General features: G+C 73.5%; 49 protein-coding genes and 1 other RNA gene (2 of these 50 only partly in view). 24 read left to right on the top strand and 26 right to left on the bottom strand.

Translation table 11 applies throughout. The features are described from left to right. A protein-coding gene (gene mobF, locus EDF32_RS13820) for a MobF family relaxase (RefSeq protein ID WP_158614107.1) crosses the window boundary here: on the top strand, positions 1–3,436 show its 3' portion. The gene continues 98 nt to the left of window position 1, outside the view; 3,436 of the gene's 3,534 nt are visible here — the last part of the coding sequence; its start codon lies off the left edge, out of view; its stop codon occupies positions 3,434–3,436. A 219-nt stretch (positions 3,437–3,655) separates the two neighbouring features. Here the strand turns inward: mobF and EDF32_RS13815 are convergent, their stop codons facing one another. The 4 genes from EDF32_RS13815 to EDF32_RS13800 form a co-directional block, all read right to left on the bottom strand. After that, positions 3,656–5,359, bottom strand: a complete 1,704-nt coding sequence (locus EDF32_RS13815; protein WP_123309129.1) for an AIPR family protein — start codon at positions 5,357–5,359, stop codon at positions 3,656–3,658. A gap of 568 nt (positions 5,360–5,927) precedes the next feature. After that, entirely contained in the window at positions 5,928–6,200 is a 273-nt protein-coding gene (locus tag EDF32_RS13810) for a DUF1905 domain-containing protein (RefSeq protein ID WP_123309128.1), read from the bottom strand. Positions 6,201–6,259: 59 nt separating this feature from the next. After that, on the bottom strand, positions 6,260–7,414 hold the full coding sequence (locus EDF32_RS13805) for a GNAT family N-acetyltransferase (RefSeq protein WP_123309127.1): 1,155 nt from the start codon (positions 7,412–7,414) through the stop codon (positions 6,260–6,262). A 77-nt stretch (positions 7,415–7,491) separates the two neighbouring features. Next, entirely contained in the window at positions 7,492–8,652 is a 1,161-nt protein-coding gene (locus EDF32_RS13800; RefSeq protein ID WP_148061611.1) for a hypothetical protein, read from the bottom strand. A gap of 59 nt (positions 8,653–8,711) precedes the next feature. On the opposite strand from EDF32_RS13800, the gene EDF32_RS13795 reads away from it, so the two are divergent. From EDF32_RS13795 to EDF32_RS13785, 3 genes are read left to right on the top strand one after another with little or no spacing between them, the layout of a single operon-like run. Next, positions 8,712–9,581: a Nif3-like dinuclear metal center hexameric protein gene (locus tag EDF32_RS13795; protein ID WP_123309125.1), complete on the top strand. Its 870-nt coding sequence runs from the start codon at positions 8,712–8,714 to the stop codon at positions 9,579–9,581. Beyond that, the gene (locus EDF32_RS13790; RefSeq protein WP_123309124.1) at positions 9,578–10,312 is read left to right on the top strand and encodes a zinc ribbon domain-containing protein; all 735 of its coding nucleotides are present in this window, start codon (positions 9,578–9,580) and stop codon (positions 10,310–10,312) included. Before EDF32_RS13795 ends, EDF32_RS13790 begins: the two co-directional genes overlap by 4 nt. Before the next feature lie 3 nt (positions 10,313–10,315). Further along, positions 10,316–11,590 carry a bifunctional RNase H/acid phosphatase gene (locus tag EDF32_RS13785; protein WP_123309123.1) on the top strand — a complete coding sequence of 425 codons (1,275 nt, stop codon included), beginning with the start codon at positions 10,316–10,318 and terminating at the stop codon, positions 11,588–11,590. 16 nt (positions 11,591–11,606) lie between these two features. Here the strand turns inward: EDF32_RS13785 and EDF32_RS13780 are convergent, their stop codons facing one another. Both EDF32_RS13780 and EDF32_RS13775 read right to left on the bottom strand, forming a co-directional pair. Continuing rightward, positions 11,607–12,788, bottom strand: a complete 1,182-nt coding sequence (locus tag EDF32_RS13780; protein WP_123309122.1) for an SLC13 family permease — start codon at positions 12,786–12,788, stop codon at positions 11,607–11,609. Positions 12,789–12,852: 64 nt separating this feature from the next. Then, positions 12,853–13,668 carry a YaaA family protein gene (locus tag EDF32_RS13775; RefSeq protein WP_123309121.1) on the bottom strand — a complete coding sequence of 272 codons (816 nt, stop codon included), beginning with the start codon at positions 13,666–13,668 and terminating at the stop codon, positions 12,853–12,855. A gap of 38 nt (positions 13,669–13,706) precedes the next feature. Here EDF32_RS13775 and EDF32_RS13770 point away from each other — a divergent pair, with 38 nt between their 5' ends. After that, complete coding sequence (locus EDF32_RS13770) at positions 13,707–14,093, top strand: tautomerase family protein (RefSeq protein WP_123309120.1); 387 nt, start codon at positions 13,707–13,709, stop codon at positions 14,091–14,093. Positions 14,094–14,117: 24 nt separating this feature from the next. Then, an RNA gene (gene rnpB / locus EDF32_RS13765) (RNase P RNA component class A) lies at positions 14,118–14,504 on the top strand. An 84-nt stretch (positions 14,505–14,588) separates the two neighbouring features. Here rnpB and EDF32_RS13760 read toward each other — a convergent pair. The 3 genes from EDF32_RS13760 to map all read right to left on the bottom strand — a co-directional run bounded on the left by EDF32_RS13760 (position 14,589) and on the right by map (position 20,503). Then, positions 14,589–18,671 carry a GH92 family glycosyl hydrolase gene (locus tag EDF32_RS13760; RefSeq protein WP_158614106.1) on the bottom strand — a complete coding sequence of 1,361 codons (4,083 nt, stop codon included), beginning with the start codon at positions 18,669–18,671 and terminating at the stop codon, positions 14,589–14,591. A gap of 180 nt (positions 18,672–18,851) precedes the next feature. Then, positions 18,852–19,622, bottom strand: coding sequence for a polyphosphate--glucose phosphotransferase (ppgK, locus tag EDF32_RS13755; protein WP_123309118.1), 771 nt, complete (start codon positions 19,620–19,622; stop codon positions 18,852–18,854). After that, positions 19,619–20,503, bottom strand: a complete 885-nt coding sequence (map, locus tag EDF32_RS13750; RefSeq protein ID WP_123309117.1) for a type I methionyl aminopeptidase — start codon at positions 20,501–20,503, stop codon at positions 19,619–19,621. The genes ppgK and map overlap by 4 nt, the downstream gene beginning before the upstream one ends. Positions 20,504–20,572: 69 nt before the next feature. Between map and EDF32_RS13745 the strand changes: the two genes are divergently transcribed. After that, complete coding sequence (locus EDF32_RS13745) at positions 20,573–20,764, top strand: SPOR domain-containing protein (RefSeq protein ID WP_123309116.1); 192 nt, start codon at positions 20,573–20,575, stop codon at positions 20,762–20,764. A gap of 33 nt (positions 20,765–20,797) precedes the next feature. Here the strand turns inward: EDF32_RS13745 and panB are convergent, their stop codons facing one another. Both panB and EDF32_RS13735 read right to left on the bottom strand, forming a co-directional pair. Continuing rightward, positions 20,798–21,670 (bottom strand): 3-methyl-2-oxobutanoate hydroxymethyltransferase, encoded by an 873-nt coding sequence (panB, locus tag EDF32_RS13740; RefSeq protein ID WP_123309115.1) that lies wholly within the window; start codon positions 21,668–21,670, stop codon positions 20,798–20,800. Between the two features lie 62 nt (positions 21,671–21,732). Next, positions 21,733–23,397 (bottom strand): NAD+ synthase, encoded by a 1,665-nt coding sequence (locus EDF32_RS13735; protein WP_123309114.1) that lies wholly within the window; start codon positions 23,395–23,397, stop codon positions 21,733–21,735. Positions 23,398–23,468: 71 nt separating this feature from the next. Between EDF32_RS13735 and EDF32_RS13730 the strand changes: the two genes are divergently transcribed. The 3 genes from EDF32_RS13730 to EDF32_RS13720 are packed head-to-tail and all read left to right on the top strand — an operon-like array spanning position 23,469 to position 28,538. After that, positions 23,469–24,803: a glutamine synthetase family protein gene (locus EDF32_RS13730; RefSeq protein ID WP_123309113.1), complete on the top strand. Its 1,335-nt coding sequence runs from the start codon at positions 23,469–23,471 to the stop codon at positions 24,801–24,803. Then, positions 24,800–27,877, top strand: a complete 3,078-nt coding sequence (locus EDF32_RS13725) for a bifunctional [glutamine synthetase] adenylyltransferase/[glutamine synthetase]-adenylyl-L-tyrosine phosphorylase (RefSeq protein ID WP_255414267.1) — start codon at positions 24,800–24,802, stop codon at positions 27,875–27,877. Before EDF32_RS13730 ends, EDF32_RS13725 begins: the two co-directional genes overlap by 4 nt. 49 nt (positions 27,878–27,926) lie before the next feature. Beyond that, positions 27,927–28,538: a dihydrofolate reductase family protein gene (locus tag EDF32_RS13720; protein WP_123309111.1), complete on the top strand. Its 612-nt coding sequence runs from the start codon at positions 27,927–27,929 to the stop codon at positions 28,536–28,538. Positions 28,539–28,712: 174 nt separating this feature from the next. Here the strand turns inward: EDF32_RS13720 and glnA are convergent, their stop codons facing one another. After that, entirely contained in the window at positions 28,713–30,137 is a 1,425-nt protein-coding gene (gene glnA, locus EDF32_RS13715) for a type I glutamate--ammonia ligase (RefSeq protein ID WP_123309110.1), read from the bottom strand. A 207-nt stretch (positions 30,138–30,344) separates the two neighbouring features. On the opposite strand from glnA, the gene EDF32_RS13710 reads away from it, so the two are divergent. Further along, positions 30,345–30,809 carry an RDD family protein gene (locus EDF32_RS13710; RefSeq protein ID WP_123309109.1) on the top strand — a complete coding sequence of 155 codons (465 nt, stop codon included), beginning with the start codon at positions 30,345–30,347 and terminating at the stop codon, positions 30,807–30,809. A 30-nt stretch (positions 30,810–30,839) separates the two neighbouring features. On the opposite strand, the gene EDF32_RS13705 is transcribed toward EDF32_RS13710, so the two are convergent. From EDF32_RS13705 to EDF32_RS13690, 4 genes are all read right to left on the bottom strand, one after another. After that, the gene (locus EDF32_RS13705) at positions 30,840–31,568 is read right to left on the bottom strand and encodes a DUF4191 domain-containing protein (RefSeq protein ID WP_123309108.1); all 729 of its coding nucleotides are present in this window, start codon (positions 31,566–31,568) and stop codon (positions 30,840–30,842) included. Between the two features lie 29 nt (positions 31,569–31,597). Further along, positions 31,598–32,602, bottom strand: coding sequence for a lipoyl synthase (lipA, locus tag EDF32_RS13700; RefSeq protein ID WP_123309107.1), 1,005 nt, complete (start codon positions 32,600–32,602; stop codon positions 31,598–31,600). Positions 32,603–32,721: 119 nt separating this feature from the next. Beyond that, positions 32,722–33,390, bottom strand: a complete 669-nt coding sequence (gene lipB, locus EDF32_RS13695) for a lipoyl(octanoyl) transferase LipB (RefSeq protein ID WP_123309106.1) — start codon at positions 33,388–33,390, stop codon at positions 32,722–32,724. Between the two features lie 9 nt (positions 33,391–33,399). Next, positions 33,400–33,942: a MarR family winged helix-turn-helix transcriptional regulator gene (locus tag EDF32_RS13690; protein ID WP_233565930.1), complete on the bottom strand. Its 543-nt coding sequence runs from the start codon at positions 33,940–33,942 to the stop codon at positions 33,400–33,402. Between the two features lie 51 nt (positions 33,943–33,993). Here EDF32_RS13690 and EDF32_RS13685 point away from each other — a divergent pair, with 51 nt between their 5' ends. The 3 genes from EDF32_RS13685 to EDF32_RS13675 all read left to right on the top strand — a co-directional run bounded on the left by EDF32_RS13685 (position 33,994) and on the right by EDF32_RS13675 (position 38,941). Next, a complete protein-coding gene (locus tag EDF32_RS13685) occupies positions 33,994–36,294 on the top strand; it encodes an MMPL family transporter (RefSeq protein WP_123309105.1) in 2,301 nt (766 codons plus the stop codon). Next, positions 36,291–37,331, top strand: a complete 1,041-nt coding sequence (locus tag EDF32_RS13680) for a Gfo/Idh/MocA family protein (protein ID WP_123309104.1) — start codon at positions 36,291–36,293, stop codon at positions 37,329–37,331. Before EDF32_RS13685 ends, EDF32_RS13680 begins: the two co-directional genes overlap by 4 nt. Before the next feature lie 80 nt (positions 37,332–37,411). Continuing rightward, the gene (locus EDF32_RS13675; RefSeq protein ID WP_148061610.1) at positions 37,412–38,941 is read left to right on the top strand and encodes a hypothetical protein; all 1,530 of its coding nucleotides are present in this window, start codon (positions 37,412–37,414) and stop codon (positions 38,939–38,941) included. Here EDF32_RS13675 and EDF32_RS13670 read toward each other — a convergent pair. The 3 genes from EDF32_RS13670 to lpdA form a co-directional block, all read right to left on the bottom strand. Then, the gene (locus EDF32_RS13670; protein WP_123309102.1) at positions 38,934–39,905 is read right to left on the bottom strand and encodes an epimerase; all 972 of its coding nucleotides are present in this window, start codon (positions 39,903–39,905) and stop codon (positions 38,934–38,936) included. The genes EDF32_RS13675 and EDF32_RS13670 overlap by 8 nt on opposite strands. A 106-nt stretch (positions 39,906–40,011) precedes the next feature. Next, on the bottom strand, positions 40,012–41,763 hold the full coding sequence (sucB, locus tag EDF32_RS13665) for a 2-oxoglutarate dehydrogenase, E2 component, dihydrolipoamide succinyltransferase (protein ID WP_123309101.1): 1,752 nt from the start codon (positions 41,761–41,763) through the stop codon (positions 40,012–40,014). A 30-nt stretch (positions 41,764–41,793) separates the two neighbouring features. Next, positions 41,794–43,176 carry a dihydrolipoyl dehydrogenase gene (gene lpdA, locus EDF32_RS13660; RefSeq protein WP_123309156.1) on the bottom strand — a complete coding sequence of 461 codons (1,383 nt, stop codon included), beginning with the start codon at positions 43,174–43,176 and terminating at the stop codon, positions 41,794–41,796. A gap of 161 nt (positions 43,177–43,337) precedes the next feature. On the opposite strand from lpdA, the gene EDF32_RS13655 reads away from it, so the two are divergent. After that, the gene (locus EDF32_RS13655) at positions 43,338–43,673 is read left to right on the top strand and encodes an oxidoreductase (RefSeq protein WP_123309100.1); all 336 of its coding nucleotides are present in this window, start codon (positions 43,338–43,340) and stop codon (positions 43,671–43,673) included. A 15-nt stretch (positions 43,674–43,688) separates the two neighbouring features. Here EDF32_RS13655 and EDF32_RS13650 read toward each other — a convergent pair whose 3' ends face one another. Then, positions 43,689–45,236 (bottom strand): leucyl aminopeptidase, encoded by a 1,548-nt coding sequence (locus EDF32_RS13650; RefSeq protein WP_233565929.1) that lies wholly within the window; start codon positions 45,234–45,236, stop codon positions 43,689–43,691. A 31-nt stretch (positions 45,237–45,267) separates the two neighbouring features. Here EDF32_RS13650 and EDF32_RS13645 point away from each other — a divergent pair, with 31 nt between their 5' ends. Genes EDF32_RS13645 through EDF32_RS13630 form a run of 4 tightly spaced genes read left to right on the top strand, consistent with a single transcriptional unit; the run spans position 45,268 to position 47,448 of the window. Next, positions 45,268–45,624 (top strand): hypothetical protein, encoded by a 357-nt coding sequence (locus tag EDF32_RS13645; RefSeq protein ID WP_123309099.1) that lies wholly within the window; start codon positions 45,268–45,270, stop codon positions 45,622–45,624. Further along, entirely contained in the window at positions 45,624–46,133 is a 510-nt protein-coding gene (locus tag EDF32_RS13640) for a hypothetical protein (protein WP_123309098.1), read from the top strand. The genes EDF32_RS13645 and EDF32_RS13640 overlap by 1 nt, the downstream gene beginning before the upstream one ends. Further along, positions 46,130–47,221 carry a quinone-dependent dihydroorotate dehydrogenase gene (locus tag EDF32_RS13635; RefSeq protein ID WP_123309097.1) on the top strand — a complete coding sequence of 364 codons (1,092 nt, stop codon included), beginning with the start codon at positions 46,130–46,132 and terminating at the stop codon, positions 47,219–47,221. Before EDF32_RS13640 ends, EDF32_RS13635 begins: the two co-directional genes overlap by 4 nt. Beyond that, positions 47,218–47,448 carry a hypothetical protein gene (locus EDF32_RS13630; RefSeq protein ID WP_123309096.1) on the top strand — a complete coding sequence of 77 codons (231 nt, stop codon included), beginning with the start codon at positions 47,218–47,220 and terminating at the stop codon, positions 47,446–47,448. Before EDF32_RS13635 ends, EDF32_RS13630 begins: the two co-directional genes overlap by 4 nt. Before the next feature lie 12 nt (positions 47,449–47,460). Here EDF32_RS13630 and EDF32_RS13625 read toward each other — a convergent pair whose 3' ends face one another. Further along, a complete protein-coding gene (locus EDF32_RS13625; protein ID WP_233565928.1) occupies positions 47,461–48,063 on the bottom strand; it encodes a DUF3043 domain-containing protein in 603 nt (200 codons plus the stop codon). A 61-nt stretch (positions 48,064–48,124) separates the two neighbouring features. Between EDF32_RS13625 and EDF32_RS13620 the strand changes: the two genes are divergently transcribed. Continuing rightward, positions 48,125–49,537, top strand: coding sequence for a dipeptidase (locus tag EDF32_RS13620; protein ID WP_123309095.1), 1,413 nt, complete (start codon positions 48,125–48,127; stop codon positions 49,535–49,537). Positions 49,538–49,557: 20 nt separating this feature from the next. Here the strand turns inward: EDF32_RS13620 and EDF32_RS13615 are convergent, their stop codons facing one another. The 3 genes from EDF32_RS13615 to nadA are packed head-to-tail and all read right to left on the bottom strand — an operon-like array spanning position 49,558 to position 51,947. Beyond that, positions 49,558–50,085 carry an acyl-CoA thioesterase gene (locus tag EDF32_RS13615; protein ID WP_123309094.1) on the bottom strand — a complete coding sequence of 176 codons (528 nt, stop codon included), beginning with the start codon at positions 50,083–50,085 and terminating at the stop codon, positions 49,558–49,560. A gap of 17 nt (positions 50,086–50,102) precedes the next feature. Continuing rightward, positions 50,103–50,714, bottom strand: a complete 612-nt coding sequence (locus EDF32_RS13610; RefSeq protein WP_123309093.1) for a DJ-1/PfpI family protein — start codon at positions 50,712–50,714, stop codon at positions 50,103–50,105. Positions 50,715–50,732: 18 nt separating this feature from the next. After that, entirely contained in the window at positions 50,733–51,947 is a 1,215-nt protein-coding gene (nadA, locus tag EDF32_RS13605; RefSeq protein ID WP_123309092.1) for a quinolinate synthase NadA, read from the bottom strand. 71 nt (positions 51,948–52,018) lie between these two features. Here nadA and EDF32_RS13600 point away from each other — a divergent pair, with 71 nt between their 5' ends. Further along, positions 52,019–53,149 (top strand): glycerate kinase, encoded by a 1,131-nt coding sequence (locus EDF32_RS13600; RefSeq protein ID WP_123309091.1) that lies wholly within the window; start codon positions 52,019–52,021, stop codon positions 53,147–53,149. A gap of 90 nt (positions 53,150–53,239) precedes the next feature. Then, positions 53,240–53,590 carry an iron-sulfur cluster insertion protein ErpA gene (erpA, locus tag EDF32_RS13595; protein ID WP_123309090.1) on the top strand — a complete coding sequence of 117 codons (351 nt, stop codon included), beginning with the start codon at positions 53,240–53,242 and terminating at the stop codon, positions 53,588–53,590. A gap of 107 nt (positions 53,591–53,697) precedes the next feature. Here erpA and EDF32_RS13590 read toward each other — a convergent pair whose 3' ends face one another. Together EDF32_RS13590 and EDF32_RS13585 are read right to left on the bottom strand one after the other, a co-directional pair. Then, on the bottom strand, positions 53,698–53,949 hold the full coding sequence (locus EDF32_RS13590) for a sulfurtransferase TusA family protein (RefSeq protein WP_123309089.1): 252 nt from the start codon (positions 53,947–53,949) through the stop codon (positions 53,698–53,700). Next, positions 53,946–55,082: a cysteine desulfurase family protein gene (locus tag EDF32_RS13585; RefSeq protein ID WP_233565927.1), complete on the bottom strand. Its 1,137-nt coding sequence runs from the start codon at positions 55,080–55,082 to the stop codon at positions 53,946–53,948. Before EDF32_RS13585 ends, EDF32_RS13590 begins: the two co-directional genes overlap by 4 nt. Positions 55,083–55,319: 237 nt before the next feature. On the opposite strand from EDF32_RS13585, the gene coxB reads away from it, so the two are divergent. Together coxB and ctaD are read left to right on the top strand one after the other, a co-directional pair. Then, positions 55,320–56,240, top strand: a complete 921-nt coding sequence (gene coxB, locus EDF32_RS13580; protein ID WP_123309087.1) for a cytochrome c oxidase subunit II — start codon at positions 55,320–55,322, stop codon at positions 56,238–56,240. Then, positions 56,240–57,073, top strand: partial view of a cytochrome c oxidase subunit I gene (gene ctaD / locus EDF32_RS13575; protein ID WP_123309086.1) — the start only. It continues 1,008 nt past the right edge of the window; only the first 834 of its 1,842 coding nucleotides appear in the window; the start codon lies at positions 56,240–56,242; the stop codon falls past the right edge of the window. Before coxB ends, ctaD begins: the two co-directional genes overlap by 1 nt.

Here is a 57,073-nt window from a genome sequence, read left to right as displayed (position 1 = left end):
GTTCACGCGGTACTTCACCGAGGCGGGCACGCCGCCCGGGATGTGGATGGGCCGAGGCGTCCAGCACCTCGGTGACGGTGTACTGCAGCCAGAGATAACGGTGATGCCGTCTCAGCTGCAGGCGTTGCTGGGCCATGGCGTGGACCCGGTCACCGGCGAGTCGCTGGGACGCCCGTTCCGCGAGTACCCGACCGCGGCGGAGCGAACCGCGCGACGGATCCACGGCGTTGATCGCATGCTGCCGGGGGCGGAGTTTGACGCCGCGGTGGCGCGGATCCAGGCACAGGAACAGGCTCGCGGGTCGCAGACGGCGACCGCGGGGTTCGATCTGACGTTCTCGGTGCCGAAGTCGGTGTCGGTGTTGTGGGGGTTGGCGGACGCGACGACGCAGGAGCTGATCGTCGCGGCGCACCATGACGCTGTCGGGCAGGTGTTGGACTTCTTCGAGCGGGAGGTCGCGGCCACCCGCACGGGGCATGGGGGAGCGGCGCAGGTGCCGGTCGTGGGGGTGGCGGCGACGGCGTACGACCATTGGGACTCGCGGTCGAACGATCCGCAGCTGCACACCCACCTGGTGATCTCGAACAAGGTCAAGGCCGCCCACGACGGCCAGTGGCGCACCCTGGACTCCCGCGCCCTGCACCACGCCGTCGTCGCGGTGTCCGAGCACTACAACGCCGTCCTTGCCGACCGGCTCACCAACACGTTCGGCATCGGGTGGCAGCGGCGCGAACGCGGAGCCGATAGGTCGGCGCAGTGGGAGATCGCCGGCGTCCCCGATGACCTGCTGGTGGAGTTCTCCTCGCGTAGCCGCGACATCGAGGTCGCGAGCGACCAGCTGATCGCCGACTACACGGCGACGCATGGCCGTCGGCCGTCGGCGCGAGTGACCGTGAAGCTGCGCGCCCAGGCGACCTTGGCCACGCGGCCCGAGAAGTCCATCCACTCGTTGGCGGACCTGACCGCCGCCTGGCGACGTCGCGCCGAGCACCTCGTGGGCGATGACCCGACCGGGTGGGCGCGCGGCCTCGCGAAGGGACGTTCCACCCGGGTGCTGACCGTCGACGCTGTCCCGCTGGACGTCGTCGATCAGCTAGCGGTCGAGGTGGTTGCAGCGGTGTCGCAGAAGCGGTCGACGTGGCAGCGCTGGAACCTGTGGGCTGAGGCCTCGCGCCGCACGATGGGGCTGCGGTTCGCCACGGTCGAGGATCGCGAGCAGGTGGTCGCGATGATCACCGATGCCGCCACTCGAAGGTCGGTTCAGCTGACGCCCGGTGAGCTGGCGAGCAGCCCGGCGACGCTGCGGCGTGAGGACGGTTCCAGCATGCTGCGGCCCCGGCATGGCGAGATCTTCACCAGCGACGAGCTGCTCCGCATGGAGGACCGGCTCCTCGCACTCGCCGCCGACCGCACCGGCACGGGTTCAGCAACGCGGCTGCTGCACCGGAACGCGAGCCCTGGACCGGGGGAGCCTTGGCTCGACGTCGAGCAGGCCGAGGCAGTGAGACGGATCCTTGTCTCGGGCCGTTCGCTCGACGTGCTGGTCGGCCCTGCAGGCACCGGCAAGACCACCACGATGCGAGCACTCCTCAACGCATGGGTGGCCGAACACGGCACTGGGGCGGTGGTCGGGATGGCGCCCTCGGCCATCGCAGCGCAGGTGCTGGCCGAGGACCTCGGCATCCGCTGCGACAACACGGCGAAATGGATCTACGACCACCGCCACGGCCGGGCGGACTTCCGCCCGGGTCAGCTGGTGATCGTTGACGAGGCGACGCTCACTTCCACTCGCGACTTGGACTTCATCACGACAGGGGCTGCGCAGGTCGGTGCGAAGGTGGTGCTCGTCGGCGACCCGGCCCAGCTGCAGTCCGTCGACGCCGGCGGGGCGTTCGCCATGCTGGTCGCCGCCCGTGGCGACGACGTGCCCCGGCTGACCGAGGTGCACCGGTTCACGCACGACTGGGAGAAGACGGCATCGCTGCGACTCCGTGATGGCGACGCGGCCGTCGTCGACCGGTACGAAACGCACGACCGGATCCGGGAGGGCAGCACCGACGAGATGGTCGATGCCGCCTACGCCGCATGGCGGCACGACGTCGACGCCGGCCGGGCGAGCGTCCTCGTCACCGGGACGGCCGACACAGTCAGACAACTCAACGACCGGGCCCGCGCCGAACGCATCCGCACGGGTCTTACCTCCGCCGGCCGCGACGTCGTCCTGCGCGACGACAGGCCAGCATCGGCCGGTGACGTGATCATCACCCGCCGCAACGACCGACGCCTTCGCGCCGGACGGCGGGGCTGGGTGCGCAACGGCGACCGCTGGATCGTCACCCACGTTCGGCGCGATGGCGGCCTCGAAGTCAGCCCCGAAGGCCGACGGCGGGGGAGCATGGTGTTGCCATCGAGCTACGTGGCCGACCACGTCGACCTCGGGTACGCCGTCACCGCCCACCGCGCCCAGGGCCTGACCGTCGATACCGCGCACGTCGTGGTCTCGTCGTCGAGCACCCGCGAGAACCTGTACGTGTCCATGACCCGTGGACGGGATGCCAACACGGCCTACGTCGCGCTGGACCGACCCGACCCGCTGCACGTTAACCCGGCCGACCCGGACGTGACTGCCCGCAGCGTCATGCTCGGAGTCGTGAACCACACCGGCACCGAGGCATCGGCGCACCAGGTCATCGAGACCGAGGAGAACCGCTGGACGAGTATCCGCCAGCTCGCCGCCGAGTACGAGACCATCGCCAACGCCGCACAATGCGACCGCTGGACCCGTCTCGTGCAACACGTCCTCCGCGATGCTGGTCGGCTCACATCCGCCGAAACCGACCAGGCGATCCATTCCGAGGCGTTCGGCGTGCTCGCGGCCGGGCTAAGGCAAGCCGAGGCGTGCGGACGCGATGTTGAAACCCTGCTTCCGCAACTAGTCGCCCAGCGCGGCCTGTTCGACGCTGACGATGTCGCGGCCGTTCTTGCGACGCGCCTCGCCCACGTCGCAAGCCGCCCCGCTCAGGGTACGAGAGCCGACCTTATCGCTGGTCTCATCCCCGCCGCTCGCGGACCGCTGCCCGATGATTACGGCCGCGCACTCGAAGAACGTCGCCGCCTCATCGAAACCCGCTCTCGCAATCTGGCCGAGATCGCAGTGCGTGATCATGCGCCGTGGACGCGGCGCTTCGGAAGGCCGCCGAACGGTGCCAAAGACCGTGAACGCTGGCTCGCCGAACTGACAGCCGTCGCCGCATACCGTGAGCGATACGCCATAGCAGGAGCGCAGCCGCTCGGTAGCCCAACCAAATTGCGCGCCCAGGAGCGCGACCGTCGCAACGCGGCGGCGGCACTACACCGCGCAGCGAGATCAGTCGGCAGGAAAGGCGTCAGGATAGCGGGTAATGCGACCCGTTCAAACGCCGTACTTCCGTTCTGATAAACAGAGCGATAGTCGCGTTGGGATCATGACTTGACCGCGACGCCGTGCGTAACGAATATTGCCAATGCGTAGGCAAGGGTGCGATGAGAGTATTCCGAAACAGGGAACTCGCCCACGAGAGGCCATCCTGGCGCGCCCAGGAGGCTTTGCGGAATCAGGAATCAGGAGTGCGAAGGCGATTCCCAAATCCGGACAGAGTTCGATGAACTTCTGGCTCTATTGACGGCTAGTGCTCAATAAGTAGCGCTGGCCGCCGTCAAGGACTCGGGCTGTCGACATGGAGTCTTTCGCGACCTCGTCGAAGAGCACGTAGTTCTTACTGTTCACGACCTCACTATATGCAGTTCTCACTACTCCAAGAAGAGTTCGAAGAAGTTCATTGCTTGGCGTGCGATTCAACTTCGATAGATCATTTGCGCTAGGCTGTCGTTTTCGTGTCATCGCAACGGTGGCAAGAGTTGCGAGATGAAATGAGAAGTTGTCCACTTCTCCGCGAGTTGCAGGCTCAGTGCGCAGAAACTGTTCGCAGACGCGCTGGATTGTGACAGCTTGAGAATACATCGCCAGCGGGTGGCCCTCTGCGAACACTAATGGATAAATATCGTCGTCAAACACTTTCGATGGTGCAGCTCGCGCAACATGGGGCGCCTGCACCAGTGTCGCCATAACGGCTTGCCCCAGCTGATCTATTGATACGAGTTGAGACAGGTGCACTTGCTGGTTCCGGTAAAAGTTTTTCCTCCGCTCGTAGTACAGACCGACGGTCTGGAGGTATTCTTCAATTTTGCGTTGAACGGAGTCCGTAGCCCTTAGCGCGCTCGTGCCCAGTGTCGTTTGACTATTGGTCGCCTTAATGATTCTGTCTTTGGTTACCTCCTGGTCCGCCTCAACCACCTTGACCAAAATCGATCGCCTTTCGTCGAGCTCGGCGCTCGCGCCGCGACGGTAGATTTCATGCGAGGTTTGGAGCCCGTTGACAATCTGTGGAGAGACTAGCGAGAGGATCTTGCCGCTTAACTGGACTTTGTCAGCAACGACGGTGACGCCATTGTTTAGCCACCAGAAGTCAATCCCTGCACCCCTTTCGGCAAGCGTGGCCCTGATGCTGGAATTTACATCAGATTCGGACTCGTAGTCGCGCACGTTGGCCTCGAACATTAGCGCGTCGAGCCGGCCGCTATCATCACTAATGAACCGGTGATACTCGGGCAGCGATACTACGCCTATATATCCGCCAGATGTGTTCGTTGATATCGGATTCTCTGCGAGGCGAACCTCCTTGGAGACCCTTGACCTAAAGCGCGCATACTTGCTCACGGCTGCCGCATCGAGAAACTCTACACACGGCTCTGAGGTGCCGAAGGATCTCCGAATCGCCTCTACAAGCCCATCGCCTTTCCTTGCAACATTTGGATGCGGAAGAGCCTCTGCCTTTAGGCTCGCGAATATTGCTTTAATGGCAATATTCGGCATGTCTAGATCGCGAACAGCCCGAATAAATCGTCGAGTTACCTCGATAACCTTGGAGTTGAATCGTTTTGCCAATTGGGCCTCGTCGCGATCCAGGTCAAATAGGTCTGGGATGTTTGTGATCATGTGTTCGACCGCACCCTCGGAAAAGCCGGCCGTGTTCTTGGTTTGGAATACGATGAACTCTAGTTTCGGTCCGCGCCCCATCTTAACTAGCGGCGCGTCATCTCGAACGCACATGCCGTTTACAAGCATGTATGCGCCGTCGATGCCGCCATCATTTGCGCCATCGACGATCCCAGAAAGGATATCGTCATGGGTAGGTGCGTAGGGCTTTAGGTAGTGGTGTGCAAGAAAGTATGCCTCTTGCTCGGCTGGATTTAGCCCGTCCGCTTCGATTCGCGTTCTATTGAGCATGTCAGCGAGAAGGATTACGTCGTTTGCGGCCATGGGGCGGTCTCCGTTGTCGGATCTGGGTCTGTCCGGATCCTACTTGTGGGCCCCGGTTCGTGGGCGGCGCGAGTGGGGTTAAAAAGCTGGGAGTGTTTCGCACGCTTCGTTGGTGACGTGATGGGCGATCGGGCCGTCGGAGCTCGATCGCCGTCGGAGCTCTATCAGGGGCGGCATGCGGCGCTGGCTGTGCTGTTGACGTCATCAGGTGCGGTTGAACTGTGGCGGTGCTGCTACGGGGATCCGCTCGGTCGGCGGGGCTCCTGGACGGCACGTCGTTCTGCCACATGGCCTGAGCTTCGCTCGACTGGGTTCGCGCTATGGGTGGTTGTTCCCAAGTCTGTTGTGCGAAGTTGGTTTCATGTCACGGACCTTGCCGTCGTACCCCCGCTGGGCCCCCGCGGACAACCTTCGGGGAACAAAGCTGCAGGTCAGCACCCATTCAGAGGCTTACACCGTGGATGTCGGGGGTTCGAGTCCCTCCGGGCCCACCCTTGTGATGAGTCGGGACATCGTTCATAGATGTGTCGCGTCATCGTTCATATCGAGAGCCCGGCCATCGGCCGGGCTATCGCCTGGTGACGGTCACCTCGACGGGGTCACCGACGTCCTTGCCGAGCGCCTTGCGGACCTTGGCGCTGAGAGACACCATGTGGCCGCCCGTCCCGGTCGGCATCGCACCGACGTTCTCGAGCACGACGTCGTCGACCCGCGCGTCGACCCGGACCGTCCGGCCGGTCCCGAAGAGCTCTGCCGAACCGGGGATCTCGACGCAGCTCCAGGTGTCGCCCTTGACCTCGACGCCGATCGTCGTGCGAAAGCTCAGCTGCTCTGCCGCCATGTCCCGAGCGTAGGCGTTCAGACTTCCGTCCGCCGGGGGGTCCGGCGGCGCAGGCGAGGTCAGCGGGGAGCGAGCGCCGCGCGCATCCGCACGAGCCGCGGGCGGTCCGGCTCGCGCCCGACCCGCTCGAACCCGCAGCGCGTGTAGAGGTCGATCGGGCCCGTGCGCCACTCCCACACCGTGAGCTCGAGCGCCTCCGCACCCCCGTCCGCGGCACGCTCCCGCGCGGCGTCCAGCAGGCGTCGCCCCGCGCCCAGCCCGCGGCGGTCCGGGTCGACCCAGAGGCGCGACACGCTCGGGACCTCTCCGGCGTGACGCAGCACGACGAGCCCGATGGCGCGGTCCGCCGCGTCCCGGGCGACCAGCACCTCGGACGTGGCGAGCGCGGCAGCGGGGTGCTCGACCTCGGCGCGGTAGGCGTCGGGGAGCGGGTCGCCCGGCTCGGCGCCCTTCTCCCGCTCGGTCTGGCGGTGGTACCCGCGCAGGAGGTCGCCGACGGCGCGCGCGTCGCGCACCGGATCCCACAGCGTGACCGTCGCGCTCGCGCCGCGACGGGTCGTCTCCGCTTCCGCCGTGCCGGCAGCCGTGCCCCCGGCCGGGGTCGAGAGGCCGTGCGCGGCGAGCGCGCGGTCGACGGCGGCCTCGCGCGCCTCGGGCGTGTAGAGCTCGGGGTCGGCGGTGCTCAGCGCTGAGAGCCCCTCGACGAGGGAGACGAGCGCCAGGGTCGTGGCCGCGACGTCGTGGCGGGACAGGTCCGGGCGGCGCCGCTCCACGAGGGCGCGCACGCGCGCGACGAGCTCGCGGTGCGCGGAGCGCTGCTCGGCGCGCAGCACGTCGTCGTCCAGCGCGGCCGCGAGGAACCCGAGGCGGACGCGGGCGTCGTCGTCGGCCCCCTGCCCGGGGCGCGAGCCCGCCGCCGGGCGACCCGGCGCGACGAGCACCAGCAGCGTCTCCCGGAGCAGCGTCGCGACGTCGGACCCGGCGTCGTCGACGCGGGCGAGCAGGAAGGCGGCGCGCTCCTGCTCGAGCCGGCGGGCGTTCAGCAGCATCGACCGCTTGTCGCTGAAGGTGTGCATGAGCAGGCCCGTGCTGCAGCCCGCCTCGCGGGCGACCGCCCGCACGGTCAACGACTGGGGCCCGCCGCGCGCGAGCACCGCGTACACGGCGTCGGAGATGCGGCGCGCGGTGGCGGCGTCGTCCTTGGGGCGAGCCACGGGCTCTCCTTGCTCACGGTCAGGTCAGGGAACGCTCGTTACCGTAACGCACCTCTGACCAGGTCAGCGCCCGTCGGCTACGAGGCGGTGGCGGCGAGCTTCTTCGCCAGGGACTTCGAGCTCGTCTGGTAGGCGTCTCCGCCCGCCGAGAAGAACGTCTCGCAGTAGTCCTGGCGGCAGTAGCGGATGGCCTGGTCGGCGCCGGAGATCGTGGTGGGACGGTAGAGCACGTCCTCGTCCGGCGACGTCGCGAGCCGCTCGACCAGCGACGCGGCACCCGGCACGACCGAGACGAAGTCCTCGTCGTACCCGTCCTTCCACCGGCATGTGGTGCCGTCCATCAGCATCCACAGCACCTGGTCGAAGGACTTGGCGTCCTCCGGGCCCGCGGGCGCGTCCTTGTCCAGGGGCTTCCCGTAGCCCCAGGTCTCCGCCTTCTTCCCGACGGCGGCGGACAGGTCCTTGCACGTCACCGGTGTCGCCTCGCCGCGCGCGCGCCAGGCATACGCCTCCGCCGGGGCCTCGGCGAGGGCGCCGTAGGCCCTCGAGGCGATCGCCTGGAGCCCGCCGAGCACGGTCTTCTCCCGGTCTGGCATGCCCTCGTAGGGGGAGAAGTCCTGCTCCCAGCCGGACGTGTGCATCCATACCCGCACCCAGGAGTCGCCGACGACGCCCGCCACGAGGCAGCCGAGCGGCCCGCAGGTCGAGACGCTCTGCACGCCGGCCACGTCGACCGACGGGTCGACCGGCTCGTCGGTGTCGCCCGCGTCCTCCACGAAGTAGTCGCCCGCGCCGGGCAGGACCTCGACGCCGACGTACGCGGCGCCGTCCTCGACGTAGTCCGGCTGGGTGGGCTCGGGGCCGTTGCGATAGGAGCAGCCGAGCCCGCCGGCCTCGGTGATCAGGTACGGGTCCATCTGCAGGTCGGGCTGGAGCGCCTCGACGACCTTCGGTGCCTTGCCGTCGGCGAAGGTCAGCGTCGTGGCCACGGCGGAGCTGTCGACGAGGTCGTCGCACGTGAGCAGCGCGACCGGCGTCGGCGTCGGGGTCGGGGTCGCGGTCCGCGACGCCGCGGCGGGCCCCGCCGTCGTGCCGTCGTCCTCGCCGGACGTGCCGCACCCGGTCAGCAGGAGCGCCCCCGCCGCCAGGACGGCGGCCGTCCCCCGTACCCGCGTGAGCCGTGTCGTCGGCCGTGTCGTCACCGTGCGCGTCATCCTGCTCGTCCCCCTGCTGGTCATGGCGGAAAGGTATCGGCAATGCCCGCCGCGCCGCCGCGCCGCGCCGCTAGCCTGGGGCCATGAGTCCCGCGCCCCGCCTGGCCGACGTCGTCCGCGTCCTGGAGGACCTCTACCCGCCGGGGACGGCGGAGGACTGGGACGCCGTCGGGCTCGTCGCCGGCGACCCGGAGCAGGAGGTCCGCAAGATCCTCTTCGCGGTGGACCCGGTGGACTCCGTCGCCGACGAGGCGCTCGACTGGGGCGCCGACCTGGTGGTCACCCACCACCCCCTGCTGCTGCGGGCGGTGCACTCGGTCGCGGCGACGACGTTCAAGGGCGCGCTGGTGCACCGCCTCGTGCGGTCCGGGACCGCCCTGTACGTCGCGCACACCAACGCGGACGCCGCCCCCGGCGGGGTGGCCGACGCGCTCGCCGACCTCCTCGGGGTCGTCGGCCGGCGCCCGCTCGTGCCGTCCGACGCGGACCCGGAGGTCCGCGGCATCGGCCGCGTCGGTCGTCTCGAGGCCCCCACCACCCTCGGGGCGTTCGCCGCGCACGTCGCCGCCGTCCTGCCCGCGACGGCCCAGGGCGTGCGGGTCGCCGGCGACCCGCACGCGCAGGTGCGCACGGTCGCCGTCGTCGGCGGCTCGGGAGACTCGTTGTTCGACGACGTCCGCGCGGCCGGCGCCGACGTCTACGTCACCGCCGACCTGCGCCACCACCCGGCCTCCGAGCTGCGCGAGCGCGCCGAGTTCGGCGCCGGCACCCCGTACCTGGTCGACGTCGCGCACTTCGCGAGCGAGTGGCCCTGGCTCGAGCACGCCGCGCGGGACGTGGTGGCCCGCCTCGGCGGTACGGTGGAGCCGCGCGTGAGCACGCGCAGCACCGACCCCTGGACGCTGCGGATCGCGTCGCCGGAGCTCCCCCCGACCGAAAGGACTCCGCAGTGACCACTGCACCCCCCGAGGACCAGCGTCGACTGCTCGACGTCCAGGCGTTCGACACCACGATCCAGCAGCTGCGGCACAAGCGGGCCACGCTGCCCGTCCTCGCACGGATCACCGAGCTCGAGGGGCAGATCGCCGACCTGAGCACGTCGCTCGTGGAGTCGCGCACCGCCGCGAACGACCTGCGTCGCGAGCTGACCAAGGCGGAGGGCGACGTCGAGCAGGTGCGCACGCGCGCCTCGCGTGACCAGGCCCGGCTCGACTCCGGCGCGGTCGGCGCGAAGGACGCCCAGGCGCTCGTCAAGGAGCTCGAGTCGCTCGGACGTCGCCAGGAGGCGCTCGAGGAGGTCGAGCTCGACGTCATGGAGCGGCTCGAGGCCCATCAGGAGGCGCTCGCGAGGCTCGAGGCCGCGAACGACGAGCTGCTCGCCGCGAAGAGCGCGGCCGAGGCCGAGCGGGACGAGCAGGTCGCGGCCATCAACACCGAGGGCAAGGGCGTCGCCGCGCAGCGCCAGAAGGCGGCCGAGGGGATCGACGCGGGGCTCCTCGCGCTCTACGACAAGGTGCGTACCCAGAACGGCGGCCGCGGGGTCGTCGCGCTCCGGGGCGCGTTCGCCGAGGGCCTGAACGTCAACCTCGCGCCCGCCGAGCTCGCCGAGATCGAGGCCGCCGCCCCGGACCAGGTGGTGCGGCTCGAGGACTACGGCCACATCGTCGTGCGCGTGGACGCCTGAGCGGTGACGGAGCAGACCCCCGGGCCCGGCGGCCGCCTCCTGGTCGTCGAGGCGGACGGCGGCTCGCGCGGCAACCCGGGCCCGTCGGGCTACGGGGCGCTCGTCCTGGACCCCACGACCGGTGACGTGCTCGCCGAGCGCGCCGGCTTCCTCGGGACGACGACGAACAACGTCGCCGAGTACCACGGGCTCGTGGCCGGGCTGCGGGCGGTCGCGGAGATCGACCCGGACGCCCAGGTCCAGGTCCGCATGGACTCTCGGCTCGTCGTCGAGCAGATGAGCGGGCGCTGGCAGACCAAGCACGCCGAGATGCGCCGCCTCGCCGCCGAGGCCCACGAGGTCCTGCCGCCCGAGCGGGTGACGTTCGTCTGGGTGCCGCGCGCCGAGAACGCGGCCGCCGACCGGCTCGCGAACGAGGCGATGGACAGCGGCGGGCAGATCGCGCGGGACTACCCGCACGCGCCGGCGCCCGCGCGCGAGCGGCCCGCCGCAGGCGCGGCGGGGACGGGACCGACCGGCGCCTCCGCCGGTGTCGCCGGCGCCGCGGACACCCTCACGGCACCGGCCGCGCTCGCCGCCGAGCGCGCGGTCGCGGAGGCCCCCGCGACGTCCGCGCGGCGGCGCGGGTTCGACCCGTCGCAGGCGGCGACCCTCGTCCTCGTGCGCCACGGGCAGACGGCGCTCACCGTGGACGGCGCCTACTCGGGCGCGGTCGCGCCGGGGCCGTCCCTGACCACGCGCGGCCAGGTGCAGGCCGCGCACGCGGCCGACCTCGTGCACCGCATCGGCCGCGACGCGTGGCCCGACCTCCCGCGGGCCTCGTCCGTGGTCTCCTCCCCGATCGCGCGCGCCGCCGAGACGGCGGCGGCGGTCGGGCGACGGCTCGGGCGCCTGGTGACGACGGACGACCGGCTCGCCGAGTGCTCGTTCGGCGCGTGGGAGGGCATGACCGCCCTGCAGATCGCCGGCGGCTGGCCGGGCGAGCTCGAGCGCTGGTACGAGACGGGCACCCACCGCCCGCCGGGTGGCGAGAGCGCCGCGGACGTGGGCGCGCGCGTGCAGCCCGTCCTCGACGAGATCGTCGCCACCGGGGCGGGGCGCACGACGGTCGTCGTCGGGCACACGGTGCAGATCCGCTCCGCGATCGGGCTGGCGCTCGACGCGCCGCCCGGGCGGTGGAGCACCGTCCGGCTGCCTCCCGCGTCGCTGACGGTCCTGCGCGTGTGGCCGGGCGGGGTCACCGAGGTGGTAGCGGTCGGGGTGCCGAGCGACCACTGAGCCGGCCGGCCACGGGTCAGGCCAGGACGACGGCGGCGAGGCCCGCCGCGAGCACCAGCGGCGTGAGCACGAGCCCCTGGCGCACGACCGGCCACCAGCCGATCGTGCCGACGGCCAGCGCGTGGCGGCCGTACTGCTGCCACCACAGGATCGTCGCGAGAGACGCCCACGGGGTGATCAGGGGACCGGCGTCGACCCCGACCAGCAGCGCTGCGAGCCGGTCGGGCGAGCCGAGCGCTGCGGGCTCGAGGGCCAGGTAGGCGGGCAGGTTGTTGACGGCGTTGGCGGCGACCGCCCCGACCAGGCCCAGGCGCACCACCGCGGCCGGGTCGTCCCCGGAGCCGGCGAGGGCGGCGAGCGTGTCGCCCAGCCCGTGCAGGTGCCACGTCTCGACCAGCACGAGCAGCGCGACGACGACCACGAGCATCCGCCACGGGACCAGCCGGGACGCGGCCACCGGGAGCCCGTGCCCCCGGCCCAGGGCGAGGGCGCCGAGCAGGACCGCGGCCCCGGTCGCCGCGGCCCACGGCGGCAGCTCGACGGCGAAGCAGAGCGCCATGGCGGCCAGCACGAGCGACGCCCCGCGCAGCGCCGCCCGGTCCCGCGGCGCGTCGGGCGCCACGACGTCGTACCGCCCGCGCAGCGCGAGACGGTGCCAGAGCGCCAGCGCGGCGACCGCGACGACGAGCACGGCGAGCGCGGGCAGCCACATCGTGGGCACGTACGACGCCGGCGGGTCGCTGCGCGCGAACCGGTCGGCGGCCAGGAGGTTCGTCAGGTTCGAGACGGGCAGCGCCAGGGACGCGGTGTTGGCGAGCGCCAGCACGGTCAGCGCGAACGGCAGCGGCGCCGACCGGGTACGGACCGCGACCGCGACCACGACGGGAGTGAGCAGCACCGCGGTCGTGTCGAGGGAGAGCACCACGGTGCACAGGACCGCGAGCAGGACGACGAGCAGCCAGAGCACGGCGCGCCGCCCCCGCGCCCAGGTCGCGGCGCGCTGGGCGGCAGCGTCGAAGACGCCCAGGTGGGCGGCGAGCTCGGCGACGACGGTCAGCGCCGCGAGGAGCGCGACGACGGGGCCGATCCTGGTGGCCAGCCGCCCGGCGTCGTCGAGGGGCAACCACCCGAGCGCGAGGACGAGGGCGACGCAGGCGGCGGCGACGGCCCAGACCGGGGTGCGGCGGACCGCGCTCACGCGCGAGGCAGGGTGTCGTCCACGGGCCGACGCTACCCTCTCGGGCCCGGCCGGCCGGGCCGCCTCAGGAGATCACGAGCTCCAGCGTCCGTGGGCCCCGCGCCGGCACGGGGTGCAGGGTCACCTCGAGGAGCTCGGACGGCAGCCCCGTGCCCACGGCGACCGCGAGCGTCCTGCCCACGAGCTCCCGCGCGGCCGCGACGACCCCGCGCGCCGTCGTCGGCCCGGAGCCGCGCCGGCGCAGCAGGTGGCCGGTGAGCACCCCGCGCGTGTGCTTGGCGTTGTGCGAGACCACCGACCGCGTGCCGCCCACCTCGCGCAGCACCTTCACGGCGAGCCACTCCGCCCCCGCGGGCGGGTGCCACGCCGCGGCGTACGACGCGGAGCGGCAGTCGACGACGACGTCGCCCCTGGCGCGGTCGTCGAGGGCGGCGGCCAGGTGCGGGCGCCACGCCGTGGCGAGCGCCCCGACGCCCGGCAGGGTCGTGGCCATCGACAACCGGTACGCCGGGACGGCGTCGACCGGGGAGACGGCGCCCCACAGGGCGGAGACCGTCAGCACGGACTCCGCGGCCCGCCTCGCCTGCGCCCGGGTGAGGTCCGCGAGGCCGGCCGCCGCGTACAGCACGCCCGTGTAGACGCGGGCCGCGGGGGCCGTGGGCGCGGTCGTCAGCCGGGTGTTGCGCGCGACCTCGTCCGCCAGGCCGCGGCCGACGCCGAGCACCTCGAGGGCGTCGGGGCGGGCGCTCGCGGCGGCGAGCGCGTCCATCACCGCCTTCCGCTGCCCGGTCAGGGACGGCAGGCCGAGGGAGGTCAGGTCGAGGGGCGGGCCGTCGTCGGGCACGGTCTTGCCCTCGGAGGGCGGCAGGAGCACGAGCACCGGGACACCCTACGCGGCGGGCGCTACCGTGCTGACCCATGGCACAGGTGAAGGTCTACGGGCGGCGCAGCGTGTGGGGCGGCCGGACGGACGAGGTCTCCGACGCCCTGCACGCGGCCCTCGTCGCGGCCTGGCAGATCCCCGACGGCAAGCGGTTCCACCGGTTCCTGCTGCTCGGCGACGACGAGCTCGTCGCGCCCTCGCGCGGTCCGGGCTACCTCGTCGTCGAGGTCGTGTGCTTCACCGGACGCAGCAGGCAGGCGAAGCGCGCCCTCGTCGCCGCGATGTACGACGACGTGGCGCCGGCCCTCGGGCTCGGCGCGGACGACCTGGAGCTCGTCGTGCTCGAGAGCCCTCGGGAGAGCTGGGGGATCCGCGGGGTGAGCGGGGACGAGCTCGACCTCGCGTACCGGGTCGACGTCTGAGCCGCGGTACGCTCTGCCTGCGGACGAGTCGGCTGGACGGCCGCGTGACGGCGCCCCGGCGTCGTCCCGAGGAACGTCCGGGCTCCGTAGAGCAAGGTGGTGGGTAACGCCCACCCGGGGTGACCCGCGGGACAGTGCCACAGAGAACAGACCGCCACGCTCGGCTCCGGCCGGGCGGGGTAAGGGTGAAACGGTGGTGTAAGAGACCACCAGCGGCCCAGGTGACTGGGCCGGCTCGGTAAACCCCACCTGGAGCAAGGTCGGACAGGGTGCGTTCGAGGGCTGCTCGCCCGAGCACCCGGGTAGACCGCTGGAGGCGTGCGGCAACGCACGTCGTAGATGGATGGCCGTCTCCCGCGCGGGGGCAACCGCGCGCGGTGACAGAACCCGGCGTACAGGCCGGCTCGTCCGCTTCACCTCCCGAGCACGGCCGGCACGCGGCCCGGCAGGCGCTGGGTGCGCCTGCCGGGCCGCGTCAAGCCGGTCCGCCGCCCGTCAGGAGCAGCTCGTCGCGGGGTAGTCCACCGCGTAGACCTGCTGGCGACCGTCCGCGGCGGTCACCCCCACCGTGGCCGTCCCCGCGGGAACCGCGGCCGTGCGGGCGAGGAACGTCTGGTACGCGCTCCTGCCGTCCGCGACGCCGACCACGTGCGCGCTCCCGAACGGCGTCGAGAGGTCGACGTCGACGAGGTCGCCGTCGGCGTTCACCGCGCGTACCGCGAGCCCCACGGAACCGCCGATGCAGCGCGGGACCGCCACGACGCCCGTGAGCCGGACGCCGCCGTCGGACACCGTTACCGGGACGGTCACCGACGAGCGCACCCCGTCGGCGTCGGTCACCGTGACCACGGCCGCGTACGTGCCGGCCTGGACGTAGGTGTGGGAGCCGACGACGTCGTACCCGCCACCGTCCGCGGCCCGCACCTGCGCGTCGGCGGCGTCGGAGCCGTCGCCCCAGTCGACGCTCGCCGCGTAGTCGCCCGCCCCCTCGCCCGCGCCACCGGTCAGGTGGGCCAGCACGCCGGAGAGCTCGGCGCCCGGCGCTGCCGCCAGGTCCGGGGCCGCGGTGAGTGCGAGCGGCGCGACCGGCGCGGCGAGGGACAGGTCGTCCACCCAGCCGCGCAGGTAGCCGTCCTGCGCGCCCGGCGACGCGAAGGTGTCGCCCGTCGAGATCGTCAGGACGACCTTGTCGACGCTCTTGCCGGCGACCGCGTCGGGCAGCACGACCTGCACGCGGTTCCACTCGTCCGGCGTCAGCACCTCACCCTGGGCGAGCGCGTCGATCGGGGCGCCGTCGGAGGCGACCGCGCCCGTGTCGCTCAGCCGCGTGCCGTCCGCGAAGAGCAGGTCGACCGCCACGAACTGGCTGGCGTCCTGCACGTAGTCGCCGAACGGACCGCCGTCGCGCTGCGGACGGACCGCATAGCTCAGCGTCTCGCCGCCGGCGACGGGCTGGTCGACGTCGAGCAGCACGGTCGAGGCGTGCGCGTCCTTCGCCGTCGCCCGGGCGGAGTAGATGACCGCCTGGCTGCCGGTGTGCGCGTCGCCGCCCTGCACCTTGGTCTCCATGCCGCCGATGCCGCAGCAGTAGTCGGAGACGCCGGCGCTCTCGAGGCGCTGGTTGGCCGGGGCCTGCGGCTCGCCCTGCTCGAACCCGGTCCGGACCAGGGTGCGCGTCTGTGCGACGACGTCGACCTGGAGCCGCTGGTCCGGCAGCGCCACGTCGCCGGCGGCCAGGTGCACGGTCACCGGGTAGGTCCCGAGCGCGAGCCCCGCGTCGGCGCGCAGGGTGATCGGCACGGTGCCCGTCCCCGTGGTGCCGTCGACGTCCACGGTGCCGGCGGCCGGCAGCGCGGTGAGCCCGTCGGGGGCGTCGACCGTGTAGGTCACGGGATCGGTGTCGCTCGAGGCGAACCGTTGCACCGTGAGCGCCACCTCCTTCGTCGGGCCGCCCGGGAACGCCGTCGTGCGCGGGGCGGAGAGCGAGGCGAGGTAGGGCTGCTCTCCCGCCCGGTCCGACGGCGGGGCGTCGTCGGCACCGGTGCCCCAGGCGAGGTCCGGCGTCGCCGACAGGTCGAAGTCGACCGTCGTGTCGTGGGCGATGGCGTCCGCGGGCAGGTAGGTCCGGCTCGTGGGCTTCCCGTCGACGCTCATCCCGCTGATGTACGGCGTGCCGAGGTCTGCCCCCGGGGCGTGGATCGAGAGCGTCGTGCCGTTCGCGCGGCGCACCTCGACCTCCGGGAACAGCGGGGCCGCCACGGTCAGCTCGGCGCGGGACGGGTTCTCGGGGAAGATGCCCGACGCCGCGAGCACGAGCCAGGAGGACATCTCGCCGAGGTCGTCGTTGCCGGGGATCCCGTCGGGACCGTTCGGCACGCCGTCCGGGCTGGTCAGCCAGAGCCGGCGGATCGTCTCGCGCACCGTCTCCTGCGTCTTGGACGGGGCGCCCGCGTAGTTGTAGAGCCACGGCGTCGCGACGGACGGCTCGTTGTCCATGTTGGCGTGCACGTTCTGGTCCCACGATCCGGTCAGGCGCCACTCGCCGGCGTCGTCCTTGAAGAACGAGTCGAGCCGGTCGACGGCGGCGGCGCGGCCGCCCATCGCGTCGAAGAGGCCGGCCGGGTTGTGCTGGACGAGCCAGACATACTGCGCCGCGGTGCCCTCGACGAACCCGTTGGAGGACGCGGGGTCGAACCCTCCCGTCCACGAGCCGTCGGCCGCGCGGCCCTGGAAGTAACCGCCCTCGGGGGTCGCCGCGGGGTTGAACTGGTTCTGCCAGGACTGCGACCGCGCGGCGAACTCCGCGTAGTCGTCGTCCTTGCCCAGGTGCTGAGCGAGGCTGGCCAGCCCGTAGTCCGCCGAGGCCATCTCGAGCGTCTCGTTGGGGCAGCCCCAGGCGTTGCAGCCCTCGGGGTAGTAGCCGTGCTCGAGGAACTGGTCGAGCGACGGGCGCTGGCCCTCCACGGCGATGTTCCAGCCGCGGCGCGAGGAGTCCAGCGCGGTGGGTACGCGCGCCGCCTGGGCGAGGGAGTCGTAGGCGCGCTCGACCGGGAAGTCCGTGCCGCCGAACGCGGTGATGCCGGCGACGGCGATCGCGGACGGGTCGCCCACCATGACGTGCACGGCTCCAGAGTTGTGGGTCCAGCGGTCCCAGACCCCGTCGTTCTGGTCGGCCTGGTTGAGCAGCGACGCGGCGACGTCGCTGCCCCGCTCCGGGTCGAGAAGGGTGACGAGCTGCAGCTGGGAGCGGTAGACGTCCCATCCGGAGAAGTTCGCGTACTGGGCGTCCTGCCCGTCGGGCACCCGGTGGGTCCTGCGGTCGAAGCCCGTGTAGCTGCCGTCGACGTCGCTCGTGACGTTCGGGTGCAGGAGCGAGTGGTAGAGGGCGCTGTAGTAGGTGGTGCGCTCGTCGTCGGTGCCGCCCGCGACGCGCATCCGGCCCAGCTCGGTGTCCCACGCCTCGCGCGTCCCGTCCTGGACCTCGGCGTGCGTCGTGCCCTGCGGGATCTCGGCGGCGAGGTTCTCCGCGGCGTTCTGGGCGGAGACGTACGAGATCCCGACGCGGACACCGACGTCGGCCGCGTCGGTGCCGTCACCGAAGGAGACGTAGGCGCCCGAGCCCTTTCCCGCCGGCGGGTACCCGTTCGCGGGGTTGCCGGAGGCGTCGAGGCCGCCGGTGTACCCGGTGCCCCCCGTCGCCGTCGTCGCGTCGGCGTGCAGCTGCTCGTCCTGCCATGTGCCGTAGGCGGTGAAGTCGGCGTCGAAGGTCGCGGTGAAGTACACCGTGTAGTAGCTGCGCTGCAGGATCCCGTCACCGGTGAAGGGGCCGCAGAAGTTGCCGCTGGTCACCGAGCCGCTGATCGTGCGGGTCGCGGGGTCGACGGTGACGTCGGCCTCGCTGGACCCGACGAGCGAGTCGGACGTGCGCACGAGCATCGACGCGGGGGAGCCGGCCGGGTAGGAGAACTCGCCGGACCCGGCGCGGGTCGTCGCGGCGAGCGAGACCCCGACGCCGTCGTCGAGCGTCACGTCGTAGCTGCCGGGGCTCGCGTGCTCGTCGTCGTGCGAGAAGCGCGACGCGTACGGGTCGCGGGCCGCGTCGGCGGCGGGCGGGGCGACGTCGACGTCGCCCGCGACGGGGAAGAACGGGATGTCGCCGGAGAGCCCGCTGCACCCGGCTCCCGAGACGTGGGTCAGGCCGAAGCCGCGGACGGTATCGCGGCCGTACTGGTAGCCGCTCGGCGACGCGGTGCGCAGGGTGCCTCGCCCGGCGTTCGCGCCCGAGGTCGGCCCGTTGTAGACGTTCTGGTCCGGGCCCCAGGTGAGCATGCCGAAGGGGGCCACCGCCCCGGGCGTCGTGTTGCCGGCGTTGGCGGTGCCGATCAGCGGGTCGACGTACGTGCTCGGCACGTCGACCCAGCCGGGGGCCGCGGCGGCCGGCGCGGCCGCGGAGGCGACGCCCTGCGGGGAGAGCAGGAGCGCCGCGAGGGCGATGGCGGCGGTCGACCGGCCGAGCAGGCGCCGGCGGCGGTCGGCCCGTGCTCCGGGCGCGGGGGCGGAGGGTGGTGCGGAGTCCATGGGGGGTCCCTTCACGGTCCTCGGGCACGTCGTCGTGCCCCGGACCATGCAATCCCCGTCCGACAGCGCTGTCAACAGGAGCGGGCCCTCGACCTCGCGCGGTCCGCCCGGGACGACGACGCGGCCCGGCGGGCGCTGGGTGCGCCTGCCGGGCCGCGTCGTGAGCGGAGCGAGGTCCGGTCAGTCGTTCGCCGCCGTCCACGCGGCCCCGACGATGCCGGCCGCGTTGCGGAGCTCGGCGGGGACGACCTCGGCCCGCAGGTCGAGCAGGGGCAGGAACTCCTCGTGGTGCTTGCTGATGCCGCCCCCGATGACGATGAGGTCGGGGGAGAAGAGGAACTCGACCGTCGAGAAGTACCTCTGCAGCCGTTCCGCCCACTGCGCCCACGAGAGGTCCTCGCGCGCCCGGGCGCTCTCCGCGGCGCGGCTCTCGGCGTCGTGCCCGTCGATCTCGAGGTGGCCCAGCTCGGTGTTGGGCACCAGGTGGCCGTCCACGAACAGCGCCGATCCGATGCCGGTCCCGAGCGTCGCCAGCAGGACCACCCCCTCGGCGTGCTTCGCCGCCCCGTAGACGAGCTCGCCGGCACCGGCGGCGTCGGCGTCGTTGATCGCCGCCGAGTGGCGCCCGGTGGCCGACTCCACGAGCTCGGGCAGGTTCACCCCGGCCCACGACGCGTCGAGGTTGGCGATCGACGAGATCACGCCGTGGTGGATCGGGCCGGGGAACGCGATACCGATCGGGACGTGCTTCGGCAGGTCGTAGGCGTCGACGAGCTCGCCGATCACGGCCGCGACCGCGTCGGGCGTCGAGGGCTGCGGCGTGGCGATGCGCGTGCGCTTCTCCGCGAACTCGCCCGCGACCAGGTCCACGGGAGCGCCCTTGATGCCGCTCCCGCCGATGTCGATCCCGAATCCCAGGTCGTGCTTCGACTTCTTGTGATGCTTGCTCATGGCAGTGTCAGGACCTCCGCGCCGTCATCGGTGACCACCAGGGTGTGCTCGAACTGTGCAGTGCGCGACCGGTCCGCTGTGACCACGGTCCAGCCGTCGTCCCACGTCTCCCACGCGGCGCTGCCGAGGGTGAGCATGGGCTCGATCGTGAAGACCATGCCCGGTTCGATCACCGTGGCATGGTCGGGAGCGGAGTCGTAGTGCGGGACGACGAGGCCGGAGTGGAACGCCTCGCCGACCCCGTGGCCGGTGTACTCGCGCACCACGCCGTACCCGAACCGGGCCGCGTACCGCTCGATCACGCGGCCGATCACGTTCACCTCGCGGCCGGGCCGGACCGCGCGGACCGCGCGCTCCAGGGCGGTGCGGGTCCGCTCGACCAGCAGGCGCGAGTCCTCGTCGACCTCGCCCACCAGGAAGGTCGCGTTGTTGTCGCCGTGCACGCCGCCGGTGAACGCCGTCACGTCGACGTTGACGATGTCTCCGTCGGCAAGCTCGGTCGAGTCCGGGATGCCGTGGCAGACGACCTCGTTGACCGAGGTGCACAGCGACTTGGGGAACCCCCGGTAGCCGAGCGTGGACGGGTACGCGCCGCGGGCGACCAGGAACTCGTGCCCCACCCTGTCCAGCTCGTCGGTCGTCACCCCCGGGGCGACGTGCCGCCCCACCTCCGCCAGCGCCTGCGCGGCGATCCGGGAGGCGGTGCGGATGCGCTCGACCGTCTCCGCGGACTTGACCTCGCTGCCGGTGAAGGGTGCGGGCGCCGGGCGCCCGACGTACTCGGGCCGGGCGATCGATCGCGGCACCGCTCGCTCGGGGGAGAGCGTGCCGGGGACGAGGGGTCGGCGCGCGCTCGTCACGTGCGGTGCGGGTCCGGCCATGCGCGCCAGTCTACGGACCGACGCCGGGCCTGCTCGGTGAGCGGCGCCCGGACAGGGCACGATGTCCCCATGAGCGACGAGTACTTCTACGACACGAAGACCGGCGAGGTCACCCAGGGCCGCCAGACCGGCTGGCGGCACCGCATGGGCCCGTACGCCACCCGCGGCGAGGCGGAGAAGGCCTTGGAGATCGCGGCCGGGCGCAACGAGAGCTGGGACGGGTCGCAGGGCCCGGGCACGCCCGAGGGCGACGACGACTGACGGTCCTGACGGCGGGCCGCCCACCGGCCGGCGTCACTGGTCGTAGCTGTGCTCCGGCCCGGGGTACTGCGCACCGCGCACCGCGGCGACGTAGTCCTGCGTGGCGGACGCGAGGGCCTGCCCGACCTCGCCGAACCGGCGGGCGAAGCGCGGCGACCAGTCGCCCATGCCGGCCATGTCGAGCCACACGAGCACCTGGCCGTCGCACTCGACCCCGGCGCCGATGCCGATCGTGGGGATCCGCAGCACCTCGGTGACCCGCGCCGCCACCGGCGCGGGGATCATCTCGAGGACGACGGCGACCGCCCCCGCCTCCTGCAGGGCGAGCGCGTCTTCTGCGAGGCGCTCCGCGGCGTCGTCCCCCCGGCCCTGGATGCGCTTGCCGCCGAGCATGTTCTCCGCCTGCGGGGTGAAGCCGAGGTGCCCGAGCACGGGGATGCCCGAGCCCGAGAGCAGCTCGACCTGCCCGGCCATGCGCCGCCCGCCCTCGAGCTTGACGGCGTGCGCGCCGCCCTCCTTGAGCATCCGCACGGCGGTGGCGTGCGCCTGCGCGGGGGAGGCCTCGTACGAGCCGAAGGGCAGGTCGGCGACCACGAGGGCGCGCTGGGCGCGCCGGGACACCGCGCGCACCGCGGGCAGCAGCTCGTCGACGGTCACGGGGATGGTCGTCTCGTGGGCGAGCATGTTGTCGCCGATCGAGTCGCCGACCAGGAGCATGTCCACGCCCGCGGCGTCGAAGACGCGGGCCGTCGCCGCGTCGTACGCGGTGAGCATGGTCAGCTTCTCGCCGCGCTGCTTGGCCTCGGCGAGGTGGTGCACCCGGAAGCGCTTCGGGCGCGCAGGGCTCTGGGCGGCAGGGCTCTGCGGGGCGGGGCTCTGGGGGGTGAGGCTCGGGTTCTCGGTCACGACGGGTCCTTGTCCTTGTCGGTCCTGGTCCGGGGGCGTGGGCGTGGCGGGGGAGCGGACCGTCAGCGGTCCTCGCGCCAGCGGGACGTGACGGGCAGGCGCCGGTCGCGGCCGAAGGCCAGCGCGGTGACCTTCGGGCCGAGCGGGTACTGGCGGCGCTTCCACTCGGCCCGGTCCACGAGCGAGAGCACCGTGTCGACCACGGCCTCGTCGTAGCCGCGGGCGAGCAGGTCGGCGCGGCCCTCGGCGTGCTCGACGTAGGCGTCCAGCACCTCGTCGAGGAGGTCGTACGGCGGCAGCGAGTCCTGGTCGACCTGGCCCGGGCGCAGCTCTGCCGAGGGCGGCTTGGTGATCGAGGACTCCGGGATCGGGGGCGTCTCGCCGCGCGCGGCGGCGTGCGCGTTGCGCCAGCGGGCGAGCGCCCACACCCGCGACTTGTCGACGTCCTTGAGCGGGGCGAACCCCCCGATGCTCCCGGCGTCGTAGATCGTCGCGTAGCCCGTCGCGAGCTCCGACTTGTTGCCGGGCGCGATCACCAGGTGGCCCTCGCGGTTGGAGATCGCCATGAGCACCACGCCGCGCACGCGCGCCTGCAGGTTCTCGGCGGTGACGCCCTCGATGTCCATCTGCGACTCGAACGCGTCGACCATCGCGGCGATCGGCTGCACGCGGTAGTCGGCGCCGAGCCGCTCCGCCAGGTCGGCCGCGTCGTCCTTGCTGTGCTCGGAGGAGTGCCGCGAGGGCATCGAGACGCCGACGACGTTCCGGCCCCCGATCGCGTCGGCGGCGATCGTCGCGGTCAGGGCCGAGTCGATCCCGCCGGACAGGCCGAGCAGCACGGAGCGGAAGCCGTTCTTGCGCACGTAGCCGGCCAGGCCGGTGACGCAGGCCCGGTAGACCGTCTCGTCCGGGTCGGTCGGTGCGGCGATCTCCCCGGGGCGGGCCACGCCGTCGTCGGGCAGGTCCCACAGCAGGAGGTGCTCGTCGAACCGCGGGGCCTGGGCGAGCACGGTGCCGTCGGCCGCGGTGACGATCGAGCCGCCGTCGAAGACCAGGTCGTCCTGGCCGCCGACCATGTTCACGTACGCGACGGGCGCGCCGACCTGCGCGGCGCGGCGTGCGACGAGGTCGGTGCGGGCGCCCTCCTTGCCCTCCTCGTACGGCGACCCGTTGACGACGAGCAGCAGGTCGCACCCGAGCCGGGCGACGTCCGCCGTCGGGCCGTCCTGCCAGATGTCCTCGCAGATCAGCAGCCCGACGCGACGCCCGCGCACCTCGAGGGTCGCCGGGCGCGACCCGGGCGTGAAGATGCGGAACTCGTCGAAGACGCCGTAGTTGGGCAGGTGGCGCTTGTCGTAGGAGGTCACGACGGCGCCGTCGCGGATCACGACCGCGCGGTTCGTCGGCAGGCCGTGGTCCTGGCCGACGCGGGCGCGCCCCTCGCCGGAGGACCCGACGGTGCCGAGCACGACCGTCAGCGCGCCCAGGCCCTCGGCGTCGAGCCGGGTCGCGACCTCGACCGCGGCGTCCCAGGCGGCGCGCCGGAACGAGCCGCGCAGGGCGAGGTCCTCGATCGGGTAGCCGGTCAGGGTCATCTCGGGGAACGCCACGAGGTGCGCACCGGCGTCCGCCGCACGGCGGGACCAGGCCAGGACCGACTCGGCGTTGCCCTCGAGGTCCCCGACGCACGTGTCGATCTGGGCGAGCGCGATGCGCAGGTCTGCCATGCGAGCCACCCTACCGACCGCGCCCCGTGGGCCTGTCCCCACGAATGCCGCGGATCAGGCAGGATGGCCCCATGGACAGGCAGCAGGAGTTCGTCCTGAGGACGGTCGAGGAGCGCGACATCCGCTTCATCCGGCTCTGGTTCACCGACGTGCTCGGTGTGCTGAAGTCGGTCGCCGTGGCGCCCGCGGAGCTCGAGTCCGCGTTCAGCGAGGGGATCGGTTTCGACGGCAGCTCGATCGAGGGCCTCGCGCGGGTCTACGAGTCGGACATGATCGCCAAGCCGGACCCGACGACGTTCCAGATCCTGCCGTGGCGGGGCGAGACGCACGGCACGGCCCGCATGTTCTGCGACATCCTCACGCCCGACGGCGAACCGTCGCTCGCCGACACCCGCAACGTCCTCAAGCGGACGCTCGCCCGGGCCAGCGACATGGGCTTCACCTTCTACACGCACCCGGAGGTGGAGTTCTACCTCTTCGAGTCGCTGCGCACCGACGGGCCGCTGGTCCCGGTGGACCAGGCGGGGTACTTCGACCACGTCGCGCGCGGGTCCGCGCACGACTTCCGCCGCGCCGCGATCACGATGCTGGAGTCCATGGGCATCTCGGTGGAGTTCTCCCACCACGAGGCCGGCCCCGGGCAGAACGAGATCGACCTGCGCTACGCCGACGCGCTGACCACCGCCGACAACCTCATGACGTTCCGCACGGTCGTCAAGGAGGTCGCCCTCGAGCAGGGCGTGTTCGCGTCCTTCATGCCCAAGCCGCTGCCGGACCAGCCCGGGTCGGGCATGCACTCGCACCTCTCGCTCTTCGAGGGCGACCGGAACGCGTTCCACGAGCCCGGCGCGCAGTTCGAGCTGTCGAAGACGGCACGGCACTTCATGGCCGGCCTGCTGCACCACGCCGCCGAGATCACGGCCGTGACGAACCAGTACGTGAACTCCTACAAGCGGCTCTGGGGCGGCGCCGAGGCGCCCAGCTTCGTCTGCTGGGGCCACAACAACCGGTCCGCGCTCGTGCGCGTGCCCATGTACAAGCCGGGCAAGGGCAACTCCAGCCGCGTCGAGTTCCGCGCCGTGGACTCGGCCGCGAACCCCTACCTCGCCTACGCCGTGCTGCTCGCCGCCGGGCTCTCGGGCATCGAGCAGGAGCTCGAGCTGCCGGACCCGACGGAGGACGTGGTCTGGGACCTCACCCCCGGTGAGCGCCGCGCGCTCGGGATCAAGGCGCTGCCGCAGTCGCTCGACGAGGCGATCCAGATCATGGAGTCCTCCGAGCTCGTCGCCGAGACGCTCGGCGAGCACGTCTTCGACTTCTTCGTGAAGAACAAGAAGCACGAGTGGGACGACTACCGGGCGCAGGTCACCCCCTTCGAGCTGAAGCGATTCCTCCCCGTCCTGTGAGTGCTCCCGCGGCCCCGGACCCCGCCGGACGGCGGGCGGTCTCCCGCGTCGGTCGCATGACCCGGCTGGGGTTCAACGACGCGCGCCGCGCCGAGTCGCTCCTGGGCGACCCGGCGCTCGCGCCGTTCGTCGACGGGGGCGAGGACCAGCTCGTCGAGGCCCTGGGCTGGACGCCCGGCCCGGACCTCGCCGTGCTGCAGCTGGTGCGCCTCGCCGAGGTGGTCGAGGGGGACGAGGCGGCGCTGCTGGCGCGGCTGCTGGTGCCGTCCGACGACGTCGCCCGGGTCGCCCAGGACCGTCTCCTGGCCGTCCTGGGGTCCTCGGTCGCTCTCGGTGACGAGACGATCCGCCACCCCTCGCACCTGCACGTCCTCGCGGACACCGGGCGCGGCACGGGCGTGGACGCCCGCGCGGTGCGCGCCGAGCTGCTGCGCGCGGTCGGCGCCGACCCGGACGCGGACGTGCCCGTCGCCGCCGCCACCGGCAGCGAGGGGACCGACGCCGTGCGGCGCGCCTACCGGGTGGTGCTCCTGCGCATCGCGGCGACCGACCTGACGTCCGGCGAGCCCCTGACGCAGCTGCCCGCGGTCGGTGCCGCGCTCGCGGACCTCGCCGCCGCCGCGCTCGAGGCGGCGCTCGCCGTCGCGCGCGCCGAGACCGACGGTCACGAGGCCGCGCGCCTCTCGGTCATCGGCATGGGCAAGACCGGGGGGCGCGAGCTCAACTACGTCTCCGACGTCGACGTCATCTACGTCGTCGAACCCGCGCCCGGGCACGAGGAGGGGGACGCGATCGCCGTCGGGACGAGGCTGGCGACCCGGCTCGCCGGCGTCTGCCACGGGACCTCGGGCGAGCCCGCGCTGTGGCCGGTCGACGCCGCACTGCGCCCCGAGGGCAAGCAGGGGCCCCTCGTGCGCACCCTCGCCAGCCACGTCGCGTACTACGAGCGCTGGGCCAAGACCTGGGAGTTCCAGGCACTGCTCAAGGCGCGCCACGTCGCGGGCGACCGCGCGCTGGGCGACGCCTACCGCGAGGCCGTGGACCCGTTCGTGTGGCAGGCCGTGACGCGGGAGAACTTCGTCGAGGACGCGCAGGCGATGCGCCGGCGGGTGGAGAACCACGTCCCGGCGGCCGAGGCGGACCGGCAGATCAAGCTCGGCAAGGGCGGGCTGCGCGACGTCGAGTTCACGGTGCAGCTGCTGCAGCTGGTGCACGGCCGCTCGGACGCGTTCATCCGCAGCGCCAACACGCTGACGGCGCTCGCGGACCTGTCCGGGGGCGGCTACGTCGGCCGCGAGCACGCCGCCCGGCTCGCCGTCTGCTACCGGTTCCTGCGCTCCCTGGAGCACCGCGTCCAGCTGTTCCGGATGCGCCGCACCCACCTGATGCCGACCAGCACCGACGAGCAGCGTGCCCTGGCGAGGTCGCTCGGCATGCGCATCGACGGGGCCGCGGGACTGATGGACCGCTGGCGCGCGACGCGGCGCGAGGTGCGTGCCCTGCACGAGGAGCTGTTCTACCGCCCGCTCCTGCCGGCGACGGCGCAGCTGTCCGCCGAGGAGGCCTCGCTGGCTCCGGAGGCGGCGCGGGCCCGGTTCGCCGCCATCGGCTATCGCGACCCCGCGGGCGCGCTGCGGCACGTCGAGGCCCTGACCGAGGGTGTCACCCGCCGGGCGTCGATCCAGCGCCAGCTCCTGCCGGTGATGCTGGGCTGGTTCGCCGAGGGGGCCGACCCGGACGAGGGGCTGCTGGCGTTCCGCAAGCTCTCCGACGAGCTCGGGACGACCCCGTGGTACCTGAAGCTGCTGCGCGACTCGGGGCACGCCGCCGAGCGCCTCGCGGTCCTGCTCTCGAGCTCGCGCTACGTGGCCGATGGCCTCTCGCGCACCCCGGACTCGGTGCGCTGGCTGGCCGACGACGCCCTGCTCGAGCCGCGCGGGCCGGGGCGCCTGGCGACGGAGGTCGATGCCGTGCTCACGCGCGCCGAGGAGCCCGAGCCTGCCACGCGGCGCCTGCGCGGCATCCGGCGCCGCGAGCTGGTGCGCACCGCGGCCGCCCAGCTGCTCGACGAGCTCACGCCCGTCCAGGCGGCGGAGGCCATCTCGGACGCCGCCGACATGGTCCTCGTCGGCGGGCTGCGGGTCGCGGAGCACGAGGCGAAGGTCGAGCGCGGCCTGGATCCCGCGCAGCCGGGGCCGACAGCGATGCTCGTCGTCGCCATGGGACGCCTCGGCGGACGCGAGATGGGCTACGGCTCCGACGCCGACGTGCTGTTCGTGCACGACCCGGCGCCCGGCGTCGACGAGTCCGACGCCCAGCGCTACGCGACCGCCGTCGCGACCCAGCTGACGAGGCTGCTCGGCGTGCTCGGCCCGGAGCCGGCGCTGCCGGTGGACGCCGACCTGCGGCCTGAGGGCCGCAACGGTCCGCTCGCGCGCTCCCTCGACTCGTACGCCGGGTACTACGGCCGCTGGTCGAGCACCTGGGAGAGCCAGGCGCTGCTGCGCGCCCGCCCCGCGGCCGGGGACCTCGAGGGGCTCGGGAGCCGGTTCACGGCGCTCGTCGACCCGGTGCGCTACCCGGCGGCCGGCATCGACGCGTCGACGGTGCGCGAGATCCGGCGGGTCAAGGCACGCGTCGAGTCCGAGCGGCTGCCGCGTGGCGTCGAGCCGGGCCGCCACCTCAAGCTCGGCCCCGGCGGGGTCAGCGACGTCGAGTGGCTCGTCCAGCTCCTGCAGCTCCAGCACGCCCACGAGGTCGAGGCGCTCCGGACGACGTCGACCACCGGGGCGCTCGACGCGGCGACGGCCGCCGGGCTCGTGGGGGACGACGACGCGCAGACGCTCCTCGAGGCCTGGACGCTGGCCTCGCGGCTGCGCAGCGCCGTGGTGCTCGCCTCCGGCCGCACCGGGGGCCGGGGCGCGGACCTGCTCCCGCACGACCGCCGCGAGCTCGCCGGGCTGGCCCGGATCATCGGGCTCGACGGCGGGGGAGCGGACCTCGAGGAGCTGTACCTGCGCAGGGCGCGCCGGGCCCGAGCCGTGATGGAGCGGCTCTTCTACGGCGAGGACTGATGCCGGTACGGTCGCGACGTAGCCCCCGGCCGACCCTGAGGAGACGGTGATGTCCACGACCACCTGCCACATGTCGATCTCGCTCGACGGCTTCGTCGCCGGGCCCGGGCAGAGCCGGGACCACCCGCTCGGCCGGCGGGGCCAGGAGCTGCACCGCTGGCACATGGGCGACCCGCGCGCGACCGAGGCGGACAGGACGGCCGCCGGGTGGCTCATGCGCCCCCGCGGCGCCTACGTCATGGGCCGCAACATGTTCGGGCCGGTCCGCGGCGGGTGGAGCGAGCCGTGGGACGGGTGGTGGGGTCAGGAGCCGCCGTACCACGCGCCGGTCTTCGTGCTCACCCACCACGCCCGCGACCCGGTCGAGATGGAGGGCGGGACCAGCTTCCACTTCGTCACCGAGGGCTTCGACGCGGCCTATGCGCAGGCGCTCGACGCGGCCGACGGTCACGGCGTGGACATCGCCGGAGGTGCCTCGACGGTCCGGCAGGCGCTGGAGGCCGGCGTGATCGACGAGCTCACCCTCGACGTCGCGCCCGTACTACTCGGCAGCGGCGAGCGCCTGTTCGACGGCGTCGCGGCCGTCGACCTCGAGCCCGTCGAGGTGCTCCACTCGCCGCTGGCCACCCACGTCCGCTACCGCAGGCCCACCGCCGGCTGAGGAGCGGAGCGGGCCGCGCCGAGGCGCGCACGCCGGGCGGGCCGTCCGCCGACCGCCCGAGACGCCGCAAGGCCCGGCAGCCTCCCCTCGGGGAGCTGCCGGGCCTTGCGGACCGACTGCGGACTCTCGGCCCCGTGCTCGAGGCAGAACCTCGGCCCGGACGCCTACGAGGGCCTAGATGTCGTAGTAGAGCTCGAACTCGTGCGGGTGCGGGCGCAGACGGATCGGGTCGATCTCGTTGGTCCGCTTGTAGTCGATCCACGTCGCGATCAGGTCGTCGGTGAAGACGTCGCCCTGCGTGAGGAACTCGTGGTCGACCTCGAGGGCGTCGAGCGCCTCGCCGAGCGACGCGGGCACCTGCTGGATCGCCGCGTGCTCCTCGGGGGGCAGCTCGTAGAGGTCCTTGTCGACGGGCTCCGGCGGCTCGATGCGGTTCTTGATGCCGTCGATGCCGGCCATGAGCTGGGCCGCGAACGCGAGGTACGGGTTGCTCGACGGGTCCGGCACGCGGAACTCGATGCGCTTGGCCTTCGGGTTGTCGCCCGTGATCGGGATGCGGATGCACGCCGAGCGGTTGCGGGCCGAGTAGACCAGGTTGACCGGCGCCTCGTAGCCCGGGACCAGGCGGTGGTAGGAGTTCACCGACGGGTTCGTGAAGGCCAGCAGGGCGGGGGCGTGCTTGAGCAGGCCGCCGATGTACCAGCGGGCCATGTCGGACAGACCGCCGTAGCCCTTCTCGTCGTAGAAGAGCGGCTTGCCGTCCTTCCAGAGCGACTGGTGCGAGTGCATGCCCGAGCCGTTGTCGCCGAAGATCGGCTTCGGCATGAAGGTGACCGACTTGCCGGCCTCCCAGCCGGTGTTCTTGATGACGTACTTGAACTTCATCAGGTCGTCGGCCGCGTGCGTCAGCGTGTTGAAGCGGTAGTTGATCTCCTGCTGGCCCGCGGTGCCCACCTCGTGGTGCGCGCGCTCGACCTCGAGGCCGACCTCGGCGAGCACGGCGCACATCTCGTCGCGCAGGTCGGCGAAGTGGTCGCTCGGGGAGACGGGGAAGTAGCCGCCCTTGTACCGGGTCTTGTAGCCCTTGTTGCCGCCCTCCTCGACCGCGTCGGTGTTCCAGGCCGCCTCGACGGAGTCGATCGAGTAGAAGCTCTGGTTGGCGGAGGTCTTGAAGCGGACGTCGTCGAAGACGTAGAACTCGGCCTCGGGGGCGAAGTTCGCGGTGTCGGCGATGCCGGTCGAGGTCAGGTACGCCTCGGCCTTGGCGGCGATGTTGCGCGGGTCGCGGGAGTACGCCTCGTCGGTGAAGGGGTCGACGATCGAGAAGTTCACGACGAGCGTCTTGCGCTTGCGGTACGGGTCGACGAACGCGGTCGCGACGTCCGGGATCAGCTTCATGTCCGACTCGTGGATCGCCTGGAAGCCGCGGATCGACGAGCCGTCGAACATCATCCCGTCGGTGAAGGCCGACTCCTCGAACTGGGCGATCGGGATGTTGAAGTGCTGCATCACGCCCGGCAGGTCGCAGAACCGCACGTCGACGAACTCGACGCCCTCGCTCTTGGTATAGGCGATTGCCTCTTCGGCAGTGTTGAACATCCACTTCTCCTTGATCGACGGTGCCGGTCGTGCGCCGGCGTCGCTCCGGTTGACCTGGCCGCCTCGAACCTAGGCGGAGGCGGTTTCCCGTGCGTGTACCGATTGTTTCCAGCACGTTACGGCACGGTGCCGGGGTGTGACATTCGCGTCTCACGCGGGTGCCCGACGCCGGTCCGGCGGCCGGGAGGGCCGCACTAGGCTGGTCGGGTGGCATCTCGCGAAGACATCGGTTCCTGGCTCGAGGGCGCCCCGCAGGGGTCGGGCGACGGCCACCGCGGCGAGCGGCTCGGCCTGCCCGCCCACGGCCCGGGCGCCCTCGCGCCCACCGGTGCCCGCGTCGTCGCGCTGCTGATCGACTGGGTCCTCGCGACGCTGATCGCCTACGTGGTGCTCGGGGCGCGCGGGTCGCTCCTCGACGTCGACGCGGCGGCGCAGCTGGTGACCTTCGCCCTCGTCACGCTGGTGCTGGTAGCCACCGTCGGGACCACGATCGGTCACCGCCTGCTCGGCATGCGGGTGCGCGTCCTGGACGGGCGCCCGTCGGTCGGGCTGCGGCGCGCGCTCGTGCGCACCCTGCTGCTGTGCCTGGTGGTGCCCGCCGTCGTGTGGGACCGCGACGGTCGCGGCGTGCACGACCGTGCCGCGGGCACGGTCCTCGTCCGGACGCGGTGAGCCTCCCGGAGGCGGCGGCGACCGTTCCGCTCAGCGGCCGCGCATGCCCTTGCGGTCGGGGCGGGCGCGCATCGGGTCGACGCCCTTGGGGATCGGCAGCCGCGTGGTGCCCAGCGCCTTGAGGCGCTTGAGGATCTCGGCGACCTCCGGCTTGGTGAGCGACGGCTTGAGCTTTTGCACGGTGCGGGCGATCTTCGACAGCGGCACCTGGCCCTCGCCCTCGCCGCACTCGATGACCGTGACGGGGACGTTGGGCAGCACGCGGTTGATGCGGCGCTTCTCGGCGTCGACGAGCTTCTTGACCCGGTGGCTCGGGCCCTCGGTGACGAGCACGATGCCGTGCCTGCCGATGCCGCGGAACACGGCGTCCTTGGTGCGGGGGTCGAACGCGACCGGCTCCTCGTCGAACGTCCAGCCGCGACGGATCGTGCCGAGCGCGGAGCGCGAGGCACCCGGCTGGCCCTCGATGCGGCCGTACGCGGCGCGCTCGGCGCGCCGCGTGAGGTTGAACATCGCGGCGAGCGCGCCGAACGGCACGCCGAGGATGAGCATGTACACCGGGTGGCCCCAGAGCAGCCCGATGACGAAAGCGACGGCGACGATGCCGACGAACCAGCCGAGCATCACCCAGGTGACGGCCGGGTCGTACTCGCGGGTCATCTGATAGGCGGACCACACCTGGTGGTACCACCGCTGCTTCTTGACCTTCGCCGGCGTCGCCTCGCCGGGCGTGGCGGTGTCCTTGTTCTTACGGGCCATGGGGCCAGTCTAGAGGGGTCCGGCGAGCGTCAGGACCGGGCGAGCAGGCTCGCCGCCTCCTGGCGCGACGTCGTCGGCTCCGTCAGGTGGGCGAGGGCGTCGGGGACCGGCAGGCCGCGGCGGCTCATCGCCTGCCCCCACAGTCGGCCCGCACGGTAGGAGGACCGCACCAGGGGCCCGGCCATGACGCCGAGGAACCCGAGGCGCTCGGCCTCCTCGGAGAGCTCGACGAACTCCTCGGGACGCACCCAGCGGTCGACGGGGTGGTGGCGCACCGACGGGCGCAGGTACTGGGTGATCGTCAGCAGGTCGCACCCGGCGTCGTGCAGGTCGCGCAGCGCCTCCTTGACCTCGTCGACGGTCTCGCCCATGCCGAGGATGAGGTTCGACTTGGTGACCAGGCCGGCCTCGCGTGCCCGGGTGAGGACCGAGAGCGACCGCTCGTAGCGGAAGGCGGGGCGGATCTGCTTGAAGATGCGCGGCACGGTCTCGACGTTGTGCGCCATGACCTCGGGCCGGGACTCGTTGACCACGTCGAGCAGCTCGGGGACCGCGTTGAAGTCGGGGATCAGCAGCTCGACGCCCGTGCCGGGGTTGAGGGCGTGGATCTGGCGCACGGTCTCCGCGTAGAGCCACGCCCCGCCGTCGGGCAGGTCGTCCCGGGCGACACCCGTGATCGTCGAGTACTTCAGCCCCATCTGCGCGACCGACTCCGCGACCCGCCGGGGCTCGTCGCGGTCGAGGTCGGCGGGCCTGCCCGTGTCGATCTGGCAGAAGTCGCAGCGCCGCGTGCACTGGTCGCCGCCGATGAGGAAGGTGGCCTCGCGGTCCTCCCAGCACTCGAAGATGTTGGGGCAGCCGGCCTCCTCGCACACCGTGTGCAGGCCGCCGGAGCGTACGAGCCCCTTGAGCTCGGTGTACTCGGGTCCCATCGTGGCCTTGGTCTTGATCCAGGACGGCTTCTTCTCGATGGGCGTCGCGGCGTTGCGGGCCTCGACCCGCAGCATCCGGCGGCCCTCGGGGGCGATGGTCACGCGTTGACTCCCAGCGGGGTGGACGACGGTGTTCGCCGTCAGACTACGCCAGCGGGCATCCGCGCTCGCGGGCCGCCGAGGGGCGCGGGTGTGAGGTGTGCGACACCCGCGGCAGGGCGTCAGACCGCCGGGACCCGGGCCTGCTCGGAGCGCAGGAGCGGTGCGAGCCGCTCCGCGAGCGCTCGCTCCAGCAGGGGCGCGACCTCGGCGAGCGGCACGTCGCGGCCGAGCTCCGCCGCGAGCGAGGTGACGTCGGCGTCGGTGATCCCGCAGGGGACGATGGCGCCGAACGCGCCGAGGTCCGGCGTGCAGTTCAGCGCGAGGCCGTGCATCGTGACGCCGCGCGCCACCCGGACGCCGATCGCGCACACCTTGCGCTCCCGGCGGTCCGCGTCAGCAGGCAGCCAGACGCCGCTGCGGCCCTCGACCCGCAGGGTCCCGACCCCCAGCGCGGCGCACACGTCCATGACCGCCTGCTCCAGCGCGCGGACGTAGGCGACGACGTCGACCGGCTCGCGCAGCGGGACGATGGGGTAGGCGACGAGCTGACCCGGTCCGTGCCAGGTGATCTTCCCGCCGCGGTCGACGTCGACGACGGGCGTCCCGTCGGTCGGGCGCTCGGCGCGGTGGGTGCGGCGGCCCGCGGTGTACACGGCGGCGTGCTCGACGAGCAGGACCGTGGGCGGGGCTGACCCGTCCGCGACGCGCCCGTGGAGCTCACGCTGCAGCGCCCAGGCGTCGTGGTAGTCGACCAGCCGTCCACCGGGGCCGAGCTCACGGAACTCCATCGGCACAGGCTAGCGCCCCCGCGCGCGGACCATCCGGACGAGGAGGCCGCGCAGCCGGGCGACCTCGTCGGGCTCGAGGCCGAGCGTGGCCATGACCTCGCCCCGGCGCGGGTCGGCGGCCTCGAGCGCGACACGTCGACCCTCGGCGGTGACGGACACGAGCCGCCGGCGGCGGTCGCCCGGGTCGTCGGCGCGCTCCACGTGGCCGTTGCGCTCGAGCCGCTCCACGATGCGGCTCATGGTCTGCTCGGTGACCCGGTTCTCGGCGGCGAGCTCGCGCTGGGTCCGCGGGCCGCGCAGCAGGTGCAGCAGCACGGGCATGCTCGCGTGGTTGAGCGCCCACCCGCCCAGGTGGGTGTTCCAGTCCCGCTCGAGGCTGCGGGTGACCGACGAGAGCAGCCGCCCCGTCGGCCAGCGCGCCGGGTCGTCCGAGTCGTACTCGTCCGGGGTCAGGTCGTGCGCGTGCCGCTCGTCGCCGTCGCCGTCGCCCGGCCGCCCTGCCGGTCGCTCCGCAGGTCCGTCTGCCGTCCGCCCTGCCGATCGCTGTGTCACTCGTGACCTCCGGGTTGCCAGTGCCCCGCGCGTCCGACCAGACTACTCAGCATGCTGAGCAAACGTCCCTCCGGTGTGCTGCGCGGACTGCTCATCCTGGCAGTTCTCGGCGTCTGGCTCGCGATCGGTGCGGTGGGTGGACAGGCCCAGGGTCAGCTCAGCTCCGTGCAGACCAACGACGACGCGTCGTTCCTGCCGCAGAGCGCCGAGTCGACCCGCGCCGCGCAGGAGAGCGCGGCGTTCGTCGACGCCGAGTCGCTGCCCGCCCTGGTGGTCGCCGAAGGGGCCGACGGCGGGAGTCTGTCGGAGCAGGACCTCGGGGACCTGCGGACGTGGGCCGACGCCGTCCCCGACCTCCCGCTCCCGGGTGCCGGGCCCGGGGACCCGCAGACCGTCGGGGACGTCTCGACGGCCGACCCGGTCGTCGTGCCCTCGAAGGACGGGGAGGCGGGGCTCGTCGTCGTCTCCCTGGACGCCGCGACGTCGTCGGACGGCTACGGGCCGGACGACGAGAGCATCACGAACGGGGTGGTCGAGGCGCTGCGGGACGCGAGCGGCGACCTGCAGGACGCCGGGCTGACCGTCTGGGTCACCGGTCCGGCCGGGTTCGTCGCCGACCTCGTCAACGCCTTCGGCGGCATCGACACGGTGCTGCTGCTCGTCGCGCTCGTCGCGGTGCTCGTCATCCTCGCGGTCGTCTACCGCTCGCCGGTCCTGCCGTTCATGGTGATCCTCACCGCCGTCTTCTCGCTGTGCCTCGCCGGGCTCGTGGTCTACCACCTGGCCGACGCCGGGACCATCACCCTCAACGGCCAGGCCCAGGGGATCCTGTCGATCCTCGTCGTCGGCGCAGCGGTCGACTACTCGCTGCTGGTCGTGGCGCGCTACCGGGAGGAGCTCGTGCACACCCGCAGCACCTACGCGGCGCTGCGCCGGGCGGTGCGCGCGTCGCTGCCGCCGGTCGCCGCGAGCGCCGGGACCGTGATCGCCGGCCTGCTGTGCCTGCTGCTCTCCGACCTCGCCTCCAACCGCTCGCTCGGTCCCGTCGCCGCGATCGGCATCAGCGCCGCGTTCCTGGGGGCGCTCACGTTCCTGCCGGCGCTGCTGCTGGTCGCCGGGTCGCGCTCGCGCGGGATCTTCTGGCCGAGGATCCCGCGGTACACCGGCGACCAGACCGACGAGGGCCGGACCGCGGAGATCACCACCGGCGCGGACGACCGCGGGACCGGCGTCGCCGTCGAGGGGCACCGGGCGTGGTCGCGCGTCGCGTCGTTCGTCGGGCGCCGGGACCGCGCCGTGTGGGTCGTCACCGCCCTGGTGCTCGCGGGGGCCGCCGCGTTCGTGCCGACCCTGGACGCCTCCGGCACGGGCGACTCCGAGGTCTTCCTCACGCAGGTCGACTCCGTCGACGGCGAGAAGGTGGTCGGTGAGCACTACGAGGGGCTCTCCGCCCAGCCGGCCGTCGTCGTCGCGCCCGAGGGCGACGCGGACGCCGTCGTGCGGGCGGCGCAGGGCACGGAGGGTGTCGCGTCCGTGACGCCGGTGACCGAGCAGGGCGCCGGGACCCCCGGCACGCCGTCGGACGGGCCGCCGCTGGTGGTCGACGGGACGGTGCGCATCGACGTGGCGACGTCCGCGTCGTCGGACTCCCAGGCGGCCGTGGAGACGGTCGAGGAGCTGCGCGACGCGGTCCACGAGGTGTCTCCCGACGCGCTGGTGGGCGGCGCGGCGGCCGAGCGGCTCGACACCCAGCTGGCGGGGGAGCGGGACCTGCGCGTCATCGTCCCGGTGGTGCTCCTGGTCATCCTCGCGATCCTCATGCTCCTGCTGCGCTCGGTGCTGGCTGCCGCGCTGCTCGTCGTCGCGAACGTGCTCTCGTTCGGCGCCGCGCTCGGCGTCTCGGCGGTGATGTTCGACCACGTCTTCGACTTCCCCGGCGCCGACCCGTCCGTGCCGCTGTTCGCGTTCTGCTTCCTGGTCGCGCTCGGGGTGGACTACTCCATCTTCCTGATGACGCGCGTGCGCGAGGAGACCGTGCGGGTCGGGGCACGCCTCGGGGTGCTGCGCGCCCTGGCCGTGACCGGCTCGGTGATCACCTCGGCCGGTGTCGTCCTCGCCGCGACGTTCGCCGCGCTCGGCGTCATCCCGTTGCTGTTCCTCGCGCAGATCGCCTTCATCGTCGCCTTCGGGGTCCTGCTCGACACGCTGGTCGTGCGCACGCTGCTCGTCCCGGCGCTGGTGCACGACATCGGGCGCCGGACCTGGTGGCCGAGCCGGCTGGCCCGGCCGGTGCCCCAGCACGCGGCGGACGGCCCGGCGCCGCAGGCGGAGCCTGCGACGATGGACCGATGAGCCTCTCGGACGCAGCCCGGACCCGCCTCGCCCTCGTCGGCTACGGGGGTGCGGGGCGGGGCATCCACGCCCGCCTGGCCCGCGAGGCCGGGCTGGAGGTGAGCGCCGTCGTCGTCCGCGACCCCGGGCGGCGCGCCGCCGCCGCGGAGGACTGGCCGGGCGCCCGGCTCGTCGACGACCTGCCGGCCCTGCTGGCCGAGCCCGACGCCTACGACGCCGTCGTGGTCGCCAGCCCGACCCCGCTCCACGTCGAGCACGCCGTCGCGGTCGCGGCGGCGGGCGTCCCGTTCGTGCTCGACAAGCCGATCGCGCTCGACGCGGCAGGGGCCCGGCGGGTCGTCGCGGCGGCCGCGGCCTCCGGTACGCCGTTCACGGTGTTCCACAACCGGCGCTGGGACCCCGAGCAGCTCACGCTCCGCGCGCTGCTCGAGCGCGGCGAGCTCGGCGGCGTGCACACCTTCGAGCGTCGCTGGGAGCGGTACCGCCCCGTCCCGCAGCAGCGCTGGAAGGAGAACGACCCGGTGGGCGGCGGGCTGCTCCTCGACCTCGGCCCGCACCTCGTGGACTCGGCGAGCGTCCTCTTCGGGCCCGTGGAGTCCGTCTACGCCGAGCTGCGGGCGCTGACCACGCCGACCGAGGACGACGTGCTCCTGCTGCTCCACCACGCGCCCTCGGGCGGCGCCCCCGGGGTCGTGAGCAGGCTCTGGGCCGGGTCGGTCGTCGCCGCCGCGGGCCCGCGCACCCGGGTGCTCGGTCACGACGGCGCGTACGTCGTGACGAGCTTCGAGAACGACGCCTCCCCGTTCGAGGTCTTCGACGGCGCGGCGCCGGAGGGTACCGAGGGGTGGCTCACCCGCGGGCGCGAGCGCACGCCCGTGCCCCGCGCGCCCGGCGGGCACGCGGACTTCTACCGCGCCGTGGACGTGTGGCTGCGCGGTGGACCCGTGCCCGTGGACCCGGCCGACGCCGTGCGCACCGCCGAGGTGCTCGACGCCGCGCGCGAGTCCGCGCGGACCGGGCGGCGCGTGCCGGTCTGACCCGGCACGCCCGTCCCGTGGGCAGGATCCGCCCTGTGGATGGCCGGCCTGCCCCGCCCGCGGTGCGGTGGGATGGGGGCATGGCACCACGGTCCGGCCCCGCGCCGCGCGCGGGCGACCCGACGCCCCCGCGCGGAGCGCTCGCGGGAGGGCGCGGGCCGTCCGCGGGCGCGTCCTGCGTCCCTGGTCCGTCCGGTGCGGGCCTGTCCGCTGCCGGCCCGGCCCGCGCCGATCCGCTCGACGGACCGCCGGACGCCGTGCTGCGGCTCGCGAGCGCGCAGGGTTGGCGCGTCGTCGGCGGGGGAGCGCGGGGCTGGGCCCTCCAGGGCGACGACGGGGTCCGGCGCCTCGCCCGGGACGGGGCGCCCCTCGGCGGGCCGCGGCTCGAGGCGCTCGCGGGCGCGCGGCACGAGAGCCTGCTCGGGGTGTGGACGCTCGACACCGACGGCGCGCGCGTGGTCCTCGCCGAGGACGTGACGGACGCGGTGACCGTGGAGGAGCTCGTCGAGGCCCGCGGCCCGCTGACGCCCGCCGAGGTCGCGCTCGTCGGCTGCACCGTCGCCCGAGCGCTCGCCGCCCTGCACGCGGACGGTGCCGTGCACGGGAACGTCGGCGGGGACCACATCCTGGTCGCGCAGGACGGTTCGGTCCGCGTCGCGCCCTGGACCGGCCCGGTGCCGGCGGGCCGGACCGCCGCCGACGACGTGGCGGCCCTCGCCCGGCTCCTGTCGGCCGTGCTGGCCGAGCGGGGACGGCGGGACGACCCGTCGGGCGAGGACGCGGAGGCGCGGGGCGGGCTGCGTCGCGTGATCGCCGCGGGGCGCGCACCCGATCCCGAGCGCAGACCTGCGGCCGGCACGTTCGCGGCGTGGTGCGACGCGGCCGTGCCGCCGGCGCCGGTGCGGGTCCCCGACCGTGCGGGGCTGGCGGCGGCGCGCCTGGGTGGCGGCGTCGCCGGGCGCGCCCCGGTCCGGCCCGCCCGCGCCCCGGTCCGGCCCGCCCGCGCGCGGCGGCACCGCGCGCCCGCCGGCCCGCGGACCCTGGGCCGGGCCGCGGTCACGGCCGCGGCGAGCCTGGCGGCCTGCGCTGCCGCGGTGGTCGCGCTGGCGGTCCTCGGGCCCGGCGCCGGTCAGGGACCCGGGTCGGCCCCGGCTCCCGGCACGCGCCCGGCGACGACGACGACGGAGCGTGCGCCCGCCGACGCGGCCGCGGTGCACGAGGACCCGCTCGGCGCGGCGCGGGTGCTCACGGCGCGGCGCGTGGCCGCCTTGACCGGCGGCACACCGCAGGGGGCGCCGGCCGACGGCGGAGGCACCGGGACCACGCTCCCCGGCTCGGCTGCGCAGGCCGCCGAGCTCGCCCAGCTCGAGCGGCTGCGTGCCGACGGCGTCACGGTGCGGGGGGCGTCCGTCGACGTCTCGCAGGCGCGCCCGCACCCCGGGGACGTCGCCACCGCGGACCGGGCCGTGGTGGACGTCGTCTACCGGGTGGGCGCGCACGCCCAGGAGTCAGGGCGCGGGTCGACGCACGTCCCCGCCTCGGGGCCGATGCGGGCGACGCTCGAGCTGGAGTGGACCGACGCCGGGTGGCGGGTGGCGGAGGTCAGCTGACGGCGGCGGCGTCGCGCGCCGCGGAGAGCCAGCGCGCGGCGTCGTCGAGCGTGGGGTGCTCGAACGTGTGGCCGCTGGCCTCCAGGGCGGCAGGGAGCACCCGCTGGGAGTCCGTCAGCGTCTGGGAGAACTCGCCGAGGGCCACGCGGAGCGCGGGCGTGGGCACGCGCACGAGGGCGGGGCGATGCACGACGCGCGCGAGCGCGGCCATCACGTCGCGGTTGCGCGCGGGCACGGGGGCCGTGAGGTTGACCGGCCCGCGGACCGCGTCCCCGGCGGGCCCGAGGAGGTGCAGCATCGCCCCGGTCTCGTCCGGCAGCGTGATCCACGGCCAGTACTGGGTGCCGGGACCCAGCGGCCCGCCGAGCCCGGTGCGCAGGATCGGCAGCAGTGCCGCGAGCGTGCCGCCCTCGGGCAGCTGCAGGCGCAGCAGCGGCAGGAGGTTGCTCAGCCGCCCGGGGTCGGGTGCGAGGACGATGCCCGTGCGCAGGTGCACGACCCGCGTGCCCGCGTCCTGCGCCGGGCGGGTCGCCGCCTCCCACCGAGTCACGACGCCCGCGAGAAAACCGTCCCCGGGGGCCGCGCTCTCCGTCAGCGGGGTGTCCCCGCGGTCGCCGTACCAGCCGACCGCGGACGCCTGGAGCCACGTCGGTGGCGGGTCGGCCGCCCGGGCGAGGGTCCGCGCGATCAGCGAGGTCGGCACGGTCCGGGACTCGAGCACCGTGCGCTTGTAGCCGGTGCTCCAGTACCGCGTGCCGACGCCGGCCCCGCCGAGGTTGACCACGGCGTCGGCCCCGTCGAGATGGCGCGGGTCGAGCACGCCGGTGCCGGGGTCCCACCCGAGCTCGTCCGGCGCGCGGGGCTCGCGGCGCACCAGACGCCGCACGCGGTCCCCCCTCGCCCGGAGCCGGTCGACCAGGGTGGTGCCGAGCAGCCCGTGGCTCCCGGCGACGACGACGTCCATGCTGCGACGCTAGGCGCTGCGGCGGGTGCTCGCCCGCGGCGGACGACGTCGGCCCCCACCGGGAGGACCGGTGGGGGCCGACGACGTCAGGCGGCTGGAGCGGGAGTCAGAGACCGACCTCGGACTCGAACGCGCCCTCCTCGATGCGCTTCTTCACCACGGCGAGGAAGCGCGCCGCGTCGGCCCCGTCCACCAGGCGGTGGTCGTAGGACAGGAAGATGTAGCACATCGACCGGACGGCGATGCTCTCCTCGCCGTCGGCGTCGGTCACCACGACCGGGCGCTTGACGATCGTGCCCGTGCCGAGGATGGCCACCTGGCCGCCCGGCACGATCGGGGTGTCGATGAGCGCGCCGCCCGAGCCGGTGTTCGTGATGGTGAACGTCGCACCACCGAGCTCGTCCGGCGAGACCTTGTTCTCGCGCGTGCGCGTCGCGAGGTCGGCGATCTTGCGCGCGATCCCGGCGAGGTTGAGGTCCCCGGCGTCGCGGATGACCGGGACGACGAGGCCGCGGGGGGTGTCGACCGCGATGCCGACGTTCTCCTGCGGGTGGTAGACGATCTGGTCGCCGTCGATGCTGGCGTTGATCGTCGGGTGGGCCTTGAGCGCCTCCGTGGCCGCCTGCGCGAAGAACGGCAGGAACGTCAGGTTGACCCCCTCGCGGGCCTTGAAGTCGTTCTTGGCCCGGGCGCGCAGGCGCGCCACCCGGGTCACGTCGACCTCGACGACGGTCGTGAGCTGCGCCTGCGTCTGCAGGGCCTCGACCATGCGGGACGCGACGACCTTGCGCAGGCGCGACATCTTCTCCGTGGTGCCGCGCTTGGGCGAGACCTCGGGGATCGTGGGCGCCTTCGCCGCACCGCCGGCGGCGGGCGCCGCGGCAGCCGGTGCCTGGGCGGCCTGCGTGGCCTCCTCGGCCTTGCGCGCCGCCTCCAGCACGTCCTCCTTGCGGATGCGGCCGCCCACGCCGGTGCCGGCGATCGAGGCGACGTCCACGCCCTTGTCGGCCGCGAGCTTGCGCACGAGCGGCGTCAGGTAGGACCCGCCGGCCTTCGGGGCCTCCTGCTTCGGAGCCTCCTGCTTCGGGGCGTCGGGCTCCGGCTCCTTCGGCTCGTCCGCCTTGGGGGCCTCCTGCTTCGGGGCCTCCTGCTCGGGGGCCTCGGCCTTCGCCGGCTCCTTCTGAGCAGCGGGCTCCGGCGAGGTCGGTGCCTCCGTGGGCGCTGCGCCGGAACCGACGATCGCGACGACGGTGCCGACGTCGACCGTCTCGTCCTCCTCGACCAGGATCTTCTGGACGGTCCCCGCGACGGGGGAGGGGACCTCGGTGTCGACCTTGTCGGTCGAGACCTCGAGCAGCGGCTCGTCGACCTCGACGGTGTCGCCGACGGACTTCAGCCACCGGGTGACGGTCCCCTCGGTCACGCTCTCGCCGAGCGCGGGCAGGAGGATCTCCTCGCCGTCGCCCGACGAGGCGTCCGCGGCGGAGGCCTCCTGCTGCTCGGCCTGCGGCTTCTCGGGGGCGGGCTCGGCCTGCTCCGGGGCGGCCTGCTGCTCCTGCTCCGGCTCGGCCTGCTCGGCGTCCGCCCCGCCGTCCGACGAGTCGTCCGAGCCGCTGCCGGAGCCGTCCCCGATCAGGGCGAGGTCGGTGCCGACGTCGACCGTCTCGTCCTCCTCGACCAGGATCTTCTCGAGCACGCCCGCGACGGGCGAGGGGACCTCGGTGTCCACCTTGTCGGTCGAGACCTCGAGCAGCGGCTCGTCGACCTCGACGCGCTCGCCCACCGACTTGAGCCAGCGGGTGACGGTTCCTTCGGTGACGCTCTCTCCGAGCGCCGGCATCTGCACCTTGTCAGCCATGACCTCGTGGGTCTCCTTCGATCGATTTCGTCAGTTGTGAGCGTGCAACGGTTTGCCGGAGAGCGCCAGGAAGGCCTCTCCCAGTGCTTCGTCCTGCGTGGGGTGCGCGTGGACCAGGCCGGCGACGTCCTCGGGATAGGCCTCCCAGTTGACCACGAGCTGTCCCTCGCCGACGAGCTCGCCCACCCGGGCGCCGACCATGTGCACGCCCAGGACGGGGCCGTCCTTGCGGCGCACCAGCTTCACGAACCCGGACGTGCCGAGGATCTTGCTCTTGCCGTTGCCGGCGAGGTTGTACTCGACCGTCTCGACGGCGTCGGCACCGTGCAGCTCCTCCGCCACGCGCTGGCTGAGGCCCACCGACGCCACCTCGGGGTCGCTGTAGGTGACGCGCGGGATGCCCGACTCGACGACGGGCGCCGGGTCGAGGCCGGCGATGTGCTCGGCGACGAAGATGCCCTGCGCGAACCCGCGGTGGGCGAGCTGGAGCCCCGCGACGACGTCGCCGGCGGCGTAGACGTTCCCGACGCCGGTGCGCAGGTTCTCGTCGACCACGACGAAGCCGCGCTCGAGCGTGACGCCCTGCTCCTCGAGCCCCAGGTCGGTGGTCCGCGGGCCGCGGCCGACCGCCACGAGCAGCGTCTCGGCGTCGAGGGAGGCGCCCGAGACGAGGCGCACGTGCACGCCGGAGCCGTCCTGCGTGACACCGGCGACCCCGTCGCCGAGCACGACGTCGATCCCGCGCTTGCGGAACGCCCGTTCCAGCGCCTTCGAGAGCGCCTCGTCCTCCGTGGGGACGAGGTGCTCGAGCGCCTCGACGACGGTGACCTCGGCGCCGAAGGAGCGCCACACGCTCGCGAACTCGGCGCCGATGACGCCGCCGCCCAGCACGACGGCGGACGCCGGCACCCGGTCCGTCGTCAGGGCCTGGTCGGAGGTGACGACGGCGCCCTCCACGGTCAGGCCCGGCAGGGTGCGCGCGAAGGAGCCGGTGGCCAGGACGATGCTCGCCCCCGTGTACCGGGTGCCGTCCACCTCCACGGCGTCCGGCGCCACGAGCGTGCCGCGCCCCTCGACGATCGTGATCCCGCGCGAGCGCACCAGGCCCTGCAGGCCCCGGTAGAGGCCCGACACGACGCCGTCCTTGTAGCGGTTGACGCCGTCCATGTCGATGCCGTCGAACGTCGCGCGCACCCCGACGTGCGCGGCGGCGCGGGCGTCGTCGGCCACCTGGGCGGCGTGCAGCAGGGCCTTGGTGGGGATGCAGCCGCTGTGCAGGCAGGTGCCGCCCAGCTTGTCCGCCTCGACGAGGGCCACGGTCAGCCCGAGCTCGGCCGCCCGCAGCGCGGTGGCGTACCCGGCGCTCCCGCCGCCCAGCACGACGACGTCGAAGACCGTGCCGGTGTCGGCCACGTGCATCTCCTTCGTGCGGTCGTTCGGGCGGGGTGGGACCAAGGGCCATCTTGGCACTCCGGTCGGGCCCGGCCAATTCGAGGACGGCGCCCGACGGTGTGACGCTCCAGACACGACGTGCGCGCCCGGACGGGGCGCCGGCGACCACCTATCCTGCTGGGATGGTCAGCTTCTCCCGGATCTTCTCGCGCGGGCGGTCGACGGGATCCTCCTCGAACCCGTCGGCCGGCGACAACCGCCGTCGGACGATGGAACACCTCGCCGAGTTCGCTCGCACGCGGGTGGGGGTCGAGGCGTACGTGGAGGACGCGACGCACGACACGCCGACGACGGTCCTGCTCGTGGCCACCACGGGGGAGTGGACCCGGCGGCGCGTGCCCGACGAGGACGCCGCGCGCGCCGTGGCCGCCCAGCTGGGCGTCCCGCTCTACCTGGTCCGGTTCACGGGCTACCCGCAGCGCTTCCGGGACTGGAACTCCGCCCAGCGCCGTCGCTGAGCGGAGCCCCTGGGCTCAGCGTGCCGCGCGCGCCTCGATCAGCCCGAGCAGCGTGCGCACGCCGACGCCGGTGCCGCCGGCCGGGGTGTAGCCGAAGGCCGACTTCTCGTTGAACGCCGGCCCGGCGATGTCCAGGTGGGCCCACGGCGTCGAGCCGACGAACTCGCGCAGGAAGACACCGGCGATGAGCATGCCGCCCCAGCGCTCGCCGATGTTCGCGAGGTCCGCGACCTTGGACTTCAGCGTCGCGCGGAGCTCGTCCGGCAGGGGCATCGGCCAGAACTGCTCGCCCGTGGCGGCCGCCGCGGCGGTGACCTCGCCGCGGACGGCCTCGTCGCCCATGACCGCCGAGACCCGCCGGCCGAGCGCCACCATCTGGGCCCCGGTGAGGGTCGCGATGTCGAGGACGACGTCGGGCTCCTCCTCGGTCGCGGCCACCAGGCCGTCGGCCATGACCAGCCGGCCCTCGGCGTCGGTGTTGAGCACCTCGACGGTCGTGCCGCCGCGCATCGTCAGGACGTCGGACGGCCGCTGCGCGGAGCCCGACGGCATGTTCTCCGCGAGGCAGAGCCAGCCGGTGACGGCGACCGGCAGGCCGAGGCGTGCGGCGGCGACCACCGTGTGCAGGACCGCGGCAGCACCCGACATGTCGGACTTCATCGCCTCCATGCCCGGCCCCGGCTTCAGGGAGATGCCGCCGGAGTCGAAGGTGATGCCCTTGCCGACGATCGCGACCTTCGAGGCGGGCTTCGGCGGCGTGTACGCGACCTTGACGAGCCGCGGACCACGCGTCGAGCCCTGTCCGACGCCGACCAGGCCGCCGTAACCGCCGGCGACCAGCTGCTTGTCGTCGAGGACCGTGACCTTGATGCCGGTGCCCTTGACGGCCGCCTTGGCGGCGTCGGCGAAGGCGGCGGGGAACAGGTCGTTCGGTGCGGCGTTCACCAGGTCGCGCGCCCCGTGCACCGCGGCGGCGAGGATCGCCGCGCGCTCGACGGCCGCCTCCGCGTCGGCGTCGTCGGCGAGGGGGGTGACGACCTCGACGGCCGCGGGCGGCCGGGAGACGTCCGTGCCGGGAGCCCCGTCGTCGGAGCGCCGGACCTTGGACGACGCCGTCGAGCGGTATCGCGTGTACGTGTAGGCGCCGAGCAGCGCGCCCTCGGCGATCGCGGCGACGTCGGCGACCGAGGTCGACGGCAGCGCGACGGCGACGGTCGAGGAGCCGGCGAGGGATCGCATCGCGGCGCCCGCGGCACGGCGCAGGGCCTCGGTGTCGAACGTGCCGTCGGCGCCCGTGGCGCCGAGGCCGGTCAGGACGAGGAGGTCCGCGGCGCACGCGGCGCCGGCCGGGAGCGTGCGGACCTCGTCGGCCGCGCCGGCGAGCCCGAGCGGCTTCGCGAGGCGGACCAGCTCGTCGACCAGCGCGGGCGGTAGGTCGGCGCCGACGACGGCCACGCCGTCGGCCGTCGGGTGCGTGCCGACGACGAGCGCGTCGACCTTGGCGTCGACGGGGTTCTGGTCGGAGAGGGTCAGAGCGGTCGGTGAGAGGGAGAGGTCAGCCACGACCCGATGCTAACCCCGGTACCCTCGGCACGTGGTCCTCGCACTCCTGCTCCTGGCCGTCGCGCTGTGCGTGGCCCTCGCCGCCTGGGCGGGGTGGTTCGTGGCCCGCGACCGCGCCGTCGTGCTGCGCCAGCTGTGGGGCGCGGCGGTGGTCGAGGCCGTGCTCCTGGTGCAGGTGGTGTGGGCCGTCGTCCTCGTGGCGACCCAGGACCACGCGTACGACCCGGCCTTGTTCTGGGGCTACTTCCTGACCGCGCTCGTGCTGCTCCCGGTCGCCGCCGTGTGGGCGTTCGCCGAGCGGACGCGGTGGAGCTCCGTCGTCCTTCTCGTGGCCGCCGTGACGGTCGCGTTCCTCGAGTACCGCCTCTGGCAGATCTGGGAGGGCTGATGCCCACCGAACCGACGCCCGGCACGCCCGCGGCCGGGCGGGGTGCCGCCTCGCCCGCGCCCCCGGCGCACGACCCCGGAGCCGAGGGCTCGAGCGGCCGCGGGTTCGGCCGCCTGCTCGTCGCCGTCTACGGCGTCTTCGCGATCTCCGCCTTCGCGCGTGCCGCCTACCAGCTCGCCGAGCAGTTCCACGAGGCCCCGCTCGCGTACCTCCTCTCGGCGTTCGCGGCGCTCGTGTACGTCGTCGCGACCGTCGCGCTCGCCGTGGGCCGCGGGCGGTGGCGGACCGTCGCCTGGATCGCCGTGGGCGTCGAGCTCGCGGGCGTGGTCACGGTCGGCACCGTGTCCCTCGTGGACGCGGCGGCGTTCCCCGACGCGACCGTGTGGTCCGGCTACGGGCAGGGCTACGGCTACGTGCCGCTGGTGCTGCCGCTCGTCGGGCTCTGGTGGCTGCACCGCACCCGACCGCGACCGAACCACCCCGACCGCACCACGGAGGACCCCGCGTGAAGCGCCCCTACGACCTGCTCTTCGACACAGTCTTCCGGCGGATGGACCCCGAGCGCGCGCACGCGCTGGCGTTCGACGCGATCTGCGCCGCGGGCCGGGTTCCCGTCCTGCGGGACGTGGTCCAGGGCGCGCTCGCCCCGTACCTGGGGCGCGGTGCCGGCGGCCCCGGGAGCGTCGAGGTCCTCGGCCGCACGTTCCCGGCGCCGTTCGGCCTGGCGGGCGGCTTCGACAAGGACGCCCGCGGCGTCCGCGGGCTGACGATGCTCGGGTTCGCGTTCGTCGAGGTGGGGACGGTCACGGCGCAGGCGCAGCCGGGCAACGAGCGTCCGCGGCTGTGGCGCGAGCTGGACGTGCGCGGCATCCGCAACCGCATGGGGTTCAACAACCACGGGGCGGCGGCGGCGGCAGAGCGGCTCGCCGCGCTGCGTTCCTCGCGCGCCGGCCGCGCCGTGCTCGTCGGGGCGAACATCGGCAAGACGAAGGTCACCCCCGCCGAGGACGCCGCGGGCGACTACGCGACGTCGGCCGCCCTCCTCGCGCCCCTGGCCGACTACCTGGTGGTGAACGTCTCGTCGCCCAACACGCCCGGGCTGCGCGACCTGCAGTCGACCGCGGCGCTGCGCCCGATCCTCGTCGCGGTCCGCGAGGCCGCCGACGCCGCCTGCTCGTCCGCCGGCACGCGGCGCGTCCCGCTCCTGGTCAAGATCGCGCCGGACCTCGCGGACGAGGACGTCGACGCCGTCGCGGACCTCGCGCTCGAGCTGGGGCTCGACGGCGTGGTCGCGGTGAACACCACCGTCGCCCACGAGCGGGGCCCCGGCGGTCTGTCCGGGCCGCCGGTGCGCGACCGGGGCCTCGCGGTCGTGGCGCGGCTGCGCGGCAGGCTCGGGCCGGACGTGGCCGTCGTCGGCGTCGGCGGGGTCACCACGGCGCAGGACGCCCGCGACTACCTGCGGGCCGGCGCCGACCTCGTGCAGGGGTACTCGGCGTTCGCCTACGAGGGTCCGCTGTGGGCCGCGCGGATCAACCGCGCGCTCGTGCGCGACGCGGGGGCGACGGCCGGCGAGCCGGGGCAGGTGGCGCGATGACCCGCCCGCCGCAGTGGGAGTGGCTGTTCGTCGCGGCGGCCGCGACACGACCGAGCCCCGTGTTCACGAACCAGTACGACGCCGAGCAGTGGCTCGGGGAGCACTGGCGCTCGCTGGCCGCGGAGGGGGTCGTCCGAGCCTCGCTGATGCACGACGGCGCCGTGGTCACCGCTCCGGTCGAGCTGCCGGCGGATGGTCCGACCGAGCGTCCGGCGCCCACGGACTGACCGCGGGGCGGACTACTCCGGGTAGCTGCCGTGCTGCTTGTGGTTCGGCTTGGGCAGCCGGGCGCGCCGGATCTGGAACGCGCGCATGACGGCGTACATCATGGTCCCGCTCGGCACGTCGCCGAACTTCGCCAGGAGCCGGCGCTTGAGGCCGCGCCACATGAGCACGGCGTCGACGATGGTGATGAGCACCATGCCGTAGAGGACCATGGTCACGACGACCGAGAGCTGCGGCATGCTCGAGGTGACGATCATGAGCCCGAGCGCCACGAACGCGACGACGAGGAAGAACTCGCCGAGGTTCCAGCGGGCGTCGACGTAGTCGCGCACGTACCGCTTCAGGGGGCCCTTGTCCCGCTCGGGGAGGTAACGCTCGTCGCCGTTCTGCAGGGCCTGCTGCTGCCGGGCCCGCGCCTCGCGCGACTTCGAGCGCGCGTCCTTCGCGGCGGCCTTGCGGTCGCCGGGGACGAGCGGTCGCCGGTTGGCGGCCTCCGCCTCCTTGCGCTTGGGGGTGGCGCGACCCTTGCCGGTCGAGATGCCGACCGGGTCGACGTCGGCCTCGACCGGCGTCACGTCTGTGGAGGGGGCGTCCGAGCCCTTGCTGCGAGAGAACACCCCTCCAGGGTAGTCGAGAACCGGCGCCCGACCGTCGTCGGCCACGGGTAGCGTGCGAGGCATGACCGACTCCGCCGCTGGCACCCGTCCCGACGACCACGACCTCCTTGACGCGCCCGACGCCGTGGCCCGGCTGCGCACCCGGGTCGCCGCGCAGTTCCCCGCGCTGCGCGAGGACCTGGAGGCGCTCGTCCGCATCCCCAGCGTCTCGAACGCCACGTTCGACCAGTCCGTCATGGACCGCAGCGCGCAGGCCGTCGCGGACCTCCTGCGCGGCGCCGGGATGCCGGACGTGCGGGTGCTGCACGCGACCGGACCCGACGGCTCCCGCAGCAGGCCGGCGGTGGTCGCGCGCCGCCCCGCCCCGCAGGGCGCGCCGACGGTGCTGCTCTACGCGCACCACGACGTCCAGCCGCCCGGCGACCGGGCGCACTGGGACAGCGGCCCCTTCGAGCCGGTCGAGCGCGAAGGGCGGCTCTACGGGCGAGGCGCGGCGGACGACAAGGCGGGGATCGTCGCCCACGTCGGCGCGCTGCGGGTGCTCGGTGACGAGCTGGGCGTCGGCGTCACCGTCTTCTCCGAGGGCGAGGAGGAGATCGGCTCGCCGCAGTTCGGCCCGTTCCTCGCCGAGCACCAGGACCTGCTGGCGGCCGACGTCATCGTCGCGGCGGACTCCTCGAACTGGAAGGTCGGCACCCCGGGCCTGACGACGACGTTGCGCGGCCTCGTGGACTGCACGGTGGAGGTCGAGGTGCTGCGCCAGGCCGTGCACTCCGGGATGTTCGGCGGCCCCGTGCTCGACGCGTACACGATCCTGGCCCGCCTGCTGGCCACCCTGCACGACGCCGACGGCGAGGTCGCCGTCCCGGGCCTGCACCACGCCCCCGAGCCGTCGGTCGACTACGACGAGCGGTCCTTCCGGGCCGACGCGGGCCTGCCGGACGGGATCCGGCTCGCCGGCTCGGGCTCTCTCGCGGGCCGGTTGTGGACGAAGCCGGCGATCGCCGTCGTCGGGATCGATGCGACCGGGGTCGACGCGGCGTCGAACACCATCGCGCCACGCTCGCGGGCGAAGGTCTCGATGCGCATCGCCCCGGGCCAGGACCCCGCGGAGGCGTTCGAGCTGCTCAAGGAGCACCTGCTGGCCCACGCGCCCTTCGGCGCGCGCGTGACGGTGCACGACGGCGACCTCGGCAAGCCGTTCGCGGCGCCCGAGGACTCCGCCGCGATGCAGGCCGCGCGGTGGGCGTTCGAGCAGTCCTGGGGCACTGCGCCGGTCGACATCGGCATCGGCGGGTCGATCCCGTTCATCGCCGACCTGCTCGAGGTGTTCCCCGACGCGGCGATCCTGGTCACGGGGGTCGAGGACCCGGACTCGCTCGCCCACGGGGCGAACGAGTCCGTGCACTTGGGGGACCTGGAGCACGTCGTCCTGGCCGAGGCGCTGCTCCTGCGCCGGCTCGCCCGGGGCTGACGCCCTGCCCGGGCGGCCGCTCAGGCCCGGTGGGCGACGCCGACGGCGTCTGCCCACCGGGCGACGTCGTCGGGCAGCGCGGGGGAGACGACCCCCGGGTCCAGGGCCTCGGCGACCCGGTCGCCGGGGACGCGCTCACCCGTGCGGGTCAGGAACCGGGCGGCCACGACCCCGCGGGCGCACCGCTCGCCGTGCCGCGTGAAGACCTGCTCCATGTAGACGACGCGGGGGTCCCAGCCGAGCACGCGGGACGTGATCTCGAACCGGTCCCACAGCCTGAGGGAGCGCCGGTAGGTCATCGTCGACGACGCGACGACCGGCCCCCAGCTCTTCTCCTTGAGCAGCGCGAAGGCGCCGAGGTCCGCGAGGAAGTTGCTGCGCGCGACGTCCATCATCTGCAGGTACACGCCGTTGTTGACGTGCAGGTACATGTCGAGGTCGCCGGGGCGCACGCGCATCCGCGTCACCGACGGGTCCAGGACGGTGCGACCGGGGACCGCTGCGCGGGGGCGGACGCTGGCGAGGGTGAGCTGGATCTGTCGGGTCACCTGCGCACCGTACTACCTCACACCGGCGGTATCGGGTACTGGATCGCCTCGCTCACCCGGGCCGCGGCGGAGTCGTTCTCGAGGCGGGCGACGAGGTGGAGCGCCATGTCGATGCCCGCCGCGATGCCCGCCGCGACGCCCGCCGACGTGACGACGTCGCCGTCGTCGACGAACCGGGCGTCGACGTCGACCAGCACGCTCGGGTCGAGCGACGCGAGCTCGTCGAAGTGGTGGTAGTGGGTGGTGGCCGGTCGCCCGGCGAGCAGGCCCGCGGCGGCGAGGACCAGCGCGCCGGTGCACACGCTCGCGACGACCGGCGTCGTGGCGCGGACCTCGTGCAGCCACGCGAGGTGCGCCGGGTCCGCCGTCAGCGCGCGGGTGCCCCGCCCGCCCGGGTGGACCAGGACGTGCAGGGGGCCCACGTCCGCGGCGGACCGGTCGGGCACCAGGCACAGCCCCTTGGCCAGGCGCACGCCGTTGCCGTCGGGCGAGAAGGTCGTGACCCGGGGCGAGAGGTCGGAGAGCGTGGCCCACGCCGCGAGCACCTCGAACGGCCCGACGACGTCGAGCTCCTCGGCGCCGTCGAACACCAGGATGCCGATGTGCGGCCCGCCGCTGCGGTGCGTCACTGTTCCTCCTTCAGGCGTCTACAGCCCGGGCAGCGCCAGCATCTGGTCGAGCGCCATGCGTGCCCAGTGCGCGTCGTCGGCGTCGACGACGATCTGGTTGACGACCCGGCCCGCGACGAGCGACTCGAGCGCCCAGACGAGGTGCGGCAGGTCGATGCGGTTCATGGTCGAGCAGAAGCACACCGTCGAGTCGAGGTAGTGGACCGACTTGTCGGGGTGCGCGTTCGCCAGCCGCCGCACGAGGTTCAGCTCGGTGCCGATCGCCCACGACGAGCCGGGCTCGGCGGCGTCGAGCGCCTTGATGATGAACTCGGTCGAGCCGACCAGGTCGGCGGCCGTGACGACCTCGTTCGTGCACTCCGGGTGCACCATGACCGTGATCCCGGGGACCGCCGCGCGCACGTCCGTGACGTTGCGGACCGAGAACCGGCCGTGCACCGAGCAGTGCCCACGCCACAGGATCATGCGGGCGTCGCGCAGCTCGTCGGTGTCCAGGCCGCCGCCGGGCTTGCGAGGGTCGTAGACCACGCAGTCGTCCAGGGACAGCCCGAGCCGCTCGACGGCGGTGTTGCGCCCGAGGTGCTGGTCGGGCATGAACAGCACCTTGCCGGAGACGGGGGCGTCGGCGGGGTCGAGGCCGCCGACCTTCTCGAACGCCCAGCGCAGCGCGACCTCCGCGTTCGACGAGGTGCAGACCGTCCCCCCGTGACGACCCGTGAAGGCCTTGATCGCGGCCGTCGAGTTCATGTACGTGACGGGGACGACGACGTCGGCGAGCCCCGCGTCCTCGAGGACCTCCCAGGCCTCCTCGACCTGGTTGATCTCCGCCATGTCGGCCATCGAGCACCCGGCGGCCATGTCGGGCAGGACGACGCGCTGGTCGTCGGAGGTGAGGACGTCGGCGCTCTCCGCCATGAAGTGCACGCCGCAGAACACGACGTACTCCGCCTCGGGCCGGGCGGCGGCCTCGCGCGCGAGCTTGAACGAGTCACCCGTGACGTCTGCGAAGTCGATGACCTCGTCGCGCTGGTAGTGGTGGCCGAGGACGAACGCACGCTCGCCCAGCGCGGCGCGTGCCGCGCGGGCACGCTCGACCAGCCCGGGGTCGCTCGGCGCAGGCAGCTCGCCCGCGCACTCGACGCCGCGCTCGGACGCGAGGTCGCGGCCCTGGCCGAGCAGGAGGAGGGGCGAGGGCGCAGGCTCCGAGAACGTGTTCTCCAGCAGGGTGCTCACACGCCGATTCTGGCACAGCGGCCGCGGGTGGCGGTCGGCCGGACCGCTCACGGTGCTGCGATGATGCCCGCATGCCGGCACCTGCACGCGTCCTCGTGACGACCGCAGTCCCGGGCGGCGCGCTGGCCGGTGAGGTCGTCGACGTGTGGACGGCCGCGTCCGGCGCGAGCGTGCGGTCCGTCCGCACCGACCGTGGCGGCGCCGGGGCGCTCGCGGTGCTGGAGGGCCTCGGGGGTGCGTCGCGCGAGACCGTGCTCGTCCCCGCGGCGCTGAACGGCGAGGCGCAGGCCCGGACGCCGGGCACGGTGCTGCGGTTCGGGGACCCCGGCGCCGAGGTGGCCTACGTCGCCGCAGAGGAGGTCGCCGGGCGTGCGTCCGTCCCGCCGGGCACCGAGCGCACGGCATCGACGCGAGGGGTCGGGGACCTGGTGCGCGCGGCGGCGGGCGGCTCGCGCGCCGTGGTGCTCGGGCTCGGCGGGGCGGTCGCGCACGACGCCGGAGCGGGGCTGCTGGCCGGCCTGGCGGGCCGGCCGTGGTCGCCGGGGTCCGGCCCGGGCGAGGCGGATCCCGGCGGCGCGTCGGCGGTCCGGTGGGTGGCGCAGGCGCGGGCCGGGCTGAACGGGGCGCAGCTCGTCGGGCTCGTGCACGACGAGCTGCCGCTGCTCGGGCTGCACGGGGCCGGCTCGCGGCTGCCGGGGGAGGTCGGCCAGGAGACGGAGCGACGGTTCTCGGCCTGGGCGCACGCGCTGGCGCCCGCGGTCGCGACCCTGTCGCGGGACCTGCTGGTGCGTGGCGACGTCCGTGCCGCGGCACGCCGGCTGACCTCGGCGGGCGGGACGGGAGCCGGCGGCGGGCTCGGGACCGCCGTCCTCGTGGCGGGAGGGACGCTCGTCCCGGCGACCCGGTGGGTCGCCGACCGCGCGGGCCTCGACGGGGCGGTCGACGACGCCGACGTCGTGGTGGTCGTGGTCGACGTGCTGGACGCCGCGGCGCTGCACGACGGCGAGGTCCCCGACGCCGCACGCCGAGCGGGACGGCTCGGGGTCCCGGTCGTCGTCGTCGGCTCCCGGGTGGAGGCCGGGCGCCGGGAGGCGGGTGCCGCGGGCGTGGCGGGGACGTACGAGGTCAGCGGCGACGCGGCGCACCGTGCCGCGCGGATCGCCCGCGTCGCGCGCACCTGGACGCCGTCCCGCGGCGCGTAGAGTGGGAACACACCGCCCGCGGACGGTGTTGGACCACCGAACGGGCGTGTCGCACGCGGCACCCGACCCCCGACCTTCGTGGAGTGAGAGATGAGCGAGACCACCGAGACCGCAACGCACGGCGTCCTGCTGACCGACTTCGCGGCCGACAAGGTGCGCAGCCTGCTCGACCAGGAGGGACGCGACGACCTGCGGCTCCGCGTCGCCGTCCAGCCCGGCGGATGCTCCGGCCTGATCTACCAGCTCTACTTCGACGAGCGCGTGCTCGACGGCGACGCGCTCAAGGACTACGACGGCGTCGAGGTCGTGGTCGACAAGATGAGCGTCCCGTACCTCGAGGGCGCGACGATCGACTTCGCGGACACCATCGAGAAGCAGGGCTTCACGATCGACAACCCCAACGCGGGGGAGTCCTGCGCCTGCGGCGGCTCGTTCGGCTGACGCGCACCTGCTCACCACGGAACGACCTCGGCCCGGCGGGCCGGGGTCGTTCCGCCGTTCGCGGCGGTGCAGCGCGCGTGCCGGGCGCCGGCCGACGGGCTCGCGGGTCAGCGCGCGCCGGGACCGAGCCGGACCGTGACGGCCCACACGCCCGTCGCGACCTCCGCGGCGCCGACGACGACGTGGCCCCGCATGCGGGCCCAGGCGGGGACGTCGTGCCGGGCCGCGGGGTCGGTGGCGAGCACGCGCAGCAGCGAGCCGTCCGGTCGTTCCCGGGCCGCGGCGGCGAGACGGACGACCGGCAGCGGGCAGCGGAGCCCGCGGGCGTCGACGGTCTCCGGCTCCGTGACCTCGCTCACAGTCCCTCGGCCCCGAGCATCGAGCGCACCCGTGCCACGGCCCGCGGCAGCTCCGCGAGGAAGCGGTCCACGTCGTCCTCGCTCGTCGTGCGGTCGAGGGCGATCCGCACGTTGCCGTGCGTCAGCACCCCCATCGCGGCGAGCACGTGGCTGGGCTCCAGCGTGCTGGCGGTGCACGCGGAGCCCGACCCCACGCCGAACCCTGCGCGGTCGAGCTCGGTGACGAGCGCCTCGCCGTCGACGTAGAGGAACGAGAACGTCACGACGTGCGGCAGACGGTCCTGGGGGTCGCCCACGACCTCGGTGTCGGGGATCCGGGCCACCGACGCCCGGACCCGTGCCACGAGCGCCCGGCGGCGCTCGTCCTCGGCCTGCCGGTCCGCCGTCACCGCCTCGAGGGATGCCGCCGCAGCGAACGCCGCGGGGACGGACACGCCCCCCGGGAACCAGGGTTCGGGGTCCTGCGGCCAGCTGCGTCCCCAGCGCACCCGGGACCGGACCGCGAGGACGCCGACGCCGCGGGGGCCGCCCCAGTCGGCCGGGTCCGCGGCGAGCAGGTCCCACGCCGCGGGCGCCGGGACGTGCCCGAGCGCGGCCCCCGCGTCCACCAGCAGGGGCACCGACGCCGCGCGGGCGGCCTCGGCGACGCGAGCGAGCGGCTGGCACGTGCCGACCTCGCCGTTCGCCTGCTGCAGGCACGCGAGCGCGACGCCGGGGAGGGCGAGCGCCGCGGCCATCGCCTCGGCGTCGACGCGACCGGCGCGGTCGACGTCCACGAGCTCCGTCCGCGGCTCGACGCCGGGCAGGGCAAGCTCCGCGGCGTGGCGCACGGCGGCCCGCTCGATGCGGGGGAGGACCACGACCGGGCCGCGCCGGCGTCGGCCCGTCCGGACCGCGAGCACGCCGGCGTGCAGGGCTGCGGTGTGGCTGGCGGCGAGGTGGACCTCCTCGGTGCGGGCACCGAGCGACGCCGCGAGGGACTCACGGGCGGCGCCGAGCAGGACCGCCGCGCGTCGCCCCTCGGCGTGCAGGCGCCGCGGGTCCGCCCAGCCGTCGTCGAGCGCCCGCAGGTATGCCGCGCGGGCCGCCGGGTGCAGAGGCGCGTCGCCGCCGTTGTCGAGGTGGGTGCGCACGCCGTCCAGGCTACCGTCGCGGCAGGTCGCGACCGTTTTCTGACATGTTGCCGGGGCGTGTGTCGAAGATCGGCCGAGGGTGCCGCGAATGTGACGTACCGTCGTCCGGCGGCTGACGTTTACGACGTCGCCCCCGTCGATCGCGCGCTAGGCTGCGTGTGTCGAGGACGAAGGTTCTGCGTGGAACGTGTGGAGACCAGACACCGCCCGCGCAGGACGAGACGTGAAAGGCGCCCCTTGCGTTCCCATCCCCCAAGCCGCACCCGGCGAGCACTCCTGGCGACGGCCACCGTCGTCGGTGGTGCGCTCCTGCTGTCCGGCTGTGCCAGCGACACCGTCAAGCGAGGCTTCCTGCCCGGATACAGCGACGGCGAGGTGACCAACCAGACCGCCCGGATCACGTCGCTGTGGCTCGGTGCGTGGGAGGCCGCGCTCATCGTCGGTGTGATCACGTGGGGCCTGATGCTGTGGTGCATCACCGTGTACCGCAAGCGCAAGGACGACCACCGTCTCCCTGTGCAGACGCGCTACCACATGCCGCTCGAGATCATGTACACCGCGGTCCCCGTGATGCTCGTCCTCGTGCTGTTCTTCTACACGGACAGGGACGTCACGGCGATCCAGGACCGCTCCGAGACGCCGGACATGACCGTCGAGGTCGTCGGCAAGCAGTGGAGCTGGGACTTCAACTACCTCGACGACGACGTGTACGAGACGGGGCAGCAGGAAGGCGACCCCGGCGACAACCTGACGAAGGACAAGGAGCTCGACGGGGTGCCCGGCACCTCGACCGCGCTGCCGACGCTGTACCTGCCGGCGGGCGAGCGCGTCGAGTTCAAGCTCGAGTCGCGCGACGTCATCCACTCGTTCTGGATCCCCGCGTTCCTCTACAAGCAGGACGTGGTGCCCGGCCGGCACACCAACGGCTTCCAGGTGGTCCCGGAGCGCGAGGGCGTGTACGCGGGCAAGTGCGCCGAGCTGTGCGGCGAGTTCCACTCGGGGATGCTCTTCAACGTCGCCGTGGTCTCGCCCCAGGAGTACGAGCAGCACATGCAGGACCTGCGAGACAAGGGCCAGACCGGCCGGATTCCCGTCGAGGGCTTCAGCCGCGCGCAGAGCGCCCCCGACGACTCGAGCACGGAAGAGGCTGAGAGCTGATGGTTGCTCAGGCAGACGTCGTCCCCGGACTGGCGCCCCGTCGCCAGACCCTCGGGCGCACCGTCATCAAGTGGGCCACGACCACCGACCACAAGACGATCGGGTACATGTACCTGATCACGTCGTTCATCTTCTTCTGCATCGGCGGCCTGATGGCCCTCGTGATCCGTGCCGAGCTCTTCGAGCCGGGCATGCAGGTCGTGCAGAGCAAGGAGCAGTACAACCAGCTCTTCACGATGCACGGCACGATCATGCTGCTGCTGTTCGCGACACCGCTCTTCGCGGGCTTCGCGAACGTCATCATGCCGCTGCAGATCGGTGCGCCGGACGTCGCGTTCCCGCGGTTGAACATGTTCGCGTACTGGCTGTACCTCTTCGGCGGCCTCATCGCCTCCGCCGGCTTCCTCACGCCGCAGGGCGCCGCCTCGTTCGGCTGGTTCGCCTACGCGCCGTTGTCGAGCACGACGTTCAGCCCGGGGCTCGGTGGTGACCTGTGGGTCTTCGGGCTCGCGCTCGCCGGGTTCGGGACCATCCTCGGCGCGGTCAACTTCATCACGACCGTGATCACCATGCGTGCGCCCGGCATGACGATGTTCCGGATGCCGATCTTCTCCTGGAACATCCTCGTCACGAGCCTCCTCGTGCTCATGGCGTTCCCGCCGCTGGCCGCGGCGCTCTTCGCCCTCGGGGCGGACCGCAAGCTCGGGGCGCAGGTGTTCAACCCCGAGAACGGGGGAGCGATCCTCTGGCAGCACCTGTTCTGGTTCTTCGGGCACCCGGAGGTCTACATCATCGCGCTGCCGTTCTTCGGCATCGTCTCCGAGATCTTCCCG

The sequence above is a fragment of the Cellulomonas sp. PhB143 genome (assembly GCF_003752595.1).
Classification (GTDB): domain Bacteria; phylum Actinomycetota; class Actinomycetes; order Actinomycetales; family Cellulomonadaceae; genus Paraoerskovia.
This window is presented reverse-complemented; position numbering and strand designations above follow the sequence as displayed.

Coding starts and splice junctions, on each gene's coding strand:
- ppgK (WP_123309118.1), bottom strand. CDS start 19,622: ATGAGCAAGCATCACAAGAAGTCGAAGCACGACCTGGGATTCGGGATC.
- EDF32_RS13705 (WP_123309108.1), bottom strand. CDS start 31,568: ATGGCCCGTAAGAACAAGGACACCGCCACGCCCGGCGAGGCGACGCCG.
- EDF32_RS13730 (WP_123309113.1), top strand. CDS start 23,469: ATGGACAGGCAGCAGGAGTTCGTCCTGAGGACGGTCGAGGAGCGCGAC.
- erpA (WP_123309090.1), top strand. CDS start 53,240: ATGAGCGAGACCACCGAGACCGCAACGCACGGCGTCCTGCTGACCGAC.
- EDF32_RS13745 (WP_123309116.1), top strand. CDS start 20,573: ATGAGCGACGAGTACTTCTACGACACGAAGACCGGCGAGGTCACCCAG.
- EDF32_RS13770 (WP_123309120.1), top strand. CDS start 13,707: ATGGCACAGGTGAAGGTCTACGGGCGGCGCAGCGTGTGGGGCGGCCGG.
- lipB (WP_123309106.1), bottom strand. CDS start 33,390: ATGGAGTTCCGTGAGCTCGGCCCCGGTGGACGGCTGGTCGACTACCAC.
- EDF32_RS13630 (WP_123309096.1), top strand. CDS start 47,218: ATGACCCGCCCGCCGCAGTGGGAGTGGCTGTTCGTCGCGGCGGCCGCG.
- glnA (WP_123309110.1), bottom strand. CDS start 30,137: ATGTTCAACACTGCCGAAGAGGCAATCGCCTATACCAAGAGCGAGGGC.
- EDF32_RS13640 (WP_123309098.1), top strand. CDS start 45,624: ATGCCCACCGAACCGACGCCCGGCACGCCCGCGGCCGGGCGGGGTGCC.
- EDF32_RS13670 (WP_123309102.1), bottom strand. CDS start 39,905: ATGGACGTCGTCGTCGCCGGGAGCCACGGGCTGCTCGGCACCACCCTG.
- EDF32_RS13815 (WP_123309129.1), bottom strand. CDS start 5,359: ATGGCCGCAAACGACGTAATCCTTCTCGCTGACATGCTCAATAGAACG.
- EDF32_RS13800 (WP_148061611.1), bottom strand. CDS start 8,652: ATGACCAGCAGGGGGACGAGCAGGATGACGCGCACGGTGACGACACGG.
- EDF32_RS13795 (WP_123309125.1), top strand. CDS start 8,712: ATGAGTCCCGCGCCCCGCCTGGCCGACGTCGTCCGCGTCCTGGAGGAC.
- EDF32_RS13675 (WP_148061610.1), top strand. CDS start 37,412: ATGGCACCACGGTCCGGCCCCGCGCCGCGCGCGGGCGACCCGACGCCC.
- EDF32_RS13685 (WP_123309105.1), top strand. CDS start 33,994: ATGCTGAGCAAACGTCCCTCCGGTGTGCTGCGCGGACTGCTCATCCTG.
- EDF32_RS13620 (WP_123309095.1), top strand. CDS start 48,125: ATGACCGACTCCGCCGCTGGCACCCGTCCCGACGACCACGACCTCCTT.
- EDF32_RS13760 (WP_158614106.1), bottom strand. CDS start 18,671: ATGGACTCCGCACCACCCTCCGCCCCCGCGCCCGGAGCACGGGCCGAC.
- EDF32_RS13735 (WP_123309114.1), bottom strand. CDS start 23,397: ATGGCAGACCTGCGCATCGCGCTCGCCCAGATCGACACGTGCGTCGGG.
- EDF32_RS13600 (WP_123309091.1), top strand. CDS start 52,019: ATGCCGGCACCTGCACGCGTCCTCGTGACGACCGCAGTCCCGGGCGGC.
- map (WP_123309117.1), bottom strand. CDS start 20,503: ATGGCCGGACCCGCACCGCACGTGACGAGCGCGCGCCGACCCCTCGTC.
- EDF32_RS13810 (WP_123309128.1), bottom strand. CDS start 6,200: ATGGCGGCAGAGCAGCTGAGCTTTCGCACGACGATCGGCGTCGAGGTC.
- sucB (WP_123309101.1), bottom strand. CDS start 41,763: ATGGCTGACAAGGTGCAGATGCCGGCGCTCGGAGAGAGCGTCACCGAA.
- EDF32_RS13655 (WP_123309100.1), top strand. CDS start 43,338: ATGGTCAGCTTCTCCCGGATCTTCTCGCGCGGGCGGTCGACGGGATCC.
- EDF32_RS13680 (WP_123309104.1), top strand. CDS start 36,291: ATGAGCCTCTCGGACGCAGCCCGGACCCGCCTCGCCCTCGTCGGCTAC.
- EDF32_RS13720 (WP_123309111.1), top strand. CDS start 27,927: ATGTCCACGACCACCTGCCACATGTCGATCTCGCTCGACGGCTTCGTC.